The 42,400-nt window shown below is 67.9% G+C and carries 23 protein-coding genes (1 of these 23 running past the window's edge); 14 read left to right on the top strand and 9 right to left on the bottom strand.

The genetic code is table 11. From position 1 onward, the window contains the following. Together NM2_RS27880 and NM2_RS27875 are read left to right on the top strand one after the other, a co-directional pair. On the top strand, positions 1 to 1,426 hold a 1,426-nt coding region (locus NM2_RS27880), incomplete at its 5' end, for an ABC transporter ATP-binding protein (protein ID WP_067674519.1). 388 nt (positions 1,427 to 1,814) lie between these two features. After that, positions 1,815 to 19,925 carry a non-ribosomal peptide synthetase gene (locus tag NM2_RS27875; RefSeq protein ID WP_084531625.1) on the top strand — a complete coding sequence of 6,037 codons (18,111 nt, stop codon included), beginning with the start codon at positions 1,815 to 1,817 and terminating at the stop codon, positions 19,923 to 19,925. A 74-nt stretch (positions 19,926 to 19,999) separates the two neighbouring features. Here the strand turns inward: NM2_RS27875 and NM2_RS27870 are convergent, their stop codons facing one another. Beyond that, positions 20,000 to 20,587: a hypothetical protein gene (locus tag NM2_RS27870; RefSeq protein ID WP_157121349.1), complete on the bottom strand. Its 588-nt coding sequence runs from the start codon at positions 20,585 to 20,587 to the stop codon at positions 20,000 to 20,002. 1,019 nt (positions 20,588 to 21,606) lie between these two features. On the opposite strand from NM2_RS27870, the gene NM2_RS49390 reads away from it, so the two are divergent. Together NM2_RS49390 and infA are read left to right on the top strand one after the other, a co-directional pair. Then, a complete protein-coding gene (locus NM2_RS49390) occupies positions 21,607 to 21,804 on the top strand; it encodes a hypothetical protein (protein WP_157121348.1) in 198 nt (65 codons plus the stop codon). Beyond that, positions 21,801 to 22,034: a translation initiation factor IF-1 gene (gene infA, locus NM2_RS27865; RefSeq protein WP_067674514.1), complete on the top strand. Its 234-nt coding sequence runs from the start codon at positions 21,801 to 21,803 to the stop codon at positions 22,032 to 22,034. The genes NM2_RS49390 and infA overlap by 4 nt, the downstream gene beginning before the upstream one ends. Positions 22,035 to 22,140: 106 nt before the next feature. On the opposite strand, the gene NM2_RS27860 is transcribed toward infA, so the two are convergent. Continuing rightward, the gene (locus tag NM2_RS27860) at positions 22,141 to 22,818 is read right to left on the bottom strand and encodes a GntR family transcriptional regulator (RefSeq protein WP_218026008.1); all 678 of its coding nucleotides are present in this window, start codon (positions 22,816 to 22,818) and stop codon (positions 22,141 to 22,143) included. Positions 22,819 to 22,834: 16 nt separating this feature from the next. Here NM2_RS27860 and NM2_RS27855 point away from each other — a divergent pair, with 16 nt between their 5' ends. Further along, entirely contained in the window at positions 22,835 to 25,699 is a 2,865-nt protein-coding gene (locus NM2_RS27855) for an FAD-binding and (Fe-S)-binding domain-containing protein (protein ID WP_067674511.1), read from the top strand. 11 nt (positions 25,700 to 25,710) lie between these two features. Here the strand turns inward: NM2_RS27855 and NM2_RS27850 are convergent, their stop codons facing one another. After that, positions 25,711 to 25,965 carry a hypothetical protein gene (locus NM2_RS27850; protein ID WP_067674509.1) on the bottom strand — a complete coding sequence of 85 codons (255 nt, stop codon included), beginning with the start codon at positions 25,963 to 25,965 and terminating at the stop codon, positions 25,711 to 25,713. 116 nt (positions 25,966 to 26,081) lie between these two features. On the opposite strand from NM2_RS27850, the gene NM2_RS27845 reads away from it, so the two are divergent. Next, positions 26,082 to 26,738 (top strand): TetR/AcrR family transcriptional regulator, encoded by a 657-nt coding sequence (locus NM2_RS27845; RefSeq protein ID WP_245718252.1) that lies wholly within the window; start codon positions 26,082 to 26,084, stop codon positions 26,736 to 26,738. 38 nt (positions 26,739 to 26,776) lie between these two features. After that, a complete protein-coding gene (locus NM2_RS27840; protein WP_067674505.1) occupies positions 26,777 to 27,667 on the top strand; it encodes an alpha/beta fold hydrolase in 891 nt (296 codons plus the stop codon). A 122-nt stretch (positions 27,668 to 27,789) separates the two neighbouring features. Here the strand turns inward: NM2_RS27840 and NM2_RS27835 are convergent, their stop codons facing one another. The 5 genes from NM2_RS27835 to NM2_RS27815 form a co-directional block, all read right to left on the bottom strand. Then, on the bottom strand, positions 27,790 to 28,677 hold the full coding sequence (locus tag NM2_RS27835; RefSeq protein WP_067674503.1) for a TIGR03619 family F420-dependent LLM class oxidoreductase: 888 nt from the start codon (positions 28,675 to 28,677) through the stop codon (positions 27,790 to 27,792). A 58-nt stretch (positions 28,678 to 28,735) separates the two neighbouring features. Beyond that, complete coding sequence (locus NM2_RS27830; RefSeq protein WP_067674544.1) at positions 28,736 to 29,113, bottom strand: MerR family transcriptional regulator; 378 nt, start codon at positions 29,111 to 29,113, stop codon at positions 28,736 to 28,738. A gap of 328 nt (positions 29,114 to 29,441) precedes the next feature. Next, entirely contained in the window at positions 29,442 to 29,864 is a 423-nt protein-coding gene (locus tag NM2_RS27825) for a bleomycin resistance protein (protein ID WP_067674543.1), read from the bottom strand. Between the two features lie 31 nt (positions 29,865 to 29,895). Then, a complete protein-coding gene (locus tag NM2_RS27820) occupies positions 29,896 to 31,020 on the bottom strand; it encodes an alpha/beta hydrolase (protein WP_245718251.1) in 1,125 nt (374 codons plus the stop codon). Between the two features lie 364 nt (positions 31,021 to 31,384). Next, positions 31,385 to 32,653: a diguanylate cyclase domain-containing protein gene (locus NM2_RS27815; RefSeq protein WP_067674501.1), complete on the bottom strand. Its 1,269-nt coding sequence runs from the start codon at positions 32,651 to 32,653 to the stop codon at positions 31,385 to 31,387. 445 nt (positions 32,654 to 33,098) lie between these two features. Here NM2_RS27815 and NM2_RS27810 point away from each other — a divergent pair, with 445 nt between their 5' ends. The 7 genes from NM2_RS27810 (at position 33,099) to NM2_RS27780 (ending at position 42,047) form a co-directional block, all read left to right on the top strand. Next, the gene (locus NM2_RS27810) at positions 33,099 to 35,045 is read left to right on the top strand and encodes an oxidoreductase (RefSeq protein WP_067674540.1); all 1,947 of its coding nucleotides are present in this window, start codon (positions 33,099 to 33,101) and stop codon (positions 35,043 to 35,045) included. Between the two features lie 78 nt (positions 35,046 to 35,123). Further along, positions 35,124 to 35,771: a hypothetical protein gene (locus NM2_RS27805; protein WP_067674499.1), complete on the top strand. Its 648-nt coding sequence runs from the start codon at positions 35,124 to 35,126 to the stop codon at positions 35,769 to 35,771. Between the two features lie 528 nt (positions 35,772 to 36,299). Further along, positions 36,300 to 37,547, top strand: a complete 1,248-nt coding sequence (locus NM2_RS27800) for a cytochrome P450 (protein WP_084531619.1) — start codon at positions 36,300 to 36,302, stop codon at positions 37,545 to 37,547. An 11-nt stretch (positions 37,548 to 37,558) separates the two neighbouring features. After that, the gene (locus NM2_RS27795; protein ID WP_245718250.1) at positions 37,559 to 38,977 is read left to right on the top strand and encodes an aldehyde dehydrogenase family protein; all 1,419 of its coding nucleotides are present in this window, start codon (positions 37,559 to 37,561) and stop codon (positions 38,975 to 38,977) included. 43 nt (positions 38,978 to 39,020) lie between these two features. After that, the gene (locus tag NM2_RS27790) at positions 39,021 to 40,130 is read left to right on the top strand and encodes an NDMA-dependent alcohol dehydrogenase (protein ID WP_067674497.1); all 1,110 of its coding nucleotides are present in this window, start codon (positions 39,021 to 39,023) and stop codon (positions 40,128 to 40,130) included. A 95-nt stretch (positions 40,131 to 40,225) separates the two neighbouring features. Then, on the top strand, positions 40,226 to 40,984 hold the full coding sequence (locus tag NM2_RS27785) for an SDR family NAD(P)-dependent oxidoreductase (RefSeq protein WP_067674495.1): 759 nt from the start codon (positions 40,226 to 40,228) through the stop codon (positions 40,982 to 40,984). A gap of 46 nt (positions 40,985 to 41,030) precedes the next feature. Continuing rightward, a complete protein-coding gene (locus NM2_RS27780; protein ID WP_067674493.1) occupies positions 41,031 to 42,047 on the top strand; it encodes a fumarylacetoacetate hydrolase family protein in 1,017 nt (338 codons plus the stop codon). Positions 42,048 to 42,114: 67 nt separating this feature from the next. Here the strand turns inward: NM2_RS27780 and NM2_RS27775 are convergent, their stop codons facing one another. Next, positions 42,115 to 42,400, bottom strand: the final stretch of a protein-coding gene (locus NM2_RS27775; RefSeq protein WP_067674491.1) for a biotin/lipoyl-containing protein. Its footprint extends 941 nt past the window's final position; 286 of the gene's 1,227 nt are visible here — the last part of the coding sequence; its start codon lies beyond the right edge, outside the window; it ends in the stop codon at positions 42,115 to 42,117.

Genomic DNA, 42,400 nt, shown 5'->3' with positions numbered 1-42,400 from the left:
ACCGGCGATCGTCATCGATGCCGTGACTCTGGAAAATGCCAAGGGCGACATAGTGTTACGGGACATCTCCGCAACCGTGCCGCACGGCGCCGTCACCGTGGTGCGGGGCGCTTCCGGCAGCGGCAAGACCACCCTGATGCAGGCGGCGGTCGGCTCGCTGCCGCCCGCGATCCGGCATCGGGCGGGGTCGATCACCGTCCTGGGGCACGACATCCTCACGCTCGGCCCGCGCCGGCTGCGCGAGTTGCGGCGCACGCGGATCGCATACGTCGGCCAGGATCCGGGATCGGCGCTGAACCCGACGATGCGGGTGCGGGCGCTGCTGACCGAGCTCGCTCCGGCCGACGGCGCCCGCGGGCCCGTCGAGCTGCTGGCGCGGGTGGGCCTGTCCGGCGAGCTCGCCTCCCGGCGGGTGGGCGAACTGTCCGGCGGGCAGCAACGTCGCGTCGCGCTCGCGCGTGCGCTGTCCCGCGATGCGCGAATCCTGCTCGTCGACGAACCGTTCGCGGGCCTGGACCCGGCCGCCCGGCAGGGCATCGCGCGGGTGCTTCGGGAATTGGCAGACCACGACGAGATGGCGATCGTACTGTCCGGGCATCAGCAGGAGCAGCTGGACGCGCTGGCCGACCACGACATCGGTCTGGACCGTCGGCCATTCGATCGCCCTGCGCCGCAAACGATCTCCGCTGATGTCGATCCCGTTGCGGCAGAGTCTGTTTCGGTGCTGTCCTGCCGTGGGATCGGTGTACGTCGCGGGGAGAACTCTGTGCTGGCAGGGGTCGACTTCGACATCGCCCGAGGTGCTGTGACCGCGGTGATCGGGGAATCCGGTGCGGGGAAGACCACCTTCGCCCGGGTCCTGGCCGGACTCGAGCCCGGTGCGAGCGGATCGATCCGCCTGGACGGGACCGCGATCCCGCTGACCGCGGCGCGCCGCACCGAAAGCGTATGCCGCGCCGTACAATTGGTTCCGCAGGACCCGAGTTCGACACTCAATCCGCGCCGGAACGTCGCGGAGATCATCGGTCGCCCGCTGGCCCGCCGCGGCCTGCGGCGGGGCGACGATCGGGAGCGGACCGTCGCGGCATTGCTCGACGCGGTGGGCCTGTCCCGCGATCACGCGCGGCGCCGCCCCGCCGAACTGTCCGGCGGACAACGCCAGCGAGTCTCGATCGCCCGCGCACTGGCACATCAGCCGCGATTGCTGATCTGCGACGAGGTCACCTCCGCGCTCGATCCGGCCACCGCCACCGCGATCATGGACGTGCTGTGCGATGCCGCCACGACCCGCGGCACCGCCGTCATCGTCATCAGTCATGACCTCGACCTGGTCGCCCGCTACTGCGGCCGCGGCGTCGAACTCCGCGACGGCATGGTCGCACCCGTGCGTCGTTCGCCGGGACTCCGATTCTCAACAAGCGTTTAGCTGAAACTTAGCTGTATTTATCCACTCTAACCCGTCTCGGCGCGGTCATATCGCCACGTCGCGCCGTGGAATCCCAGTTTCGGTAAATAGCTATTTTCTAGCCATTCTCAATATTGGAGGGCGAACGGCACTGTGCGATGGTGACTTTAGTCCCTGGGTTCGGGTTGGTAGTGATCACACGATGGAGGCATGACTGAAACGTCCGAGCGTCGGGGTCGTCGGCTCGAGTCGGCGAAGGCGGACGGAGATCGCGACGGACCATACTGCACAAGCGCGGATATCGGTAGCAGCTACTGAATTGCAAACATCTACCGCTATGGCATCGGAATCGTTGCGGAAACATAACTTGCCTGTCCAAACGTGGAATGAAATCTCAGTGGAGATCGATATGCCCCAATTGAACACTGGCGTCGCCGGAAGTGCGGATCGGTCGATATCGACGCATCGGAACGATCACGCCACCGCGCCACTGCCGTCCATAGAGACCCGGCCGCTGACCGCGGCCCAGCGAGGGATCTGGTTCGCCCAGCATCTGGCGGAATCGTCACCGATATCGGTGGCGCAGTACGTCGAGATCGTGGGCGAGCTGGATATCGACCTTCTCGTGGAGGCATGTCTGACCGCCAGTCGCGAGTTCGGCTCCGGCCATCTGCGCCTGGTCGAGATCGACGGCGAGCCAAGGCAGTTCGTCGATCCCGAGCACGGTGCACCGGTGGAGGTGATGGACCTGCGCGCGGACGCCGACCCGGTCGCCACGGCACATCGACTCATGGTCGAGGACTACAGCGCCCCGTTGGATCTGCTCCGGGACCACCTCATGGCGAGTGTGGTGTTCCAGGTCGGCGAGGATCATTTCCTGTGGTACCAGCGTGCCCACCACATCGCGCTCGACGGATTCGCCGCGGTGACGGTGATGCACCGGATCACCGAGCTGTACAACGCGTGGGCCGGTTCGGCGCAGGCCCCGCCCGCCACGGCGCAGGATCTGGGTGAGGTCGTCGATCAGGATCTGGCGTACCGGGGTTCGACGCGCTTCGACAACGACCGCCGCTACTGGATGGAGCACCTCGCCGACGCGCCCCCGGTCGTGAGCCTGGCCGATCGCGTGGACAAGCCGACCATTCACCCGACGCTGATCAGCGGGCCGCTGCCACCTCGGACGGCGGGTCTGCTGGACGAGGTCGTGGCCGAGCGCGGCACGAGCGTCACACCGGTCATCGTCGCGGCGTTCGCCGCCTATCTCGCGCGCATGACCGGAAGTGACGAGGTATTGCTGAGCCTGCCCGTCTCGGGCCGGCATTCCGCGGTATTACGCCGTTCCGGCGGGATGGTGGCGAATGTCGTCCCGCTACGCGTGCGTGTGGCCGGGCGTGGCGTCGGTGAACTGATTACCGCCGTACAAAGCGAATTGACCAGCGCCCTGCGCCGACAGCGGTATCGGCAGGAGGACATATTCCACGATATGGGAATTGCGCGGGACGAGGCGGCATCGTTCGGACCGGCCGTGAATATCATGATGATCGAGAACGAGGTCGTTCTCGGCAAAACGATCGGCCGCCTGAACGTCCTCACCTCCGGCCCCACCGCCGATCTTTTCGTCAATATCTACCCGGGTGCGGGCCGGGACAGCACGCATATCGATTTTCAAGGTAATCCGAGCGCGTATAATCCTGCGGAACTCGCGGGGCACCACAAGCGTTTTCTCATGTTCCTGCGGGAGTTCCTCGCCGGGGGCGACGATTTCCCGGTCGATAAACTGTCGCTGCTCGAGGAACCGGAAAGGTCCGAATTACTGCCGGTGCGGGGGCCCAGCGCCATCGAGACCCGGCTGCTTCCGGACATTCTGGCCGAGAGCGCCCATCGCAACGGCGACGCGTGCGCGATCGCCAGCAGCGGTCGGTCGATGACATACCGCGAGCTGGACACCAGATCCTCGCAGCTGGCCCGGCACCTGATAGCCCAGGGCTGCGGCCCGGACACCACGGTGGCGATCATGCTGCGGCGCTCGGGCGAATCGGTCGTGGCGACCTGGGCGGTGACCAAGTGCGGGGCCGCGTTCGTGCAGTTGTCACCGGACTATCCGCCGAAGCGGACGGCGCACATGATCGCCGACAGCGGCGCGAAGGTCGCGATCACGGTCGGCGCGCTCGGCGATCGGCTCCCCGAGACGCTGCCCAGGGTGGCTCTCGACGACCCCGCGACGATGCGTGCGTGCGAGCGCGCCGCGAGCGGCCCGATCACCGACGACGACCGGATTCGCCCGCTACGGCCGTCCAATCTCGCCTATCTGACCTACACCTCGGGCTCCACCGGATTGCCCAAGGGCGTACAGGTCACCCACGCCGGTCTGGCGAACCTCATCGCGGATCGCGCGGCGACCTACGGCGTCGACACGACCTCGCGGGTGTCCTACGCGCTCTCACCCAGTTTCGACGCCTCGCTGGAACAGTTCCTGACCTGCTTCGCGAACGGATCCACGCTGGTGGTCGTGCCGCCCGACGTGACCGGCGGCGAGCCGCTCACCCAGCTGCTGGCCCAGGAGCACGTGACCCACCTGACGCTGACGCCCACGATGCTGGCGACCGTCGACCCGAATCGGATCACCGACCTGCGCGTGGTCGTGGTCGGCGGTGACGTGTGCGCACCGCACGTCGTCGAGCGCTGGACGCGGTCGCTGGCCATGTACAACGAATACGGGCCCACCGAGACCACCGTGACCGCGGTCGGCACCATGATGCGAGCCGACCGGGCCCACGCCGTCGGCGGCCCCATCCGCGGCGTGTCGGCCATGGTGCTGGACCGGACGCTGCAACCGGTGCCGAAGGGCACCGTCGGCGAGTTGTATCTGGCCGGGCCGGGGCTGGCCCGGGGATACAGCCATCTGTTCGGTGAGACCTCGGCCCGGTTCGTCGCGGATCCGTACGGCGGCACCGGCCAGCGGATGTACCGCACCGGCGATATCGCGCGCTGGACCGGCGACAGCTCCGAGCTGACGCTGGAATTGATGGGGCGCAGCGACTTCCAGATCAAGATCCGCGGATACCGGATCGAGCCGGGTGAGATCGACGACACCCTCACCACACACGAGGACGTGGATCTCTCGGTCACGGTGCCGGTGCAGAACAATGTCGGCACGACCGTGCTGGCGTCGTATGTCGTCCCGGTCAGCGGCCGGAGCATCGATTCGCTCGAACTTCAGCGCTTCGCCCGCGAGTCCCTGCCGCCGCACATGGTCCCGGCGGTGATCATGATCCTGGACAGCCTGCCGATGAACGCGTTCGGCAAACTCGATCGCCGAGCGCTGCCCAAGCCCGAATTCGGGACCGCGTCGGGCTCCCAGCGCATGCCCGCCACCGCCCGCGAAAAGCTGCTGGCAGGGCTGTTCGCCGAGGTACTCGGCGTGGCGAACGTCGGGGCGGACGACAGTTTCTTCGCCCTCGGCGGCGACAGCATCCTGTCGATCCGGCTGGTGTCCCGGGCCAAGGCTCTCGGCGTGAGCTTCTCCACCCAGGATGTGTTCGCGCACAAAACCGTCGCGAGCCTGGCGGCCGTGGCGACCGAGTCCGGCGATGCCCCGGCACTGGCCGAGTTGCCCGGCGGCGGCGTGGGGGCCATGCCGTTGTCGCCGATCATGCGCGCGATGCTCGGCCGTGGCCACTACGACCGATTCGCCCAGGCCGCACTCGTGCAACTGCCCGAGCAGGTCGATCGGGCCGGGCTCGTGCGCGCGCTGGGATCGCTGCTGGATCGCCACGACATGTTGCGCGCGGTGCTGCACGGCGGCGAGTCGGTGGAGGTGCTCGACCGGGGCGCGGTCGACGCCGCCGCCGCGCTCGTCGACGTCGAGCTCGAGCGGCGCGACGCCGCCGAGGTCGACCGGCATCTCCAGGCGGCCGCGGACCGCCTGGACCCGGGCAACGGCGTGCTCGTCCAGGCCGTCTGGATGCGGGACCGCGCCGAATCGGGGCCCGACCTGATGTGGCTGGTGATCCACCACCTCGCCGTGGACGCGGTGTCGTGGCGCATCCTGCTCGCCGACCTCGCTCAGGCGTGGTCGGGTGTCTCCGACGGCGGCGAACCGCACACCACCTCGTTCCGTCGGTGGGTGCACGGCCTCGTCGAGCAGGCGCCGAGCAGGCGTGCGGCGGAGCTCGACCTGTGGAAAGACGTTCTCGGACAAGGTGATCGGCTGCTCGGGTCACGCCGGCTCGAGCCGGATCGCGACGTCGGATCCACGGTCGGCCGCGTGCATCAACGTGTCCCGGCGGAGGTCGCCGAGCTCGTCCTCACCACGATTCCGGACCGATTCCACTGTGGCGCGAACGATCCGCTGTTGACGGCGCTGGTTCTGGCGCTGGGCGCGTGGCGGCGGCGTCGCGGTGCGACCGACGCCGACGAGTTGATCTCCCTCGAGGGACACGGCCGTGAGGAGCAGGCCGTCCCCGGTGCGGACCTCGCCGCGACGGTCGGTTGGTTCACCGCCCGCTACCCGGTCCGCATCGGACTGGAGAACGTCGACGCCGAGGACGCGCTCGCGGGCGGCATGTCCGCGGGACTGGCGATCAAGCAGGTCAAGGAGCAACTTCGAGCGGTGCCCGACAACGGCATCGGCTACGACATGCTGCGCTGCCTCGACGCCACGGGCAGTGCCGAACTCGCGGATCTGCCCGAGCCGCAGATCAGCTTCAACTATCTCGGCCGGGTGGGCGCGGCCGAACACTCGGGGCCCTGGACGCCGACCACCGAATTCACCGCACTCACCGCGACGAGCGATCCGGCGATGGCGCTGTCCGCCGTGCTCGATGTCAATGCGATCGCCGAGCAGGGGCCCGACGGCCTGCACCTGGATGTGACCTGGGATTTCGCCTCGCGGATCGTGTCGGACGACGAGATCCGCGAACTCGCCGGGCTGTGGGTGCATGCGCTGGGCGGGCTCGCCGAGCACGTCCGATCCGACACCACACCGGGTTTCACGCCCTCGGACTTCCCCCTGGTCGAGGTGGCACAGGACGAAATCGACGGCTGGCTGCGGGAATACCCGTCGATGACCGATGTGTGGCCACTCACCGCATTGCAGTCCGGGCTGCTGTTCCACGCGATCTACGACGATGACGGCGTCGACGACTACATCGTGCAGGCGGCGCTGACGTTCGCCGGGACCGTGGACGCGGAGCGGATGCGGCGGGCCGCGCAGATGCTCGTCGACCGGCACGACAGCCTGCGGACCGCGTTCGTGGAGAGTGCCGGGGGACCGCGTCAGATCGTCTCGCGCGACGTCGTGATCGAGTGGCGGGATACGAGTGTCGCCGAGATCCGCGACGACGGCGAGCGCACCGAAACGCTGCGCCGGATCGCGGCGTCGGAGTCGACTCCGTTCGACCCGGCCCGTCCGCCGCTGATCCGCTTCCACCTGGTGCACACCGGAACCGACACGTATCGGCTGCTGGTCACCAATCATCACCTCGTGCTGGACGGGTGGTCGATGCCCCTACTCATCCACGAGCTGCTCGCGCTGTACGTATCCGACTGTGACCCAAGCGAACTCGCGCCCGCGCGGTCGTACCGGGAGTACCTGCGGTGGCTACAGGCTCGCGATCACGACGCCACGGCGGCCGCGTGGCGGGAGATGCTCGCCGGAATCGAGAATCCGACGCGGGTCACCAGCGGGCCGGATCGGACCGGGACCACGCCCAACGGCGAGGTCGCCCTGAACCTGGACGCCGCGACCACCGCCGCGATCCTCGATCTGGGCCGCGCGCACGGCGTCACCGCCAATACGTCGCTGCAGGTGGCGTGGGCGCTGCTGGTCGCGGTCCTGACCGGCCGCTCCGACGTGGTGTTCGGCAACACCGTGTCGCAGCGCCCGCCGGAGATCCCGGACGTGGAGCGCATGGTCGGGTTGCTGGTCAACACGCTGCCCGTCCGAGTCCGGCTCGATCCCCGGGAAACCATCGCCGAACTGCTCGTTCGGGTGCAGTCCGAACAGGCGGCGATGGTGGATCACCAGCACATCGGCCTGGCGGAGCTGCAACGGGCCACCGGCATCGCCGATATGTTCGACACCGCGACGGTGCTCGAGTCCTATCCGGTCGATCAGGAACTGCTGACGCGCAATCTCGGTGCGGCCGGACTGCGGCTGGTCGATATCGATGCCCGTGACGCCACGCCGTATCCGCTGAGTCTGCAGGTGACCCCGCCGCATTCGAGCCGCAGCGTGGGAGCGGGCGACGGCGAATCCGGCACGTACGCGGTGGCGCTGAAATTCGCCGCCGACCGATTCGATGCGGACCAGGCGCGCACCTTGCTCGAACGGTTCGTGCTCCTGCTCACCCAGATCGCCACCGATCCGGGCCGGAAGGTCGCCACGATCGACTCCGGCTGGGATTCCGAACGCGCGGAACTGCTTTCGGCCGACGGCCAGGGCTCGGCGGTGGAACGCGTGCTGCGCGACATCCTGTGGGAAACCGCGCGGCGGCATCCGGACGCGGTGGCCGTCCGATCCGGCGCGACCACCTGGACCTATCGTGAGCTGGAGCGTCGCGCGGACGCACTGGCTCGGCTGCTCGCCGATCGCGGTGCCCGCGCCGAATCTATCGTCGCGGTGGCGATTCCCCGTTCGGCCGAACTCGCCGTCGCGATCTGGGCGGTGGCGAGAACCGGCGCGGCCTTCCTGCCGCTGGATCCGGACAATCCCACCGCGCGGACGGCGGAGTTGCTGTCCGACGCGCGGACCTGCGCGGGCCTGACGACCGGCGCTGTCGCACCGAGCCTTCCGGATGGCATCGACTGGCTGGTGCTCGACGCCGAGACCGATCCGCCGAGTCCGTCCGGCGACGCGGCCGCGGTGGGCACTCTGTCGCCCGACAACGCGGCGTACGTGATCTACACCTCGGGGTCGACCGGTAAGCCCAAGGCGGTCCAGCTCACGCATCGGGGTCTGGCGAATCTCGTTGCGGCGCAGTCCGATACCTTCGGGCTGGGCACCGATTCCGCGGTATTGCAGGTCGCCTCACCGGGATTCGACGCCTGTGTCTCGGAACTGCTGATGGCGCACGGCAGCGGCGCCTGCCTGGTGATCGCGCCACCGGAGGTGTACGGCGGGACCGATCTCGAGGAATTGATTCGGGCACAGCGGATTTCGCACGCGGTCATCACCCCGTCCGTACTGAACACCATGGACCCGTCCCGGATACCGTCGCTGACCACGCTGGCGGTCGTCGGCGAGGCGACCGGCCCGGACACGGTGCAGCGGTGGGCGCCCGGACGACGGCTGATGAACCACTACGGGCCGACCGAGTCCACGATCTGGGCGACCGGGTCCGATGTCCTCGTCCCCGGCGAGCCGGTGACGATCGGCGGCCCGATCCGCGGCGTGTCCGCGGTGGTGCTGGACATGTGGCTGCGGCCGGTGCCGATCGGCGTCGCGGGCGAGCTCTATCTCGGCGGGCCCGGACTCGCCCGCGGTTACGTCGATCGGCCGGATCTGACGACTTCGCGCTTCATCGCCGATCCGCGGTCCACCCGCGGCGAGCGGATCTACCGCACCGGCGATTCCGTGCGCTGGGTGCGCGGCCGCACCGGGCCGGTGCTGGAATACCTGGGCCGTTCCGATCAACAGGTCAAGATTCACGGCCTGCGGATCGAGCCGGGTGAGATCGATGCCCACGTGGCGGGCAACCCGGACGTGGCCGGCGTCGCCACCGTCGTGGTGGAAGGCCCTGCCGGGGAACCGATTCTGGTGTCCTATGTCGTCTCCGCGTCGGGCGGCGAGGTGGATGTGGCGGCTCTGACCGAGGACCTCGCGGGCAGGCTACCCCGGTACATGAATCCCGCGGCGATCGTGCAACTGGACGAGATGCCGCGCACGCCGACCGGAAAGATCGACCGGAAAGCGTTGCGGCAGATGGACTTCGGTCTCGATGTCGCGAGCGGCCGACCGCCGTCGACGCCAGCCGAGCGGATCATGGCGGGCCTGTTCGCCGATGTGCTCCACCTCGACAGCGTGTCGGCCGACAGCAACTTCTTCGCGCTGGGCGGCGACAGCATCGTGTCGATGCGGCTGGTGGCCCTGGCGAGGTCCGCCGGGCTGATTCTCACGCCGCGAGATGTGTTCGAAGGCAGGACCGTTGCCGCCCTCGCGGCCGTGGCGGGCGGCCGGGCGGATGCCGAGGCGGGGGCGGCGGATCGAGTCGCGGACTCCCCGCTCGTCGAACTCGCACAAGAGGATATCGATCGGCTCGAGCGGCGGTACGGCAGCCTGTCCGACGTATGGCCGTTGTCGCCCATGCAATCCGGTGTGCACTTCCACTCGACGTTCGACCCGGATGCCGTGGACGACTACACGGTCCAGACGACGATCGAATTCTCCGGCGAGGTCGACCCCGCGCGTCTGCGCCGGGCCGCGCAGGCGGTGGTGGACCGGCACGACATCCTGCGGGCCGCGTTCGTGCAGACCTCGGCCGGAGCGCGCCAGATCGTCCTGGAACATGCCGAGATCCCGTTCCGGGAGATCGATCTCACCGGTGACGACGACGCCGAATCCCCGGCATCGGTGGCCATGGTCGACGCGGCGGCGGGTTTCGACCTGTCGGCCCCTCCGCTCGTTCGGTTCACGCTGATCCGGCTCGCCTCCGGGGCTTTCCGGCTGCTCGTCACGAATCACCATGTGATCCTGGACGGCTGGTCGATGCCGCTGCTGATGCGAGAACTGTTGGACTACTACGGATCTCCCGCGCACATCGATTCCGCCGGGCCCGCCCCGTCCTACCGCGACTATCTGGCCTGGCTGGGTCGGCAGGACAGCGAGGCGTCCAAAGCGGCGTGGGCACAAGCCTTCTCCGATGTCGACTCGCCCACCCGGGTCGCCCGCGGCAGCGGGGCGGTGGGCGCGGTATCGGCCGGGGAGGTCGGCGCCGAACTGTCCGCGGATCGTTTCGAGGCGCTGCGCCGAGCCGCGGCCGAGGCCGCGGTCACCGTCAACACCGCCGTCTCCGCGGCCTGGGCGCTGAATCTGCGCATGCTGACCGGTGAGACCGATGTGATCTTCGGCGCGTCGGTCTCGGGCAGGCCCCCGGAGCTGCCGCAGGTCGACTCGACGCTCGGCATGTTCTTGAACACGATCCCCGTCCGAGTCCGGCTCGAACCCACGATGCCGGTGCGGGAGTTGCTGACCGGTATTCAGGATCGGCACGCCCGCATGCTGGATCATCACCACATCGGCCTGCCCGAGATCCAGCGCAGCGTCGGCCTGCCCGAACTGTTCGACACCGCGATCACCTTCCAGTCGTTCCCCGTCGACCGGGCGGCATTGCAGCAACTGGTCGATTCGGCGGGCCTGCGGGTGGACGATCTCAGTGGCGTGGACGCGACGCCGTATCCGCTGAGCCTGGTCGTGGAACCGACGCAGAACGAGCGCGGCGAGGCACGGGGACTGCGCTTCACCCTCCGATTCCACGACCACGAATTCGACACCGCATCGGCGCGGCGCATCCTGGACCGGCTGGTCGAGCTGCTGGGCCGGATCGCCGAGGATGTCGCCGTGCGCCTGGGCGAGTTGCCGCTCGGCGAGCAGGCGGGGCCGTCGTGGCCGGTTCTGGAGGACGAGCCCGTCACCGCGCACACGCTGGACCGGATACTCGCCGCATCGGCCGCCGCCGACCCCGATGCGGTGGCCTTGCGGTACGGCACGACCGCCATGACATACCGGGAACTCGACGAGCGATCCTCCCGTCTGGCCCGGGTGCTGCTGCACCACGGCGCTCGGCGGGGCCGGATCGTGGCCTGCGTGCTCCCGCGATCGCCGGCGGCCACGCTCAGCGTGTGGGCCGTGGCGAAGACCGGCGCGGCATTCCTGCCGATCGATCCGACGCTGCCGCAGGAGCGGATCGACTTCCTGCTGTCGGACTCGTCGACCACGCTCGGGGTGACCGATGCGTCCGCGCGCGAGAATCTTCCCGGCGGCGTCGACTGGCTGGTCCTCGATCAGGAGCGTCCGCTCGGCGACGCGGATTCGATTGCGGCGACACCGATCACCGACGCCGAACGCGGCGGCCCGATCCGGCGGGATCAGACCGTGTACGTGAGCTACACCTCCGGATCCACCGGGATGCCCAAGGGCGTCCTGGTCACCCATCGCGGGCTGGCCGATATCGTCGCGGCACAGCGGCGGGTGCTCGGCGTCGATCCGGCGTCGGTGGTGTTGCAGGTCGCTTCGCCCAGCTTCGACGCCTCGGTATTCGAGTTGTTGCTGGCGCACGGCTCGGGCGGCCGGTTGGTCGTCTCCCCGGCCGACGTGTACGCGGGCCCGGATCTCGCGGAACTGATTGGGCGCGAAGGTGTTTCGCATGCGGTGGTGACGCCCTCCGCGCTGGCGACGGTCCCGGGCGAGGGCCTGGACAGGCTGCGCGTGCTGGCGACGGCCGGTGAGCCGATCGGACCGGAACTGGTCGATCGGTGGTCGCCGCGGCGCACCATGGTCAACCTGTACGGGCCGAGCGAAGGAACCATCTGGGCGACCGCGGGCGACGCACTGACCCCCGGCGCGCCGATCACGATCGGCAGGCCGGTCGGCCCCGTCGCGTCGGTGGTCCTGGACAGCTGGTTGCGACCGGTTCCGCACGGTGTCGTGGGCGAGCTGTACCTGTTCGGCGGGGGCCTGGCGGACGGGTACGTCGGCCGGACGGGGTTGAGCGCTTCGCGGTTCGTCGCGTGCCCGTTCGGCGAGCCCGGACGTCGCATGTACCGCACCGGCGATCTGGTGCGCCGCACCGCCGGCGGCGATATGGAGTTCTTGGGGCGCAACGATTTCCAGGTGAAGGTGCACGGCACCAGGATCGAGCTGGGCGAGATCGACGCGGTGCTGGGTGCGCGGGCGGACGTGGCGTACGCGGTGACCGTGCCGCGCAGCGACGGCGGGCGGCCGGTACTGCTGGTCTCCTATGTCGTGCCCGCGGCCGGGGTACAGGTCTCGGGCGATGAGCTGCGCACGGCGCTGACCGAGGCGCTGCCCCGGTACATGGTGCCCTCGGCGGTGATGGTGCTGGACGAGGTTCCGCTGACCGCCAACGGGAAGCTGGATCGCGAGCGGTTGCCCGAACCGGTGACCGTGGCGCGGGAATTCCGGGCGCCGTCGCCCGGGGTGCAGGAGTTGGTCGCCCGGACGTTCGAGCAGGTGCTCGGCGTCGACCGGGCGGGTGTCGACGACGACTTCTTCGCACTGGGCGGCGATTCGCTGAGCGCGGCGACGGTGGTGGCGCGGATCGGCTCGGCGCTGGATGTGCGGGTGCCGGTGCGGTCGGTGTTCGAATCGCCGACCGTCGGCCAATTGGCCGAGCTCGCAAGGACACTCGGCGGTGGCGGCCGGTTGCCGCTGCGGCCCGGAGAGCGCCCCGATCCGGTGCCGCTGTCGCTGGCGCAGCAGCGGATGTGGTTCCTGAACCGGTTGGAGCCGGACTCCGCCGCCTACAACATCCCGGTGATGTTGCGGTTGTCCGGGGAGTTGGACACCGCGGCGCTGGCGGCCGCGCTCGCCGACGTGATGGCACGTCACGAGGTGCTGCGGACGATATATCCGGAGTCCTCCGGCGAGCCGCGCCAGGTCGTCCTGGACGAGCCCGCGGTGCCGGTGCGGCCGGTGCGAGTGTCGGCGGATTCGGTGCCCGATGTGGTGGGCGAATTCGTACGGCGCGGATTCGACGTGACCGCCCGGGTGCCGATGCGAGTGGGACTGTTCCAGCTCGATGCCGAGAGTGACAGCGGCACAGCGCAATTCCTGCTGGTTCTGGTGGTCCATCACATCGCCGGTGACGGACAGTCGATGGGTCCGCTGGCTCGCGACGTGATGGCGGCCTACGCCGCGCGCCGGGACGGGCACGCCCCGCAATGGGAGCCGCTGCCCGTGCAGTACGCGGACTTCGCATGGTGGCAGCGCCGGATGCTGGGCGCCGCGGACGATCCGGCCTCGCTGATGTCCGAGCAGCTGGAGTTCTGGCGCTCGACCCTCGCGGGCGCGCCGGACCGGCTGGATCTCCCGGCCGACCGGCCACGCCCGGCCGTCGCCTCGCTGGCGGGGGCCCGGGTGCCGGTGCGGATCGACGCGAGCTTGCACCGGCGGTTGGCGGAGCTGGCTCGCTCGCGCGGATCGTCGCTGTTCATGGTGATGCACGCGGCCCTGGCGGCGGTACTGGGACGCCTGGGCGGCAGCGATGACGTCGTCATCGGCACCCCGATCGCGGGCCGGGGCGAGCCCGGCCTGGAGGATCTGGTGGGCATGTTCGTCAACACCCTCGCCCTGCGGACGCGGGTGGACACCGCCGAGTCGTTCGCTGATTTGCTGGCGCGCGCCCGGGAGACGGACCTGCTGGCGTTCGAGCACGCCGACGTGCCGTTCGAGCGGGTCGTGGAGGAGTTGAACCCGGAGCGGTCCTCGGCGCGCCATCCGCTGTTCCAGGTGGTCCTGGCGTTCCAGAACATCTCGACGGTCGATGTCGCGCTGCCCGGCGTCCGGATCTCGCGGGCGGAGGTGGACACCGGCGCGATCCAGTTCGACCTGCAACTGGTGCTGTCCGAGGAAACCGGTGAAGCTGGTGCGGCACAAGGTATTTCGGGCATGCTGACGTATGCGCGGGACCTGTTCGACGAGGCCACCGCGACGGGATTCGTCGAGCGGCTGATGCGGGTGCTGCGAGCCGTCGTCGACGATCCGGCCGCCGTGGTCGGGGATCTCGAATGGCTGGACGCCGGCGAGCGCGCGGCGCTCACCTCCCGGGTCGGGGCGCACCCCGCCCAGCAGCCCCGGCCGTCCGGATCGCTGCCCGAGATCTTCGCCGCGGCCGTCCGGGGAAACGCCGACGGTCTCGCCCTGGTGTCGGGGCACACCACGTTGACGTACGCGCAGCTCGACGAACGGTCGAACCGGCTGGCGCGGCTGCTGATCGCCCGCGGCGCCGGCCCGGAGAAGCCGGTGCTGGTGGCGCTCGCGCGGTCGGTGGAGTCCGTCGTCGCCTGGTGGGCGGTGGTCAAGACGGGTGCGCCGTACGTACCGGTGGACCCCGCCTATCCCGCGGGCCGGATCGCGCAGATGATGTCGGATTCGGATGCGGCGCTGGGTATTACGGTGTCGTCGGTGCGCGGCTCGATGCCCGATTCGGTGGACTGGGTCGTACTCGACTACTCGGTGGTCGCCGCCCGGATCGACGCGTCGGCGAGCGGCCCGATCGGCGATGACGAGCGCCTGCGGCCGCTGCGCGCCTCGAATACCGCGTATGTGGTCTTCACCTCCGGATCCACCGGAGTGCCGAAGGGCGTCGGCGTGACGCACTCGGGCGTGGCCGATCTCGTCTCGGGGATGTGCGACGACCGTGAGCCGGGACGCCCGTCCCGGGTGCTGCACTTCGCGTCGCCGTCGTTCGACGCGTCGCTGCTGGAGATCCTGATGGCGGTCGGCCGTGCCGGTGCGGTGATCGTCGCGCCGACGGACATCTACGGTGGCGGTGAGCTGGCCGAATTGCTGCGCTCGCAGCGGGTCACCCACGCGTTCATGACTCCCGCCGCGCTCGCGTCGGTGGATCCGTCGGGCCTGGACGACCTGCGCATGGTGGTGTCCGGCGGTGACGAGGTCCCGGCGGAACTGGTGAACCGGTGGTCGGGCACCGACGTCTCCGGCGTACGCGAGTTCCGGGTGCTCTACGGCCCGACCGAGACGACGATGGTCACGACGTCGACCGAGTGGCTGCGACCGGGGGACCGGCCGACCATCGGCGGCCCGCTGCCGCAAGTGCGGACGCTGGTCCTGGATGCTCGGCTGCGGCCGGTGCCGGTCGGTGTGGCCGGAGAGTTGTATCTCGCCGGACCGTCGCTGGCGCGCGGGTACCTGAACCGGGCTGCCACGAGTGCGGCGCGGTTCGTGGCGCACCCGTTCGGTGAACCCGGAGAGCGCATGTACCGCACCGGCGATGTGGTCCGCTGGAATACCTCCGGCGACCTGGAGTTCCTGGGGCGCAACGACTTCCAGGTGAAGCTGCGTGGCTACCGGGTCGAGCTGGGCGAGATCGACGCGGTGCTGCGGGCACGGGCGGATGTGGCCTACACGGTCACCGTGTCGCGGCGTGCGGGCGCGGGCACGGTGATGCTGGTGTCCTATGTGGTGCCCACCACCGGGGCGGGTGTCTCCGGTGAGGAACTGCGCTCGGCGTTGGCCGAGGCCCTGCCGTCCTATCTGGTGCCCGCCGCGGTGATGATTCTCGACCGGATTCCCTTGACACGGAACGGGAAACTCGACCGGGCGGCTCTGCCGGAACCGATCGTGCAGGCCAAGCGATTCCGTGCGCCGGCCTCGGCGGTCGAGGAAGTGGTGGCCGGTGTATTCGCCGACGTCCTGGGCATCGGCGGTCCCGTCGGCGCCGACGACGACTTCTTCGATCTGGGTGGTAACAGCCTGGTGGCGACCCGCGTCGCCGCGCGGCTCGGGGCCGCGCTCGACGCGACCATCCCGGTATCGATGGTCTTCCAGGCCCCGACCGTCGCGCGGCTGGCCGCGCGCGCCGAATCGCACGCCGACACCGGTCGGGTGCAGCTGACCGCGCAGCAGCGTCCGCGGCGAATTCCGCTGTCGTACGCACAGGAGCGGATGTGGTTCCTGAACCGGCTCGAGCCCGCCTCGGCGGCCTACAGTATTCCGATCGCGCTGCGGCTGTCCGGACAGCTGGATCTGGACGCCCTGCGCGCGGCCATCGAGGATGTGCTGAACCGGCACGAAGTCCTGCGGACGGTGTACCCCTACGCCGAGGGCGAACCGTCACAGGTCGTCCTGCCCGCCGCCGCGGCGATTTGGCCGATCACCGTGACCTCGGTCGCGGAATCGGAACTGGCGGAATCGGTTTCGGCGTTCGCCTCGGCGGTGTTCGACGTGACGATCGAGACGCCGGTACGGGCCCGGCTGTTCGAGCTCGGGCCGGACGAATCGGTCCTGGTCGTGGTGGCGCACCACATCTGCTGCGACGGATCGTCGCTGGTCCCGCTGGCGCGAGACACGATGACCGCGTACGCCGCGCGGACGCAGGGGCAGGCGCCGAGCTGGTCGCCGCTGCCGGTCCAGTACGCGGACTACGCGATCTGGCAGAAGGCGGTGCTGGGATCCGAGGACGATCCCGAATCGCTGCTGCGCGCCCAGATCGACTACTGGACAGAGGAATTGGCGGAATTGCCGCCACTGCTCGAGCTGCCGACCGACCGGCCGCGTCCGCCCGTGCAGTCCTATGCGGGCGCGAACGTGCCGCTGACCGTCGACGCGGATCTGCACGCGCGGTTGCAGCAGGTCGCGCGGGCGCACAACACGACGTTGTTCATGGTCTTCCACGCGGCGCTGGCGGCCACGCTGGCCCGGCTGGCCGACACCGACGACGTGGCGATCGGCACCCCGTACGCGGGGCGCGGCGAGCCCGAGCTCGACGATCTGGTCGGGATGTTCGTCAACACCCTGGTGCTGCGGACGCGGTTGAACCCGGGGATGACGTTCACCCAGCTGCTCGAGCACGTGGGGGAGACCGATCTCGCCGCGTTCGGCCGCGCGGACGTTCCGTTCGAGCGGCTCGTGCAGGTGCTGAACCCGGTGCGGTCCCATGCCCATCATCCGCTGTTCCAGGTGATGCTGGCGTTCCAGAACGTCGCGCGGGCCCAGTTCGAACTTCCGGGGCTGTCGGTGTCGGCGATGACCGCCGAGGTCGATACCGCGCTGTTCGACCTGCAGGTGACGGTGTCGGATTCCTACGACGACGCCGGCGCCCCGGCCGGTATCAGCGGCGGGGTGACCTATGCGACCGATCTGTTCGACTCCGCGACGGTGACCGCGATCGTGGATCGCCTGCTGCGGTTGCTCGGCGCGGTGGCGAGCGATCCCGCGCAGCCGGTGTACGAGGTGGATCTGCTCGGTGCGCGGGAACGTGAAGCCGTTCTGACACAGTGGAATTCGACGCAGTACCCGTTGCCTCCGAACGACACGCTCGCCTCGGTCTTCGCCGACTCGGCGCGGGCCAATGCGGACCGGACCGCGGTGGTCTTCGGCGAACAGTCGCTGACCTACGCCGAATTCGCCTCTCGCGTATACCGTTTGGCGCGGTGGCTGATCTCCCGCGGCGTGGGCCCGGAATCCCTGGTGGCGCTGCGTATGCCGCGTTCACTGGATCAGGTCACCGCCATGTACGCGGTGCTCGCCGCCGGCGGCGGGTATGTGCCGGTCGATCCGGACCTTCCGGAAGACCGCATCGCGTACATGCTCTCGACCGCGGCGCCCGTGCTGGAGTTGTCGACCCTGGACGGTGTGGAGCTGTCCGGATTCGACGACGCGCCGGTCACCGACGCGGATCGGCTCGCGACGCTGCGACCGGAGAACCTCGCCTATGTGCTGTTCACTTCCGGATCGACCGGACGCCCCAAAGGTGTTGCGGTATCGCAGTATTCGGTATTGAACCAGTTGCGCTGGATCAGCGGGACCTACGCGCTGACGCCGCGGGACGTGGTGTTGCAGAAGACTCCGGCGACGTTCGACGTGTCGGTGTGGGAGCTGTTCGGGACACTGGCGGCGGGCGCGCGAATGGTGATCGCACGGGCCGACGGGCATGCCGATCCGGACTATCTCGCCGAAACCATTGCCGCGCAAGGGATCACGATCACCTCGTTCGTCCCGTCGATGCTCAGCGCATTCGCCGACGCGGTGCCGTCCGGGTCGCTGGACTCATTGCGGGCCCTGCTGGTGGGCGGTGAGGCATTCGGCTCCGAGGTGGTGGCCGCGGTACGGCGCAAAGCGCCCGGGGTGGAGTTGCACAATCTGTACGGGCCGACCGAGTTCACCCTGCACGGGACCGCGCATCGGGTGACCGAGACCGACAGCGGCAGCGTGCCGATGGGCATGCCGGTGTGGAATGCGCGAGCCTACGTGCTGGACAGCCGACTGCATCCGGTACCGCCCGGTGTCGCCGGGGAACTGTATCTGGCGGGCGTCCAGCTCGCGCGCGGCTATCAGTCGCGTGCCGGCCTGACCGCGGAACGGTTCGTCGCCGACCCGAACGGCCGGGGCGGGCGCCTGTACCGCACCGGTGACCTGGCGCGCCGACGCCACGACGGTGAACTGGAATACCTGGGGCGCACCGACTTCCAGGTGAAGCTGCGCGGATTGCGCATCGAACTCGGTGAGGTCGAGGCAGTGCTCGCCGAGTACCCCGGAATCGCGCGGGCGATCGCGACCGTGCACTCCAACGGCTACGGGGACCAACTCGTCGGCTATGTCGTGCCGACCGCGGGCAGCACGGTCGACACCGCGGCGGTCCTGGAGCACGCGGCGACCGCACTGCCCAACTACATGGTGCCCGCCACGCTGACGGCGCTGGACACGATGCCCCTGACCTCCTCCGGCAAGCTGGACCGCAAGCGACTACCGGATCCGGTGTTCGTGGCAGGGGAGTTCCGGGAGCCCTCCTCGTGGCTGGAGGGAGTGGTCGCGCGGACCTTCGGGCAGGTACTCGATGTGGACCGGGTGGGCGCGGACGACGACTTCTACGCCATGGGCGGAAACTCGCTGAAGTCGGTGCAGGTGGTGACGGAGCTGAAGAAGGAGCTCGATTACGAATTCCCGATCAGCTGGATGCTGTCGGATCCTCGCCCGGCCGACCTGGCCCGGCGGATCGAATCCGAGATGCGCTCGGGCCGGTCCGTCGCCGGGACCGCGTCCGGATTCGAGGTGCTGCTACCGATCCGGACCGGCGGCCGACGGCCACCGCTGTTCTGCATCCACCCCGCATCGGGCCTGGCATGGTGCTACCACTCGCTCGATGAGCACCTCTCGGCCGGCCGGCCGATCTACGGCATTCAGGCGCCGCAGATCGGTGGTGAGGTTCCCGGTCCGAGGACGATCGGGCAGATCGCCGAACGCTACGCCGAGGAGATCCGGGCGGTGCAGCCGCACGGCCCCTACCACCTGCTCGGCTGGTCGCTGGGCGGTCTGATCGCCCATGCCGTCGCCGCCGAGATGCGCGCCGCCGGTGAACAGGTCGCGCTGCTGGCACTGCTGGACGCCGAGTCGGGCGGTATCGATGAAGCGGAGGTCTCCACCGTCATGGCCGGAGAACTGATCAGCAACCTCGGTCCGGTCCTGGGCATAGATTTCGTACGCCCCGACGCGACCGCCGAGGAGGCCGCCGAGCTGATCCGGGAGCATCTGGGCGATGGCCTGGGCATCGACGCCGGAACGATCGAGCGCCTGACCGACGCCTACAACCTGTCGATCGAGGCGGCCGCCAAGTGGCAGCCGCCGGTCGTGGACAGCGACATGCTGTACTTCACCGCGACACGGGAAAGACGGCCCGAGGCGGCGGGTCACGAGGGATGGACGCATCTGGTCCGCGGGGAGATCTCGAATGTCGAGATCGACGCCACCCACCTCGCCATGACCGAACCGGATGCGGCCGCGCAGATCGCCCGGGTGCTCAACGAACGACTGGATCGGTGATCGGGGCCCGGTACCACCCGATCCCCGCCGCCTGTGCATCCGCCGGTCCGACGCCCGTGCCGCCGTGCGTCGGATCAGCGGGGCGTCGGCGCGAGTGCGCGGTTCCGCGTGAACGCGGCGGTGGTGAGCGGGACCTTCGCGGGTAGGGGTGCGGTGATGCCAACGATCGTCCCGATCGATGCACCGATCGCTCCACCGAGCACGGCCGCGGGTCCGGCGACGACCGCCGCGCCGACCGCCGCGCCCAGCAGCGGGCCGACGACCAGGCCGGTGGGCAGGAACGGAATACCGGCGACGAATCCGGCGACCGCGCCGACCGCGGCGGCCGGTATCGCCAGCGGGATGCTCAGCCCGGCGGCGATGCCCGCCCCGATCGCGGCGCCGACGCCCGCGTCCACGACCGTCGCGCTGCATCGGACGGGATCGGCTGGGATATATGTGCAGAATGCCTGAACGGGTTGTGTCGTCGGGTCGGGTATTCCGGCAGCGGTCGAGGGCAGGCTGGTGACGAGCGGAATGTGGGTGGGCCGACCCTGGTACCACGCGCCGTCCGCCGACGGCGCGAGCGCGGCCGCGATATTCGGCAATGGGATCGGGCGAGCGACAATCGGTGGCGGGGGAACGATATTCGCCAGCGCGGCCGCGATATTCGGCAATGCCATCGAGGGGACCGTTTTCGGCGCCGCGACATGAGGCGTGAAGTCCGGCACCGTGGAAGCGGGCACGGTATTCGGGCGCACACCCCCGGATGTGATGTTCGGGGACGCGACTTCGGGCGTCGTGTTCGGCTGTGTGATTGCCGCCGGCATGACAGCGGGCGTGGTTTTCGGCAGCGTGATCCGGGGCGCTGAGTGGGGCTCGGGCACCGTGACCGGTGGCACGATCCTGGCCAGCGATTGCCCGAGTGATACCAGGGCGCTCGGCAACGGGATCGGCGGTTGGCCCATGTCGAATTGCGGTGTCGGGAATACCGTCGTCGGCGGAGCGGCAGGTCCCTGGGCGGGTATCCGCCCGGGTTCCGCAGGTGATGCGCCGGCTTGTCCGGCTCCGAGGACGACCGCGAGCGGCACCATGCTCGCAGCCAGCATCAGACCCGATACACGCCGAAGATCAGATTCCGACATTCCATACCTCCTGGGCGCGATGTCTTCCTGCTTCTCTTCTCGTTCCCGACCTTCGATGTTTGGCGCACGTACTGGGGGCACAGCTTAGGCCGCGGCAGGAGGGGATACGAATAATTGTGCGAACTGCTGGTCGGCGTGTTTCGCGCTACGGGCGGTTACAGATCATATGCGAACCGAATTCCGTGCCACCGATCCTCGGCGGCGATCGCCGTATCGGCTGAGAATTCGCCGGAATTGTTGCAGCCGCGGCCTCATCTGCCTGGCGTTCGGGTGCGTGGCCGGGAACCGAGATCCGCGCCCGCTGCGGCGAGCCGGGCCCCCTCGCGCACCGGCTCGGCCGACACCAACGCCGAACTCCGCACCTCCGCGAAAAAATGGGTGGCTGGAGAGGAATTCGAGCTGATACTGTCCTCGAGACCGTGACACGACGCGAGGAGGTGAGACCCATGCACGCTGTATCGATGTGGGGGCTCCCTCTTGTCGTCACGGTTGGGCGAACGATGTAGATGTCGCCGGGAGCGCCTGAGAGACAAGGCAATCCCGAAAGGCGACGACCAATGAAATCTGAGCATTCAACTTCCGGAACCGGCCGGCACACCGTGCTGATCACGCGGGCGCTGCCGGCGCATGCGCTCAGCGCACTGCATCAGCGCGGAATCGAAACGGCGTCAACCGAAACCGACGAATCCAACGCACTGTTCGAGGGCCTCGGCGCCGAACGCGCAAGCAGCAACCTGGAACTGGTGCTGCGATGACTTCCGCGACGAAGAACGGAAAGGGTATCGAGATAGAGGGCACCGTCATCGAGTGCCTCCGCAACGCCACCTTCACCGTCGAACTAGCGAACGGGCACAGGGTTTTGGCACACATCAGCGGGAAAATTCGGAAGAACTACATCAAGATCCTGCCGCAGGATCGGGTGCTCGTGGAACTGAGCCCCTACGATCTCACCCGCGGCCGAATCCTCTTCCGCTACCGGACATAGCCGAATCGGGGCACCCCGAATCGAGCTGTCGTTCAACCCGATGATGGCGGTATCGATAGGTCAGCCTCACTGGACATCCGAGCGACACGGTGGCGACTTCGCCCGATCAACCGGAGCCGACGACTTCCTGCCACACCTGGTCGACGAGCGCGTCGTCGGGCGGGACCCCGGCCGCCTGGGCGACGAGCAGGCGGCCGGTGTGGGTCAGGTGATCGCGCATGGCCGTCTGCGCGGCGTCCGGGTCGCCGGCGAGAGCGGCGGCGACGATCGGCTGGTGCTCGTCGCGGATGTCCGCGAGCGAGCGCCTGGTCGGCGGGCCGAGCAGCGCGGTCGTCGCTCGCAACGAGGCGACGATGTCGGCGGCTCTGCCGTTGCCGGACCCGCGCAGCACGGCGTCGTGCCACGCTCGATCGGCCACCCAGAAGGCCTCGTGATCACCGGCTTCGATGGCCTCGTCGAGGGCGGCGAAGGGCGTCGCGAGATCGACGGCCCGCTCGGCGGCGCGGCGGGCCGCGGCCGGTTCCAGCGCGAGCCGGACGGCGAAGATCTCGGCGACGTCGCGCGGGTCGGGCAGCACGACGCGAAAGCCGCGGTTGCGCGCGATCCGCACGAGTCCGGCCTCCGCGAGCTTGAGCATCGCCTCGCGGACCGGACTGCGTGAGACGCCGAGGAGTTCGGCGAGTTGATAGACCGAGTACGTCTCCTCCGGCACGAAACGTTTGTCGCGGATGCCGTCGCGCACCGCGGTCACGACACGATCGGTGAGGGACGGACTAGCGGACACGAGTAACATGTTACTCATGGCCGTCGTTCACCACACTTCCGAGAAGGCCGACGTCGCTTCGACACTGCGCCGCGCGGGCCTCGAGTTCCGCGACGACGACGGCACCAGGGCGATGTACGCGACCGACGCGTCGCTGTACCGGATCCCGCCGCTGGCCGTCGTCCGGCCCCGGGACGTCGACGAGGTCGCGGCGGCGCTCGGCGCGGCGAAAGAGCTCGGCGTGCCGCTCACCTCTCGCGGCGGTGGCACCTCGATCGCGGGCAACGCGATCGGGCGCGGCCTGGTCCTCGACTTCAGCCGCTACCTCAACCGGGTGATCGACCTCGACCCGGCGACCCGCACGGCGCTCGTCGAGCCCGGAACGGTGCACGCCGACCTGCAGAAGGTGGCCCTGCCGCGCGGCGTCCGGTTCGGCCCCGACCCGTCGAGTCATCCGCGCTGCACGATCGGCGGGATGATCGGCAACAACGCCTGCGGCAATCGCGCGCTCGGCTATGGCCGCACCTGCGACAACGTCGTCGCCATGACCCACCTGCTGGCCGGCGGCGAGATCGTGCGCACCGGGTACGACGACCTCGGGAGGCCCACGGCCGAAGCGCCGGACCGGCTCCTGGCGGAATTACGCAGTGCCGCAGGCCGGCATCTCGCCTCCGCCCGCACCGAATTCGACCTCTTCGGTCGGCAGCTCAGCGGCTACGCGGTCCAGCACCTCCTGCCCGAGCGGTTCGACCTGGGCCAGTTGCTCATCGGTTCGGAGGGCACTCTCGGCGTGCTCACCGAGGCGACCGTGCGGTTGGTCGAAGATCCGAAGCACCGGGTGGTGGTGGCCCTCGGTTTCGCCGACATCGTCGCCGCGGGCGAAGCGGCGCCGACGGTCGTCGCCTTCCGGCCCACGGCGTGCGAGGGCATGGACGAGCGACTGGTCGAGGTGCTGCGCAGCCGCCGCGGTGACGCGGCGATCCCGCCGATGCCGCGTGGTCGCGCGTGGTTGCTCGTCGAGATCGCGGGCGACGACCGCGCCGATGTGTTCGACCGTGCGCGGGCGCTGGTCGACGCCGATCTCGGCGTCGAGGCGCGGATCATCGAGGACGCCGGTGCTCAGGCGCGGCTGTGGCGCATCCGTGAGGACGGGGCCGGGCTCGCCGGCCGGGCGCCCTCGGGCCGCCCCGGCTGGTCGGGGTTCGAGGACGCGGCGGTTCCGCCCGCCCGTCTCGGTTCATACCTGGCCCGCTTCGATGAGCTGGTGGAGAGTTTCGGCATGACGTCGGCGCCCTACGGCCACTTCGGCGACGGTTGTATGCACGTGCGTCTGGACTTCCCGTTCGACCGGCCGGAGGGGACGCGGTTGATGCGCGAATTCCTTTTGGCCGCAGCCGATCTCGTCAGCGAATACGGCGGTTCGATCTCCGGCGAGCACGGTGACGGCAGGGCCCGCGGCGAGCTGCTCGCGCGTACCTACTCGGCCGACGCGATCGCGTTCTTCGGTGAGGTGAAGCACGCCTTCGACCCCACGAACCTGCTCAACCAGGGTGTGCTGGTCGACCCGGACCCGTTCGACGCCGACATCCGACCCGCGGGCGTCGCCGCCTACCGCAAGAGTTTGGCCTTCGCCTACGAACACGATGGGGGCGATCTCGCGCAGGCGGTGCACCGTTGCACGGGTGTGGGCAAGTGCCGTGCCGACAACTCGGTCGCGGGCGGCGTGATGTGCCCGTCCTATCTCGCCACTCGCGAGGAGAAGGACTCGACCCGGGGCCGCGCTCGCGTGTTGCAGGACGTCGTCCGCGGTGCGCTCGACTGGCGCTCGGAGGCCGTCGCGGAGTCGCTGGACTTGTGCTTGTCCTGCAAGGGTTGCGCGTCGGACTGCCCGACCGGCATTGATATGGCCACCTACAAGTCCGAGGCGCTGTATCAGCGCTTCCGGCGGCGTCTGCGGCCGCGCTCGCACTATTCGCTCGGTCAGCTGCCGCGTTGGAGCCGATTGGTCGGGAGGCTGCCAGGACTCGCGCGAGTAGCGAACAGCGCCACCAGGTTGCCGGGGGTGGGCGCCGCGGCGCTGTTCCTGGCGGGCGTCGACCGGCGACGTTCGGTGCCGGCGTTCGCGACCACTTCGTTTCGCCGGTGGTGGGCGCGACATGCTCCCGACGCCGACACAACTCGTACCCCGGTCATCCTGTTCGTGGACAGTTTCTCCGATGCGTTCTCGCCGGAGGTGGCGCAGGCGACCGTGCGCGTGCTGCGCGAGGCCGGCTACCAGCCCCGGCTGCCCGGCCACCGGCTCTGCTGCGGTTTGACCTGGATCACCACCGGACAGCTCGACGCGGCCCGGCGGATCCTCGGTCGCGCGGTCACCCAGCTGGCCGCCGCGGTCCGTGCCGGTGTCCCGGTGGTCGGCATCGAGCCGTCCTGCACCGCTGTCCTGCGCTCGGACGCGGTGGAACTCTTCGCCGGCACGCCGCTCGAGGACGACGCGCGGCTGGTGGCCGGCGCGACCCGCACGGTGGCCGAATTGCTGGCCGAGGCGGCCGATTCGGGCGCCTGGACGCCGCCCGACCTCACCGGCACCACCGTGGTAGCCCAGCCGCACTGCCACCACCACGCGATCCTCGGATGGGGTGCGGACCGGGCGCTGCTGGCCCGCACGGGTGCGACCGTCACGACGCTGTCCGGCTGCTGCGGGCTGGCCGGTAACTTCGGCGTCGAGATCGGTCACTACGAGGTGTCGGTGCGGGTCGCCGAACAGCAGTTGCTCCCGGCGCTGGACGCCGCGCCCGAGGCCGTCGTCCTGGCCGACGGCTTCTCGTGCCGGACCCAGGTGGCGGACCTCCGTGATCGCCGCGCCGTTCATCTGGCGGAGCTGCTGTCGATGTCACGGGCCTGACTGGTCTTGTCCTACAGCACCTTTCGCGGGTGCCGTGCGTACGGGTTTCGCCAGATGGACCAGGTGATAGCCGCCGACGGGGTGCGTGCGCCTTCGGTGTATCCGAACCGGTGATACACGCGCAGGTTGGCGCTGCTCTTCTCGCCGGTGAACAGCCGCAGTTGCGTAACCGTGTGGGGCACAGCGGTTTCCGCGGCGCGTAGCGGTATCAGGATTTCACCGGCGTCGGCGGCGGTCAGAGGCACGACCTGCGTTCCGTGGTCCATGAGCCGACGATACTGCCTGGTGTCCAGTGCTTTTCGCCGAGCGGCTCCCGGGATGCCGACGGGTGCCGAGGCGACTCTGCTGGATGCCGAGATCGCGGTCTGATACGGTACGGAACGTGTCGTTTCGTAATGGGGGTTCCGCGGAGCCGGACGCCGAAGTGCGTGCCGGACGTCCTCGTGATCGAGTGCGCGAGGTCGAGATTCTGGAGTGCGTGTTGGAACTGCTGGGCGAGGTCGGTTTCGACGCGTTGACGTTCGAGGCGGTCGCGCGGCGTGCCCGGGCGTCGAAGGCGACGTTGTACCGGCGCTGGGAGACCAAGCGCGACATGGTCGTCGCCGCGATCAAGGCCGGTCCCGCGTCCGGCAACTCGGCCGACGCGGTGGACACGGGTTCCCTGCGCGGAGATCTGATCGCCCTGTGCGAGCGTCTCGACACCACCATGCGCGCGGCGGACGCGCCGATGAGTTTGATGTTGCTGCAAGCGGGCCTGGAAGATCCGGAACTGTGCCGTCATATCGAAGAGACGACCGGGCCGACGGGGGCGAAACTACCTGCTGCGGTGCTATCCGCGGCCATCGCCCGGGGTGAGCTGCCCGAGGGCGCGCAACCGTTCCCCTACGAGGAAATCACCGGGTCGGTGCTGCTGCTGCGCAGACTGAACGGGCTTCCCGCAGGGCCCGAATATCTGGGGCATCTGGTCGACGCCATCCTGATTCCCGCACTTCGAGCAAGCGTGCGTCCCGCGCCGCCGCTGCGGGCCATTTTCTCCTGACTCGCCTATTTCCCAACCGATTCACGAAAGGTGTGCGCATGACGGGCACGATGATCGACGGCTTCGAGTATCGACAGCTTCCCGGGACAGGCGACGTCCGCCTGAATGTCGCCATCGGCGGTGCGGACAATCCCATCGTCCTGTTGCACGGCTTCCCGCAAACGCACCTCATGTGGCGGCACGTTGCTCGCGCGCTCGCTGGGCGGTACCTGGTCATCGTGCCCGACCTGCGCGGCTACGGCGCGAGCGACAAACCCGAAGAGACCTCCCCGGACACCTACTCGAAGCGGACCATGGCGCACGACATCGTCGCCATCGTGCGCGAAATCGGATACGAACGATTCAGCCTGGTCGGGCATGACAGAGGAGCGCTGGTCGGGGTCCGGGCAGCGCTCGATCACACGGACAAGATCACGCATCTGGGGATCTTAGATGTCCTGCCGACCATGGACACCTGGGACGTGCTGCACGGCGTCGATGCCGCGGTAGCCTGGCACCTGTACCTGATGGCGCAGCCGAAAGGCTTGCCCGAGAGGATGATCGAGGCAGTCGCCGAGGATTTCTTCAGCTCGTTCCTGGACGCCTGGGACCCCAGCGGAACCACCTTCCCGCCACACGTGCGGCGGCACTACATCGACAGTTCCGCACGCGCGGTGCCCTCCATCGTCGCCGACTACCGGGCCACGGCCGGTATCGATCTCGAGATGGACCGCGCCGACCGAAAGGCGGGCGCGCAGTTGGCCATGCCCGTGGGTGTGCTCTCCCAGGACTGGGGCTCGCAACTCGGATTCGACGCCTCTGCCCTGTGGCGTCAGTGGGCCCCGGCCGCCACCTACCAGCCGATCGATGCCGGTCACTTCATGGCCGAGGAAAAGCCAACGGACGTAACCACTTTCATTCACGAACTGATACAACGCACTGCTGCCTGAGCCGATATCCCCGACAGCCCGCGGAAACCTGGAAAACCAACTCGCACGGCTCGCCGCAGCGCTGCCGAGCCCGGCTCAGCCGTCATCGCTTCGACTGGGCCGAAGCTGAAACACGCTGTGGGTCAGTGATATTCGGCGTCGACGGTGGCGCGCCCGGGGGAGAGGCCGAATCGTTCGGCGAATTCCGACATCTGGTGGTGTTGCTGTGCGGGATCGGCTCCGGCGAAGCCGACCACGACGCGGTCCACCCCACTTTCGGCGAGTTGCTCGACGCGTTCGAGCGGCATGTCGGCCGAACCCCAGCGGGTGTACTCGACCGCGGCCGGATCGCGTCCCGCGTCGACGGCGGCCGCATGGGCCAATTCCAGCTGCCGCTCGCGCTCCTGCTCGGTCAGCATGCCCCCGGCGAAGTAACCGTCGCCCCGAACTCCGGCGCGCCGGGCCGCGGCCGCGCTGGAGCCGCCGACATGGATCGGCAACCCTTGCGCCGCATAGGGTTTGGGGTAACTGCAGAGATCGTCGAAGGCGAAGAACTCGCCACGGTGGCTCACGCCGTCCGGGCCGCCCGCCCACAGCAGGCGCAGCACATCGATCGCCTCGTCCGCGCGGCGGCCACGGCTGCGGAAATCCACGCCCATCGCGTGGGCTTCGCGGGGCAGGGCGCCGAGGCCGACGGTGAGCAAGCGCATCCGTCCGCGGGACAGGACGTCGATCGTGGCCAGGCGTTTGGCCAGAACGACCGGATGCCGGTACGGAAGCAGCAGCACACCCGTGCCGAGCAGGATCTGTTGTGTGGCCGCGGCAACGAAACTCAGGCAGTCGAGCGGGTCCAGGTACGGCAACGTCGAGGGCAATTCGCTTCCGCCGTAACGGGCCCCGGGATACAGCGCGATGTGGTCCTGAACGTACAGCGCCTCGAACCCGCAGCTCTCGGCGTGCCGGGCGAACGCCACGAGCCGATCCGGATCCACGCCGTTGAACGCCGTGTTGTAACTGACCGCAAAACGCACAGGGGCCTCCTTGGGAAGCCGATGCCGGGCCGGGCACCGGATCGGCGAGAAACGAGAACTAGCGGGTGAATTCGCATTGTGGAGGAGGACCGGCCGCCGCATCGATCCGTGTGCTCAGCTGCCGGCGCACGGTGGCGAGTCCGTCGATCGCTTCGTCGACCTCGCTGAGCCTGCGCCGCAGGGACTCCACCGACTCCGGGCATTCGTCACCGGATCGGTGCCCGGCACGCAGGCAGGTGACGAACGGCCGGCTGTCGGCCAGATCGAACCCCAACTCCAGCAGCGCCCCGATCTTGCGCACGACATCCAATTCGTGCTCGTCATAGACCCGGTAGCCGCTGGCCGACCGCCGAGCCCGCACGAGCCCGCACTGCTCGTAATACCGCAACCTGCGCGCACTGATACCGGTGCGAGCGGCCAACTCTCCGATCAGCATGTACTCTCCTCGCCACTGCTGCCGCAAACGCTAAACCTTGCCACCGACGTCAAGGCAAGCCCCGAACTCACCGATCGCACCGGTGCAATCGGCAAGGGAGCGCGGTCGACGCCGCAATACCGCTGCTGTCATCGAGCCGACCCCTGGTCCGCATCCGTACCGGTATGCCGTCCTGCCGATGAACAGTGTTGTCGCACATGCGAAGTGCACTGTAACGGCCCGGGTTCATCTGGGGGCGTCGATCTTCGGACGTGGCCGGGTAGGCCGTTTCGAATCACGCCCTCGGCGGGACTGTACGGTGCAGTCACCGACGATCACCGGGGGTGAACTACGAGTGGTTCTGCCGAGGACGTGTTCCGAGGTCTTGGGAGATGCGTAACAGATATCCGTCGGGATCTTGCACTGCGAATTGACGGACGCCGATGGTGTCGGTCGCGCGTTGATACCAGCGTTCCTCCAGCGGGAGGTACAGCTCTATTCCGAGGGACCGCACAATCGTGTGGAGTTGATCGGCATCATCGACACCGATGGTCAGGTTGATGCCACGTCCATAGGGGTGGACCATCTCCGCGCGAGGGTACAGACGGTCCCGGTGCAGGGGCTGTTCCAGCATGAGTTCCGCGCCTGCTCGGTCGAGGTATGCGAATCGTTCTTGCGGGCGCTCGTAGCGGATCCGGAAACCCAGCGCGTGGTAGAAAGCAAGGCTGGCTTGGAGATCCGAGCAGATGAGTTCGGGGATCAGGCGGGACATTCGATCACCTCGGTCCGTGTCCGCCACACGTTCAGATGGCGTCGGGAAGTGCGGTGGTCGAAATCCGGCCGGTTATCACCTGCTGGTGGAACTGGCCGAGCTCACCGATCGCCGCGCGGGCGTCCGACAGCAGATCCGCGCCGGCGTGGTGGACGTGGGAGGCGCGGTCCCAGATCTGTAGCAGCGTCGGTACCTCGGCTTCGCCGCACCGCTGGGCAAGCAGTTGCGAGTCGGGTAGCAGGCATTCTGTGGAGCCGACTTGGATCAGCACCGGTGGCAGGCCGGTGAAATCGCCGTTGACCGGCGACCACGCGGGGTCGAGTTCGCCGTCGGCGGCGAAGCCGCGACGTGCGATCAACGCCAGAGTCTGGACCGGGATATACGAATCGCGATGTCGATTCGGGTGGGTGTCGCGCGCGGTCGAATCCAGATCGGCCCAGGGTGCGATCGCGGAGATGCCGCCGGGCATCGGCAGGCCCCGCTCACGAGTGGCGAGCGCGAGCCGGAAGGCGAGCCCGCCGCCTGCCGAGTCACCGGACACGATGATGCGCTCGGCCGGGAAGCCTTGCTCCAGGAGATATCGATATGATTCGACCGCGTCGTCGAGCGTTTCGTCCGGATGCGCCTCGGGCAACTGCCGATAATCGACATTGAATGCCGGCATCCCGCTGGCCTGTGCGATCTTGGCGACCATTCGACGGTGGGTGTTCAACCCGCCACAGATGAAACCGCCGCCGTGGAAATACAGCAGCGCCGAGTCCTGCCGCTGCCGCGGATCACGATCTTCCTGCCACAGCCATTCCGCTCGGAACTTCTCGAATCGCACCATCCGGCGCTTGGTGCCTTTGGGAGGAGTCAGCGCCGCGGCTGGAAGATCGAGCAAGCCGGCGAGCCACAGGAGGTGCTCGAACCGACCGCGGTCGGCGACACGCGTCAACGTCGACAACCCGAACCCGACCGTGCCGCGCAGCAGCGGATGGGCGATTCTGGTGCCGATACCGGCCCGGTTCGCCCGCTGGACGGTCAGCGCCGACGCTGCCGCCCGAAGGTCCGCCTCGGCGGAACACTCGCACCCGGTCCGGACACCGGCCGAGCGCTGCGCACACCCCGAACAGCACTGGATGAATACATGCTCTCCGTGTTGTGCGCGTCCCACCGTTGCCCCTTCATCAGCACGACCAACAGACACCGGCCAATCTTCAACGGGGGGAGGCCCGGTGCGCATCGGCCGATATACCTATTTGCCGTACGTGAATCCGCGGTCACCATCTCACCGGATACACGAACGGCGCCGCCGAGCATGCGGGAGTTCCGATAACCGCCGAACCGCCGAAACCACAGGTCATGGTTTCGATACCGCCAGGCCCGCCTGCCGGCTCGATCGGAGCATCGGCCCGTCGGGCGTCAGGTGGATAGGGCTGATCAGCGTCAGGGACCCACAGGCGAACGGCAGGCCCAACCCGAATGGCCTGCCATCTCTGTGCCCAGGTCACCGGCGAACAAGCCGGCCGAAGAACCGATCACGGTCCAGCGGAGCCGTTGTCGGTGCGGTGCAGGACCCAGGTGCCGCGACCGGCGGCCTTGGCGTGGTACATGCTGACGTCGGCGTCCTCCAACAGCTTTTCGGCATTCGCGCCGGCAACCGGGGTGACCACGGCCCCGACGCTGGCCGACATCGACAGCAGTTCGCCGGGACCGATCGCAATCGGGTCGTGCAGCGTCGCAAGCATGGTTTCGGCGGCCGCGTGAGCTGTGGCGTCGTCGCAGGGCGGCGCGAGCAGCGCGACGAACTCGTCCCCTCCGATGCGGGCGGGCGTGGCCGTCGGCGAGGTCATCGTCGCGTCGAGCCTGCGGCCGACCTCGGTGAGTACGGTGTCTCCCGCGCGATGGCCGTAGCGGTCGTTGATCAGCTTGAATTCGTCGAGGTCCAGGAAGCACAGACCGATGTGGTCGCCGGGGTGGGCCGCGGCGACGATCGTCTCCAACCGCTCGACCAGGAAATGCCGATTCGGCAGACCCGTCAGCGAATCGTGACGCGCCTGCCACCACAGTTTCTGCTGCAACGCCCGCCGCTCGGTGATGTCCTCCCCGACGGCGAGCAGCCGTAGCCCATGTCCGCCCGCGCCGCGCACCAGCGTCATCGTCCAGGCCCCCCAGCAGACGCTGCCGTCGGGGCGGCGGAAGCGGCCTTCGAAGTACTCGGTGCCCTGTCTGCGCTCGTAGAGGTGGATGACCACCTGACGGAGTTTGTCGCGGTCTTCGGGGTGCATCAGATCCAGTCCGGACACCCCCGGCAGGTCCTCCCGCTTCATCCCGACCATCCGTGCCGTCGTGGGGTTGGCCTCGAGCGTGATGCCGTCGCTGTCGTAGAGCGCGATCGCCACGGCCGCGTTCTCGAACACCACGCGGAAGCGTTCGTCGGCAACCTCCCGGCTCCGGGCATGGACATTCGACAGCTCGGTGACGTATCCGCGGCTCAGTTCTCCCATGAGCGCGCCGAACCGCTGTGCCCGGTCCGGTCGCGGCGATCGCTCCAGCAAACCGGCCAGAACCGTCGCGGTCGGGGTCATCATGGTGGGCGCCGTCAGGTTCGACCGGACGAACTCGCCCCCGATCCGGTACGCGGGCGACGGGTCGAACTGCTCGGCCGACAGGGCGGCTTCGAATTCGACGATCCATCGCGTCGTCGAACTGTGCAGGTCACGCGGCAGAGACGTCGGCACGCCACCGCAATCGACCAGGGCCGCCGACCAGTCCCGCGCCATGTCGGCAACCTCGCTACCGTCCATTCGCGAGGACCTTCCTCCATCGCTGGATCATCCAGGTCCAGCACCGACGACACTCCCCATCCGCTAACACTCAGCATACGAAAGATTCGCGGCAAGAGATCGTATCGGTACCACGGCGGGATAGGAGAATTCGAGATGCCCGTTGCGTCGATCAGTCGGCAGTCAGCGCATCTCCGTCCTTGTGCGGTGGACCGTTTCGCGGGTAACGCAAATCTTGTGGCTTTCCGGAAGTGGTTCGGTCGCTGGCCGATCAAATCATGTTTACATGATGGCCGCTGACCACCCCTGTTGAACAGGTGTCTTGACCCAAAGAAGGTGATCGTAATAGTCTTCTGCTCTGTTCTGAACATGATTGGAACAGCCGGAAACATGATTGCAGGTCTGCGTCCGAGGCCCGTCCCACCACGGATCCCGAGCCGCAGCGTGCCAGTGAAGGGTGATCTCGATGCAAGGTGCCGCTCTCACCCCTTTGCACGTCGGAGGGATGCAGCTGCGCAGTCGAATCGTGCGGACCGCGCACGGTGTGCTGCTGCCCTGGAGCGATGACGGTGGTGGCCAAGTGGACTACCACGTCGCGCGGGCCAAAGGCGGTGTGGCACTGGCGATCATGGGCATCGGAGGGGTGCATCCGAGCAATCCGACCGTGGTGCCCACTCACGAAGATCGAGTGGTCCCAGGCCTGCGAGCCATCGTCGAAGCCGTGCATGCGCACGGCATGAACATCGTCGTTCAGATCTGGCATGGTGGGGCGATCAAGCCGAACATGCTCGGCGGTCCGCCGTGGTCACCCAGTGGTGTACCCGGTGTGACGACGGGCATCATCCCGATCGCCATGACCAAGACGATGATCGACGAGATGGTGTCCTGTTTCGCCGATGCGGCCCGGCGGATCCGGGCCGCCGGTGCGGACGGAGTGGAGATCCACGGCGCGAACGGTTATCTGATCACGCAGTTCCTCTCGCGGGCGACGAACTTCCGCACGGACGAATACGGTGGGTCACTGGAGAATCGGACGCGATTCGCCGCGGAAATCCTCGATGCGGTGCGCGCCGAGGTGACGGACGACTTCACTGTCGGACTCCGCTTGTCGAGCAACGAATACGTCGAGAACGGGATCGTCCCGGAAGAGGCCGCGCAGATCGCCCGAGCACTCGAGGACCGGATCGATTACCTGAACGTGTCCCTGGGCGGCTACTGGCGTCCGGACATGATCGCTGGTCCGGCCGATATGCCCATGGGGTATCAACTGGATCAGAGTCGCGTAGTGACCGAGGCCGTATCGGTTCCGACCATAGTCACCGGTCGGATCATGACGATGGACGAAGCCAACCGGATCGTCGAATCCGGGATCGCCGACATGGTGTCGATGGTTCGTGGCCTGATCGCCGATCCGGAGATCGTGACCAAATCCGTCGAAGACCGGACCGAACAGATCCGTCCGTGCATCGGTGCGGTCTCGTGTATCGGCAGCACGCTGAGCGGCACCTTCGCATGTACGGTCAATCCGTCCGCAGGGCACGAGCGGGAGCGTCCGGCGCCCGAAACCATCCCGGCTGCCAGCCCACGCAAGGTGCTCGTGGTGGGTGGCGGGCCCGCCGGAATGGAGGCGGCCCGCTGCGCCGCGGCGCGTGGTCACCATGTCTCGCTCTACGAGATGCGTCGCGAGCTGGGTGGGCAGGTCAATCTCGTGGCATCGGCGCCGTTCCGCAGTGATTTCAAGGCGATCACCATGTGGCAGGCGGACGAGCTGCGCCGACTGGGAGTTCGAGTGCGGGTCAACACGCCCGTGGACCCGGACGTCGTCGCGGCGGAGCAGCCCGACGTCCTGGTGCTGGCCACCGGCTCGGAGGCGAATTCCACCGGCGTGCAGCTCATGCGTCCGGCGACACCGGTCGCGGGCTTCGGCCTGCCGCATGTATACAGCGGGCGGGCCTTGTTCGAATCGAAGAAGCTGTCGAATGTGCGTGGGACGGCCGTGGTATTCGATGACCTGGGTGAATACGATGCGCTGGCCGTGGCGGACGAACTCGTCGCTCGGCAGGTCGAGGTGGTGTTCGTTACTCCGTTCGACTCCTTCGGCGAGCGACTCGCCGCGCGGGTGAGCACCGTCGGGCCGACGCTGAGGCGGCTGGTCGAAGCCCGGGTACGGCTCGTCCCGCGCTCCCGCTTGCAGGAGATCAGGACCGGCGAGGTGATAGTGCGCGGTGGTGGAGTGGACAGCACGTTCGCGGCGGACTCGGTGTTCTTCGTGGGACTTCCCGAGCCCAATCGTGATCTTCTGGACTACCTCGACGACTTCACCGGCGAAGTGCGCATGATCGGTGATGCCGCCGGCTTCCATACCCTGATGCGCGCCATCCACGACGGCGATCGAGCGGGCCGGGAGATCTGAACGACGAAGCAGCACTTGGCCGGGCAGAAACCTATTAAGGTACAGTATTAGGCGCACCAGGAATGGGAGGGTTGAACAGTGGCAAATCGTGAGAAGGATACGACCGCTCGTGCGCGGATCAGGACGTACCTGGACGAACACGGACCCGTCTGTGACGAGAACGGCGGTGCGACAACGCTACTGCGCGAGGCCGTCGGCTACGAGGGCAGCGCCGTCGCATTCATACAGTTGATCACCGCGATGGACGACGCCGGCGAGATCGTGCGCGAGATCCGCGGCAAACGGACGTATTCGATCTCTGCCGACGAGCTTCCACGGGAATCGGCAGGCCCGCGCAAGCGGGTCCGGCCGTCCAAGCAGTCCCGTTCGCAGCAGCCGCGTTCCGCGCAGGAGCCGGTGATACCCGCGGCCACGGCTCAGCTCGATATCGACTACGACGAGCTCGCTCGTGCGCTGCTGCGCGAACTGACGCGAGTTCTCGTGGCGAATCAGGCCGACACGACCGCACCGAACCGCGCTCTGGTCGCGCAGCGTGATCGGCTCCAGGCCGAGCGCGATGAATATGCCGCTCGACTCGAGTCCTCGCGGCGTCGGCTCAATGCCTTGGTCGCGCTCTACGTGCGCGAGGACAATGCTGGTGATTCCGAGATGCCGGACGCTCTGCGCGTGGCGCTCGCGCAGTTGCAGGACGCGGAGCACGCCGAGTCCGTCGAGCGCGCGAGTTGATGTACCGGCCAGGGCTTCCACCGGACCGGACAGCTGGTTTTCCGGGTGGCCCGTGGTCTCGATCCGGAACTTGATCCTGCTGTCCTGACCTATTTTTCGCTGCCGTTCTCTCCCACACGCATGACACGGCTGCGGGCGTGCGGTCTCGTCGACGCGAGCCCGTCGACCGCGTGGCAGCGCAGTCGGCATGCGGTCGTTTCATCTTCTCCAGCCCCCGTACTCGAGCGTGTGCGCCGAGTCGTGCGGCTCCGCAACCTGATCAACCGACGTTCGAATGTGCGCCGTCTGCAGCCGACTCGCTTGTCCCGTATCGTCTTTCGGCCTCGCGACAATCATGTCAAGAATCCTCTTGTGTAACCCGCGTTACATAATTTAGGATGCCTATTATGATCATTGCGGCTTAGCTCGTGACGATCTGCAGGCGATCGAGGGTGGCCGGGCCACCGCGAATGGAAACGCCTGCCCAGCAACGGAACCCGAGCCGATCGAGGCCGGTGCTCCCGTCATCTCCCTCACGAGAGAGTCACCATGGACGACCGCTATCTGTTCAACATCGATGACTATGTCGGCGAGGCCCCGTTCAAGGGGCAGCCCTACGAGAAGCTGCTGTGGCTACAGGAGAACGAACCGGTGTCGTGGAGTAGGGACTACTTCGACGGACCGGGATTCTGGGCGATCACTCGGCACAGTGACATCAAGGCGGTCGAGGCGGATTCGCTGACCTTCTCCTCCGAGCCGACGTCGATGCTGCACGACGGCAACCTGCACGGCGATGGCGTGCACAAGAGCGTGATCTTCCAAGATCCGCCGGAGCACTCCGACCATCGGCGGTTCATGCAGCAGGAGATCACGCCGCCGGGTGTCCGGAGCTTCGCGCCGCATCTGGAACGGGTGGTCGCCGAGATCATCGATGACATCTGCGAGAAAGGCGAATGCGATCTGGCCAGGGACGTGTCCGGCCCGCTGGCACAGTACGTCACCGCAGAGGTGATGGGGTTGCCCCGCGAGCAGATGGACGAGGTCTATCGCATCGCCGAGCGGATCAACGGCTCGGGAAGTCTCGAAGACGGCGAAGGCGCGCAGGCGATGGGCGAGATGGCGGCGGTGGCGCTGTCCATCTACGAGGACCGTAAGAGCTGCCCGCGCAACGATGTCGTCACCCGTTTCGCGAACGGCGAGTACAACGGCTGCCCGGTGGATTACCCGCAGTTCGCGCTGGACTTCCTGGTGTACGCCGACGCCGGGAACGACACCACCCGCAACGTTTTCGGCGCGGGAATGGAAGCGCTGTGCGACTTCCCCGAGCAGCGTGAACTCCTGCAGCGCGACCCCTCGCTGATCCCGCAGGCCGTCGAGGAGATCCTGCGCTTCTGCGCGCCTATCGTGTACCAGCGTCGCACCGCGACGAAGGACACCGAGATCGCCGGTCAGGCGATCAAGCAGGGCGACAAGGTCGTCATGTTCTACGGTGCGGCCAACCGCGACCCACGTGTGTTCGACAATCCGAACACCTTCGACATCACCCGCCGCCAGAACCCCCATCTCGGATTCGGCGCCGGTCGGCACTTCTGCATGGGCGCACATCTCGCGCGTCAGGAACTTCAGGTCATGCTGCGCGAACTGCTGCGCCGGCTCCCCGATATCGAGCGAGCGGGAGAGGCCCGGTGGCTTCCGGAAGATCCCCGGATCTGCCCGGTGATCGTCGGTCCGCGCAGCATGCCGATGCGGTTCACCCCGACGGCCAAGTCGACCGATCAGCTGAGCACCGCGGTCTGAGGGGCACAAAGATGACACGAACGGCCCAGGCGCACATGACGATCGGCGGACGGTCGGTAACGACCACCGAAAGCGTCCCCGTCATCAACCCGGCGACCGAAACCGCCTTCGCTCAGGCACCCATGTGTGCCCGGCAGCAACTCGACGAGGCATTCGAGACCGCCTCGGCCGCGCAGCCGGGATGGGCGGCCGACGACGACGCGCGCCGCGCCGCGCTGCACGCCGCCGCGAACCGGCTCGATGAAGCGGCGGGCGATATCGCGCCACTGCTCACCGCGGAGCAGGGCAAGTCGATCAGCGATTCACATGTCGAGATCGGGGCGACCGCACTGTGGTTGCGCTATTACGCCGATCTCGACGTCCCTCGGGAACAGCCGATTCAGGACGATGAATACGCGACAGTGGTCGCCACGAGGCGGCCCCTGGGGGTTGTCGCGGCGATCACCCCGTGGAATTTCCCACTCGCACTGGCTGCTTGGAAGATGGGGCCCGGACTGCGAGCCGGTAACACCATGGTCCTCAAGCCCTCGCCTTACACACCCTTGGCGACGCTGCGGCTGGGCGAGGTTCTCGCCGAGGTCCTGCCGCCCGGGGTGCTGAACGTCGTGTCCGGTGGCGACGAACTCGGCGCGATGATGTCCACTCACCCCCTCGCGGCGAAGGTGAGCGTCACCGGTTCCGTGGCGACCGGCAAAGCGGTCGCCCGCGCCGCGGCCGACGATTTGAAGCGAATCACGCTGGAACTGGGCGGCAACGACCCGGCGATCTTGCTCGAGGACGTCGACGTCGATGCCATCGCGGAGAAATTGTTCTGGTCCGCGTTCGCCAACAACGGCCAGGTCTGCGGAGCGGTCAAGCGGGTGTACGTCCCCGAGGCCCTGCGCGACCAGGTGGTCGCGGCGCTCGCCGCGATCGCGGACGGCGTGGCCGTCGGTGATGGCAAGGACCCCGGCACGGTGCTCGGCCCGGTGCAGAACAAACCGCAGTTCGAGCGGGTGCTGGGACTGCTCGGCGACGCCCGCAACGCCGGTGCCCAGGTTGTGTCCGGCGGACAACGAGTCGGCGATCGCGGGTATTTCCTGCGGCCGACCATTCTCGCCGGTGTCGACAACGGTGTTCGGGTGGTCGACGAGGAACAGTTCGGTCCTGTGCTGCCCGTCATTCCCTATCGGACTCTGGACGAGGCCGTCGCCAAGGCGACCTCGGGCCCGTTCGGACTCGGCTCCTCGGTATGGGGGCAGGACCACGACCGCCTGCAACAGGTGGCTGGTGCCATGACCAGCGGCACCATCTGGCTCAACTGCCATGCCGCGGCGATGCCCAACCATCCGTTCGGTGGAGCGCGGTGGAGCGGCATCGGCGTGGAAGGCGGTCTGCACGGATTGCACGACTACACCCAGATGCACGTCGTCAACCTGGCGAAGGCATGACCCGGCGTCGCACCGGTGCGCGCCGATCTCGAAAGGGAAATGAGTGAAGACACAAGCGGCCGTCCTGTGGGAGGTCGGGACGAAATGGGAGATCGAGGACATCGAACTCGATGATCCGCAGCCGGGTGAGGTTCGGGTCAAGCTCGCCGCCAGCGGGCTGTGCCACTCCGACGATCACGCGGTGAAAGGGGATCTGCCGACCGGGCTGCCCATCGTCGGCGGGCACGAGGGCGCCGGGATCGTCGAAGAGGTGGGCGCGGGTGTCACCCGCCTGAAGCCGGGGGACCACGTCCTGCTCACGTTCATGCCCGCCTGCGGGCACTGCCGGTGGTGTGCCTCCGGGAAGTCGATGCTGTGTGACTACGGGGCGAAAATCATGGACGGCATGCCCATCGTCGACGGCAAACCCCGCAAACACGCACGCGGACAAGGACTTGCCTCGGTCTCCCTGCTGGGCACCTTCAGCCCGTACACGGTCGTGCACCAGGACTCGTGCGTGAAGATCGACGACGACCTGCCGTTGGATCTGGCCTCGCTGGTCGGCTGTGGTGTCGCGACCGGTTACGGCGCCGCGGTCAATCAGGCGAAGGTCGAGCCCGGTGACACCGTGGTCGTGGTCGGCACCGGCGGGGTGGGATCCAGTGCCGTTCAGGGTGCCCGGATCGCCGGTGCGCAGCACATCGTGGCCGTGGATCCCGTTCCTTTCCGGCGGGAGCAGGCCGAATTGCTGGGTGCGACGCATTCGGTGGCGTCCATGGAAGAAGCCATGCCACTGGTTCAGGAGCTGACCCGCGGCGTCATGGCCGATCGCACGATCATGACCGCGAGCCTGCTGACCGGTGACATGCTCATGCCGCTGATGTTGCTCACCCGCAAGGGCGGCCGGGCCTGCCTGACCTCGACCGCGAACCCGAATGTGACCAACGCGGACGTCGTTCTCGTCGACGTGGTGTTCAGCCAGAAGGAAATCGTCGGCAACGTCTACGGCGGATGTAACCCGCACGCCGACCTGCCTCGCCTGCTCGAGCTGTACCGCAAGGGCGATCTCAAACTGGCCGAGCTGGTGACCAAGCGATATCGGCTCGATCAGATCAACGAAGGCTACGACGATCTGCTCGCCGGGCGGATCATGCGCGGCCTGATCGAGTTCTAGCGCGGGCGCTGTCCGACCGCCGCGGAGCGGGAGTCGCGGAATCACGAGACCGCTTCTCCCGCTTCATCTCTCACGAACCAGGAGGTTCACCCCAGGTGGCACGATTCACCGATCGAACGTTCATCGTCACCGGCGCGGCGGGCGGGCTCGGCCGGGCATGCGCGCTGCGGCTGGCCTCCGAAGGAGGTTCGGTCGTCGTGTCCGATTTGGACGTCGCGGGCACGGCCGCCGTCGCCGCGGAGATCACCGCGGCGGGTGGGGAGGCGTTGGCCGCGCCCGCCGACGTCACCGATGCCGCGGCGGTCCGGGGCCTGGTCGAGGGTGCGGTACAGCATTACGGGGCACTCGACGGCGCTGTGAACAACGCCGGGATCTCGCCGCCGCCGATGCCGCTGGGTGAATACGACGAGGATCTGTGGGACACCGTTGTGAATATCAATCTTCGCGGCGTATTCCTGTGTCTCAAATATGAACTGGCCAGGATGTCCGAACAGGGTTCGGGGCGGGTCGTGAATATCGCCTCGACGGCCGGAGTGGCGGTGCAGATTCCCGGTGTCGCGGCCTACGCGGCGTCCAAGCATGCGGTCGTGGGTTTGACCAAGGCGGCGGCGCGCGATTATGCGGCTCAGGGAATCCGGGTCAATGCGGTGTGTCCCGGGCATATCCGCACTCCGATGAGCGCCCCGTTGCTCGCCGATAATCCCGAGACCGAACGCGCCGTGGTCGCGCGGATTCCAATGGGGCGGATATCCGATCCAGAGGAGATAGCCGGAACGGTGGCGTATCTGCTTTCCGACGATTCATCCTTCGTGACCGGAACTACTCTGACCGCCGACGGCGGGGTCACGATGTGAGAAATTGTCCGATCATGTCGAATTCGATGCACAGTGAGGGTTTGTTGTGAAGCTGGTTAGTTATGGGTCGGATGCGAGCGTCGCGCGCCTGGGTGTTGTTGTCGGGGAAGAGGTGCACGACGCATCCCGACTGCTGGAAGGAAACGTGATCCGCGATGTCCAGGAATTGCTGGAGCTCGGCGCCGCCGATCGCCTGCGTGATGCGGTGGATTCCGATCGGGCGATTCGGAATTCGGTTCCGGTGACCGAGCCGACGCTGTTGTCGCCGGTGCTGCGGCCGCCGAACATCCGCGATCACATCACCTTCGAAGAACATGCGACGCGGAATTTTACCCGCCCGCTGGCGCCGGTCTGGTATCGGCGGCCGATCTATTACTACAGCAACACCTCTCGCCTGGTCGGCCAGGACGGATTCGTCGCGATGCCCGCGACCGAGCGGTTGGACTACGAACTCGAGATCGCGGCCGTCATCGGGCGGGAGGTCGCCGACGCCACACTCGACGACGCGTATTCCGGCATTTTCGGTTTCACGATCTTCAATGATTGGAGCGCCCGGGATCTGCAGCCCGACGAAATGGCTTACGGGCTAGGACCGTCGAAGGGCAAGGATTTCGCGAGTTCGGTTGGCCCGGTGGTCGTCACCGCGGATGAATTGGCACCGCATCTGCGCGACGGCGTGCTGCATCTGGAGTGCACGGTTCGGGTGAACGGGCAGGTCTGGGCCGAGAGCAACGCGAAGGACCAGTACCACTCCTGGAACACCATCATCGCCCACGCCTCGCAGGACAGCTTGCTGCTTCCGGGGGATCTGCTCGCGAGCGGGACCGTCGGCGGGTGTTCGATCGGCGAGGCGATCCGGCTGGGAAAGCCCGCGCACTACCTCGAGCCGGGCGATGTCGTCGAACTCGAGGTCGAGGGAATCGGAGTGCTGCGCAACACGATTCGGGAGCCGATCACTTCGTCGCCGCGCCTGTTCCGTGCGCACGAACTGCCACCGATGCCGCAGCCTGTCGACGAACCTGGTCCGTCCAGTCGGGATCGCGGTAGCAGACCGATGGGGTAGCTGCGTGCAGATCATCCGGATGTTGTTCGGGCCCCGCACTATTCGTGCGGGGCCCGACCGATGTCGGCTAGCGGTTCAGGTCGGATTCGAACTGCGCTTTCTCGAGCCGATCCTTGATCGCCCCGAGGAAGGAACCTGCCGTGCGGCGATCGACTCGTAGTGCGTCCGCGGTCAGCGAGATCGTGACGACGAAGCCGATCGAGATGCTGTCCTCCCCACGCGGCCCGGCGACGATTCTGGGGCGCTGGACGACGCTGCCGACGCCGAGGCTCGCGGTTTCCCGCTCAGCCAGCGGCGGCATATCGACGAGTACTCCGGCCGCGCCCTGCACCGCGGTGATCGAAAATGTCTCC

This window comes from Nocardia miyunensis NBRC 108239, assembly GCF_001613065.1.
Taxonomy (GTDB): domain Bacteria; phylum Actinomycetota; class Actinomycetes; order Mycobacteriales; family Mycobacteriaceae; genus Nocardia; species Nocardia miyunensis.
This window is presented reverse-complemented; position numbering and strand designations above follow the sequence as displayed.

What these genes read in the sequence shown, in the direction of transcription:
- NM2_RS27870 (WP_157121349.1), bottom strand. Translation starts at nt 20,587, where the DNA reads ATGGCATTGCCGAATATCGCGGCCGCGCTGGCGAATATCGTTCCCCCG.
- NM2_RS49390 (WP_157121348.1), top strand. Translation starts at nt 21,607, where the DNA reads ATGAAATCTGAGCATTCAACTTCCGGAACCGGCCGGCACACCGTGCTG.
- NM2_RS27795 (WP_245718250.1), top strand. Translation starts at nt 37,559, where the DNA reads ATGACACGAACGGCCCAGGCGCACATGACGATCGGCGGACGGTCGGTA.
- NM2_RS27800 (WP_084531619.1), top strand. Translation starts at nt 36,300, where the DNA reads ATGGACGACCGCTATCTGTTCAACATCGATGACTATGTCGGCGAGGCC.
- NM2_RS27830 (WP_067674544.1), bottom strand. Translation starts at nt 29,113, where the DNA reads ATGCTGATCGGAGAGTTGGCCGCTCGCACCGGTATCAGTGCGCGCAGG.
- NM2_RS27840 (WP_067674505.1), top strand. Translation starts at nt 26,777, where the DNA reads ATGACGGGCACGATGATCGACGGCTTCGAGTATCGACAGCTTCCCGGG.
- NM2_RS27825 (WP_067674543.1), bottom strand. Translation starts at nt 29,864, where the DNA reads ATGTCCCGCCTGATCCCCGAACTCATCTGCTCGGATCTCCAAGCCAGC.
- infA (WP_067674514.1), top strand. Translation starts at nt 21,801, where the DNA reads ATGACTTCCGCGACGAAGAACGGAAAGGGTATCGAGATAGAGGGCACC.
- NM2_RS27850 (WP_067674509.1), bottom strand. Translation starts at nt 25,965, where the DNA reads ATGGACCACGGAACGCAGGTCGTGCCTCTGACCGCCGCCGACGCCGGT.
- NM2_RS27855 (WP_067674511.1), top strand. Translation starts at nt 22,835, where the DNA reads ATGGCCGTCGTTCACCACACTTCCGAGAAGGCCGACGTCGCTTCGACA.
- NM2_RS27815 (WP_067674501.1), bottom strand. Translation starts at nt 32,653, where the DNA reads ATGGACGGTAGCGAGGTTGCCGACATGGCGCGGGACTGGTCGGCGGCC.
- NM2_RS27810 (WP_067674540.1), top strand. Translation starts at nt 33,099, where the DNA reads ATGCAAGGTGCCGCTCTCACCCCTTTGCACGTCGGAGGGATGCAGCTG.
- NM2_RS27875 (WP_084531625.1), top strand. Translation starts at nt 1,815, where the DNA reads ATGCCCCAATTGAACACTGGCGTCGCCGGAAGTGCGGATCGGTCGATA.